57 protein-coding genes, 1 tRNA gene, 1 pseudogene and 1 riboswitch (1 of these 60 cut by a window edge) are annotated in these 57353 nt (G+C 38.6%); of the genes and pseudogenes, 46 read left to right on the top strand and 13 right to left on the bottom strand.

The window, feature by feature from the left end:
• Positions 1–406: 406 nt before the first annotated feature.
• Positions 407–6994 carry an SIALI-17 repeat-containing surface protein gene (locus tag FJR77_RS03870; RefSeq protein WP_140832801.1) on the top strand — a complete coding sequence of 2196 codons (6588 nt, stop codon included), beginning with the start codon at positions 407–409 and terminating at the stop codon, positions 6992–6994.
• A 313-nt stretch (positions 6995–7307) separates the two neighbouring features.
• Here the strand turns inward: FJR77_RS03870 and pepT are convergent, their stop codons facing one another.
• Complete coding sequence (gene pepT / locus FJR77_RS03865) at positions 7308–8528, bottom strand: peptidase T (protein ID WP_140832799.1); 1221 nt, start codon at positions 8526–8528, stop codon at positions 7308–7310.
• A 153-nt stretch (positions 8529–8681) separates the two neighbouring features.
• Between pepT and hemH the strand changes: the two genes are divergently transcribed.
• Complete coding sequence (hemH, locus tag FJR77_RS03860; RefSeq protein WP_140832797.1) at positions 8682–9776, top strand: ferrochelatase; 1095 nt, start codon at positions 8682–8684, stop codon at positions 9774–9776.
• 40 nt (positions 9777–9816) lie between these two features.
• Here hemH and mscL read toward each other — a convergent pair whose 3' ends face one another.
• Entirely contained in the window at positions 9817–10197 is a 381-nt protein-coding gene (gene mscL / locus FJR77_RS03855; protein WP_140832809.1) for a large conductance mechanosensitive channel protein MscL, read from the bottom strand.
• Between the two features lie 71 nt (positions 10198–10268).
• Positions 10269–10709 (bottom strand): GtrA family protein, encoded by a 441-nt coding sequence (locus FJR77_RS03850; protein ID WP_140832795.1) that lies wholly within the window; start codon positions 10707–10709, stop codon positions 10269–10271.
• Between the two features lie 28 nt (positions 10710–10737).
• Positions 10738–10835: riboswitch (PreQ1 riboswitch) on the top strand.
• Between FJR77_RS03850 and FJR77_RS03845 the strand changes: the two genes are divergently transcribed.
• The 4 genes from FJR77_RS03845 to dapA all read left to right on the top strand — a co-directional run bounded on the left by FJR77_RS03845 (position 10833) and on the right by dapA (position 14127).
• Positions 10833–11342, top strand: a complete 510-nt coding sequence (locus tag FJR77_RS03845; protein WP_140832793.1) for a QueT transporter family protein — start codon at positions 10833–10835, stop codon at positions 11340–11342. It overlaps the preceding riboswitch by 3 nt.
• A 99-nt stretch (positions 11343–11441) precedes the next feature.
• Positions 11442–11514: transfer RNA gene (locus tag FJR77_RS03840), tRNA-Thr, on the top strand.
• A 544-nt stretch (positions 11515–12058) separates the two neighbouring features.
• Positions 12059–13135 (top strand): aspartate-semialdehyde dehydrogenase, encoded by a 1077-nt coding sequence (locus tag FJR77_RS03830; protein WP_000542462.1) that lies wholly within the window; start codon positions 12059–12061, stop codon positions 13133–13135.
• Between the two features lie 56 nt (positions 13136–13191).
• Positions 13192–14127 carry a 4-hydroxy-tetrahydrodipicolinate synthase gene (gene dapA, locus FJR77_RS03825; RefSeq protein WP_140832791.1) on the top strand — a complete coding sequence of 312 codons (936 nt, stop codon included), beginning with the start codon at positions 13192–13194 and terminating at the stop codon, positions 14125–14127.
• 46 nt (positions 14128–14173) lie between these two features.
• On the opposite strand, the gene mnmE is transcribed toward dapA, so the two are convergent.
• Together mnmE and FJR77_RS03815 are read right to left on the bottom strand one after the other, a co-directional pair.
• A complete protein-coding gene (gene mnmE, locus FJR77_RS03820) occupies positions 14174–15547 on the bottom strand; it encodes a tRNA uridine-5-carboxymethylaminomethyl(34) synthesis GTPase MnmE (RefSeq protein ID WP_140832789.1) in 1374 nt (457 codons plus the stop codon).
• Positions 15548–15683: 136 nt separating this feature from the next.
• On the bottom strand, positions 15684–15866 hold the full coding sequence (locus FJR77_RS03815; RefSeq protein WP_001117401.1) for a 4-oxalocrotonate tautomerase: 183 nt from the start codon (positions 15864–15866) through the stop codon (positions 15684–15686).
• 122 nt (positions 15867–15988) lie between these two features.
• Here FJR77_RS03815 and FJR77_RS03810 point away from each other — a divergent pair, with 122 nt between their 5' ends.
• From FJR77_RS03810 to msr(D), 13 genes are all read left to right on the top strand, one after another.
• A complete protein-coding gene (locus FJR77_RS03810; protein ID WP_140832787.1) occupies positions 15989–16573 on the top strand; it encodes a thymidine kinase in 585 nt (194 codons plus the stop codon).
• Between the two features lie 2 nt (positions 16574–16575).
• Positions 16576–17655, top strand: a complete 1080-nt coding sequence (gene prfA, locus FJR77_RS03805; protein ID WP_140832785.1) for a peptide chain release factor 1 — start codon at positions 16576–16578, stop codon at positions 17653–17655.
• Entirely contained in the window at positions 17655–18491 is an 837-nt protein-coding gene (prmC, locus tag FJR77_RS03800; RefSeq protein ID WP_140832783.1) for a peptide chain release factor N(5)-glutamine methyltransferase, read from the top strand. Before prfA ends, prmC begins: the two co-directional genes overlap by 1 nt.
• Positions 18475–19077 (top strand): L-threonylcarbamoyladenylate synthase, encoded by a 603-nt coding sequence (locus FJR77_RS03795; protein WP_181146565.1) that lies wholly within the window; start codon positions 18475–18477, stop codon positions 19075–19077. Before prmC ends, FJR77_RS03795 begins: the two co-directional genes overlap by 17 nt.
• Before the next feature lies 1 nt (position 19078).
• On the top strand, positions 19079–19510 hold the full coding sequence (locus FJR77_RS03790; protein ID WP_140832780.1) for a GNAT family N-acetyltransferase: 432 nt from the start codon (positions 19079–19081) through the stop codon (positions 19508–19510).
• 49 nt (positions 19511–19559) lie between these two features.
• Complete coding sequence (gene glyA, locus FJR77_RS03785; RefSeq protein WP_140832778.1) at positions 19560–20816, top strand: serine hydroxymethyltransferase; 1257 nt, start codon at positions 19560–19562, stop codon at positions 20814–20816.
• A gap of 7 nt (positions 20817–20823) precedes the next feature.
• Positions 20824–21798 (top strand): nucleoid-associated protein, encoded by a 975-nt coding sequence (locus tag FJR77_RS03780; protein WP_000356103.1) that lies wholly within the window; start codon positions 20824–20826, stop codon positions 21796–21798.
• Positions 21798–22412 (top strand): cell wall hydrolase Pmp23, encoded by a 615-nt coding sequence (gene pmp23, locus FJR77_RS03775; protein ID WP_140832776.1) that lies wholly within the window; start codon positions 21798–21800, stop codon positions 22410–22412. Before FJR77_RS03780 ends, pmp23 begins: the two co-directional genes overlap by 1 nt.
• Before the next feature lie 73 nt (positions 22413–22485).
• Complete coding sequence (locus FJR77_RS03770; RefSeq protein WP_140832773.1) at positions 22486–23460, top strand: DUF1002 domain-containing protein; 975 nt, start codon at positions 22486–22488, stop codon at positions 23458–23460.
• Between the two features lie 73 nt (positions 23461–23533).
• Positions 23534–24889 carry a 23S rRNA (uracil(1939)-C(5))-methyltransferase RlmD gene (gene rlmD / locus FJR77_RS03765; protein ID WP_140832771.1) on the top strand — a complete coding sequence of 452 codons (1356 nt, stop codon included), beginning with the start codon at positions 23534–23536 and terminating at the stop codon, positions 24887–24889.
• Between the two features lie 514 nt (positions 24890–25403).
• A complete protein-coding gene (locus FJR77_RS03760; RefSeq protein WP_000873143.1) occupies positions 25404–25574 on the top strand; it encodes a hypothetical protein in 171 nt (56 codons plus the stop codon).
• Between the two features lie 385 nt (positions 25575–25959).
• A complete protein-coding gene (mef(A), locus tag FJR77_RS03755) occupies positions 25960–27177 on the top strand; it encodes a macrolide efflux MFS transporter Mef(A) (RefSeq protein WP_054367041.1) in 1218 nt (405 codons plus the stop codon).
• A 119-nt stretch (positions 27178–27296) separates the two neighbouring features.
• Complete coding sequence (gene msr(D) / locus FJR77_RS03750) at positions 27297–28760, top strand: ABC-F type ribosomal protection protein Msr(D) (protein ID WP_000420313.1); 1464 nt, start codon at positions 27297–27299, stop codon at positions 28758–28760.
• Positions 28761–28877: 117 nt separating this feature from the next.
• On the opposite strand, the gene FJR77_RS03745 is transcribed toward msr(D), so the two are convergent.
• Genes FJR77_RS03745 through FJR77_RS03730 form a run of 4 tightly spaced genes read right to left on the bottom strand, consistent with a single transcriptional unit; the run spans position 28878 to position 30122 of the window.
• Entirely contained in the window at positions 28878–29177 is a 300-nt protein-coding gene (locus FJR77_RS03745) for a DUF5960 family protein (protein WP_001072467.1), read from the bottom strand.
• The gene (locus FJR77_RS03740; protein ID WP_000567222.1) at positions 29164–29532 is read right to left on the bottom strand and encodes a hypothetical protein; all 369 of its coding nucleotides are present in this window, start codon (positions 29530–29532) and stop codon (positions 29164–29166) included. The genes FJR77_RS03745 and FJR77_RS03740 overlap by 14 nt, the downstream gene beginning before the upstream one ends.
• Positions 29533–29544: 12 nt before the next feature.
• Positions 29545–29880, bottom strand: a complete 336-nt coding sequence (locus tag FJR77_RS03735) for a DinB/UmuC family translesion DNA polymerase (RefSeq protein ID WP_000806926.1) — start codon at positions 29878–29880, stop codon at positions 29545–29547.
• Positions 29877–30122, bottom strand: a complete 246-nt coding sequence (locus FJR77_RS03730; protein WP_001813542.1) for a hypothetical protein — start codon at positions 30120–30122, stop codon at positions 29877–29879. The genes FJR77_RS03735 and FJR77_RS03730 overlap by 4 nt, the downstream gene beginning before the upstream one ends.
• 475 nt (positions 30123–30597) lie before the next feature.
• Between FJR77_RS03730 and FJR77_RS03715 the strand changes: the two genes are divergently transcribed.
• The 15 genes from FJR77_RS03715 to FJR77_RS03645 all read left to right on the top strand — a co-directional run bounded on the left by FJR77_RS03715 (position 30598) and on the right by FJR77_RS03645 (position 42496).
• On the top strand, positions 30598–31215 hold the full coding sequence (locus tag FJR77_RS03715) for a TetR/AcrR family transcriptional regulator (RefSeq protein ID WP_070479200.1): 618 nt from the start codon (positions 30598–30600) through the stop codon (positions 31213–31215).
• A 108-nt stretch (positions 31216–31323) separates the two neighbouring features.
• Complete coding sequence (locus FJR77_RS03710; protein ID WP_140832768.1) at positions 31324–32034, top strand: ABC transporter ATP-binding protein; 711 nt, start codon at positions 31324–31326, stop codon at positions 32032–32034.
• A complete protein-coding gene (locus tag FJR77_RS03705) occupies positions 32027–33586 on the top strand; it encodes a hypothetical protein (protein WP_140832766.1) in 1560 nt (519 codons plus the stop codon). Before FJR77_RS03710 ends, FJR77_RS03705 begins: the two co-directional genes overlap by 8 nt.
• Before the next feature lie 18 nt (positions 33587–33604).
• Positions 33605–33826, top strand: coding sequence for a DUF1648 domain-containing protein (locus FJR77_RS03700; protein WP_070479194.1), 222 nt, complete (start codon positions 33605–33607; stop codon positions 33824–33826).
• On the top strand, positions 33823–34164 hold the full coding sequence (locus FJR77_RS03695; protein ID WP_140832764.1) for a GntR family transcriptional regulator: 342 nt from the start codon (positions 33823–33825) through the stop codon (positions 34162–34164). The genes FJR77_RS03700 and FJR77_RS03695 overlap by 4 nt, the downstream gene beginning before the upstream one ends.
• 166 nt (positions 34165–34330) lie before the next feature.
• Positions 34331–35074: a CPBP family intramembrane glutamic endopeptidase gene (locus tag FJR77_RS03690; protein WP_140832762.1), complete on the top strand. Its 744-nt coding sequence runs from the start codon at positions 34331–34333 to the stop codon at positions 35072–35074.
• 288 nt (positions 35075–35362) lie between these two features.
• Positions 35363–36169: an alpha/beta hydrolase gene (locus FJR77_RS03685; RefSeq protein ID WP_140832760.1), complete on the top strand. Its 807-nt coding sequence runs from the start codon at positions 35363–35365 to the stop codon at positions 36167–36169.
• Positions 36170–36180: 11 nt separating this feature from the next.
• Positions 36181–36309, top strand: a complete 129-nt coding sequence (locus FJR77_RS10440; RefSeq protein ID WP_140832758.1) for an ADP-ribosylglycohydrolase — start codon at positions 36181–36183, stop codon at positions 36307–36309.
• A 108-nt stretch (positions 36310–36417) separates the two neighbouring features.
• Entirely contained in the window at positions 36418–37035 is a 618-nt protein-coding gene (locus FJR77_RS03675) for an SAP domain-containing protein (RefSeq protein ID WP_140832756.1), read from the top strand.
• A gap of 94 nt (positions 37036–37129) precedes the next feature.
• Positions 37130–37882, top strand: coding sequence for an ADP-ribosylglycohydrolase family protein (locus tag FJR77_RS03670; RefSeq protein ID WP_235888713.1), 753 nt, complete (start codon positions 37130–37132; stop codon positions 37880–37882).
• A gap of 111 nt (positions 37883–37993) precedes the next feature.
• Positions 37994–38875, top strand: a complete 882-nt coding sequence (locus tag FJR77_RS03665; RefSeq protein WP_140832754.1) for a diacylglycerol/lipid kinase family protein — start codon at positions 37994–37996, stop codon at positions 38873–38875.
• A 63-nt stretch (positions 38876–38938) separates the two neighbouring features.
• Positions 38939–39430, top strand: a complete 492-nt coding sequence (locus FJR77_RS03660; protein WP_140832751.1) for a phosphoribosylanthranilate isomerase — start codon at positions 38939–38941, stop codon at positions 39428–39430.
• A gap of 172 nt (positions 39431–39602) precedes the next feature.
• The gene (locus FJR77_RS03655) at positions 39603–41345 is read left to right on the top strand and encodes a glycoside hydrolase family 13 protein (protein WP_140832749.1); all 1743 of its coding nucleotides are present in this window, start codon (positions 39603–39605) and stop codon (positions 41343–41345) included.
• Between the two features lie 119 nt (positions 41346–41464).
• On the top strand, positions 41465–41776 hold the full coding sequence (locus tag FJR77_RS03650; protein WP_000420556.1) for a hypothetical protein: 312 nt from the start codon (positions 41465–41467) through the stop codon (positions 41774–41776).
• A gap of 3 nt (positions 41777–41779) precedes the next feature.
• Complete coding sequence (locus tag FJR77_RS03645) at positions 41780–42496, top strand: alpha/beta hydrolase (RefSeq protein ID WP_140832747.1); 717 nt, start codon at positions 41780–41782, stop codon at positions 42494–42496.
• A 129-nt stretch (positions 42497–42625) separates the two neighbouring features.
• Here FJR77_RS03645 and FJR77_RS03640 read toward each other — a convergent pair whose 3' ends face one another.
• The 3 genes from FJR77_RS03640 to FJR77_RS10410 are packed head-to-tail and all read right to left on the bottom strand — an operon-like array spanning position 42626 to position 44475.
• Positions 42626–43441, bottom strand: a complete 816-nt coding sequence (locus FJR77_RS03640) for a TIGR03943 family putative permease subunit (RefSeq protein ID WP_140832745.1) — start codon at positions 43439–43441, stop codon at positions 42626–42628.
• Positions 43438–44343: a permease gene (locus FJR77_RS03635; protein ID WP_140832742.1), complete on the bottom strand. Its 906-nt coding sequence runs from the start codon at positions 44341–44343 to the stop codon at positions 43438–43440. The genes FJR77_RS03640 and FJR77_RS03635 overlap by 4 nt, the downstream gene beginning before the upstream one ends.
• Complete coding sequence (locus tag FJR77_RS10410) at positions 44344–44475, bottom strand: SPJ_0845 family protein (RefSeq protein ID WP_004234728.1); 132 nt, start codon at positions 44473–44475, stop codon at positions 44344–44346. It lies immediately after the preceding gene.
• 262 nt (positions 44476–44737) lie between these two features.
• On the opposite strand from FJR77_RS10410, the gene FJR77_RS03625 reads away from it, so the two are divergent.
• The 4 genes from FJR77_RS03625 (at position 44738) to FJR77_RS03610 (ending at position 48329) form a co-directional block, all read left to right on the top strand.
• On the top strand, positions 44738–45010 hold the full coding sequence (locus FJR77_RS03625) for a PBECR3 domain-containing polyvalent protein (RefSeq protein WP_235888712.1): 273 nt from the start codon (positions 44738–44740) through the stop codon (positions 45008–45010).
• 422 nt (positions 45011–45432) lie between these two features.
• Positions 45433–47562, top strand: a complete 2130-nt coding sequence (locus tag FJR77_RS03620) for a Tex family protein (RefSeq protein ID WP_140832740.1) — start codon at positions 45433–45435, stop codon at positions 47560–47562.
• Positions 47549–47998, top strand: coding sequence for a SprT family protein (locus tag FJR77_RS03615; protein ID WP_140832738.1), 450 nt, complete (start codon positions 47549–47551; stop codon positions 47996–47998). The genes FJR77_RS03620 and FJR77_RS03615 overlap by 14 nt, the downstream gene beginning before the upstream one ends.
• Positions 47999–48056: 58 nt before the next feature.
• Complete coding sequence (locus FJR77_RS03610; RefSeq protein WP_001085044.1) at positions 48057–48329, top strand: PspC domain-containing protein; 273 nt, start codon at positions 48057–48059, stop codon at positions 48327–48329.
• Positions 48330–48485: 156 nt separating this feature from the next.
• Here the strand turns inward: FJR77_RS03610 and FJR77_RS10205 are convergent.
• Positions 48486–49315: pseudogene (locus FJR77_RS10205) on the bottom strand (IS630 family transposase).
• Positions 49316–49435: 120 nt separating this feature from the next.
• Between FJR77_RS10205 and FJR77_RS03585 the strand changes: the two are divergent.
• The 8 genes from FJR77_RS03585 to adcAII form a co-directional block, all read left to right on the top strand.
• Positions 49436–50695, top strand: coding sequence for a UDP-N-acetylglucosamine 1-carboxyvinyltransferase (locus FJR77_RS03585; RefSeq protein WP_001227091.1), 1260 nt, complete (start codon positions 49436–49438; stop codon positions 50693–50695).
• Between the two features lie 15 nt (positions 50696–50710).
• A complete protein-coding gene (locus tag FJR77_RS03580) occupies positions 50711–51262 on the top strand; it encodes a GNAT family N-acetyltransferase (protein ID WP_140832728.1) in 552 nt (183 codons plus the stop codon).
• Positions 51255–52532, top strand: coding sequence for a CBS-HotDog domain-containing transcription factor SpxR (spxR, locus tag FJR77_RS03575; RefSeq protein ID WP_101784921.1), 1278 nt, complete (start codon positions 51255–51257; stop codon positions 52530–52532). The genes FJR77_RS03580 and spxR overlap by 8 nt, the downstream gene beginning before the upstream one ends.
• Positions 52533–52547: 15 nt before the next feature.
• Positions 52548–53408 (top strand): methionyl aminopeptidase, encoded by an 861-nt coding sequence (locus FJR77_RS03570; protein ID WP_000631543.1) that lies wholly within the window; start codon positions 52548–52550, stop codon positions 53406–53408.
• Positions 53409–53716: 308 nt separating this feature from the next.
• Positions 53717–54424, top strand: a complete 708-nt coding sequence (ccdA2, locus tag FJR77_RS03565) for a thiol-disulfide oxidoreductase-associated membrane protein CcdA2 (RefSeq protein ID WP_125450963.1) — start codon at positions 53717–53719, stop codon at positions 54422–54424.
• Positions 54425–54435: 11 nt separating this feature from the next.
• Positions 54436–55002, top strand: coding sequence for a thiol-disulfide oxidoreductase-associated lipoprotein SdbB (sdbB, locus tag FJR77_RS03560; RefSeq protein ID WP_125450962.1), 567 nt, complete (start codon positions 54436–54438; stop codon positions 55000–55002).
• Positions 55003–55123: 121 nt separating this feature from the next.
• Positions 55124–56515 (top strand): APC family permease, encoded by a 1392-nt coding sequence (locus tag FJR77_RS03555; RefSeq protein ID WP_140832726.1) that lies wholly within the window; start codon positions 55124–55126, stop codon positions 56513–56515.
• A gap of 295 nt (positions 56516–56810) precedes the next feature.
• Positions 56811–57353: the 5' portion of a zinc-binding lipoprotein AdcAII gene (gene adcAII / locus FJR77_RS03550; protein ID WP_125450960.1), read on the top strand. It continues 375 nt past the right edge of the window; only the first 543 of its 918 coding nucleotides appear in the window; the start codon lies at positions 56811–56813; its stop codon lies off the right edge, out of view.

Here is a 57353-nt window from a genome sequence, read left to right as displayed (position 1 = left end):
AAAAGAGGTAATGGAAATAAAATTAGGTACCGACTTTTAAAAGTTAGATTTTTTCTGTCTAATTTTTTAGGTACATATCATAAATCCTATCTCTTTTTATATTAATGGAACTTTATACTCGTCTGTCCTTAGCCATAGACTATCACAAAATATAAAGTGAAAAGCAGTAAAAACCATAAAAAACTTTGTTTTTTTATTCTAATATAGTATACTTAGTATGATGAAAAATAGCTATTAGAAGCATTATTTTATCCAAAGAAATGTAAGCGATTTCTCAGTGCTTGTAATTGTCTAAATAAAGTGCTTATGGGAAGGAGTTTTTGAAAAGTAAATAAACATAAGACTGTTACCAGTTAAAACTGGGCTCGGGCAGTAGCTGACTGCTCTAGAAGATTAGGAGTATTTGATGAAACAATATTTTTTAGAAAAAGGTCGAATCTTTAGTATTCGTAAACTGACTGTTGGTGTTGCTTCTGTAGCAGTCGGTCTTGCTTTTTTTGCATCTGGGAATGTTGCGGCTAGTGAACTTGTGACAGAACCGAAACTTGAAGTGGACGGTCAAGCAAAAGATACAGCAGATGTAGATCATGAAAAAGTAGAAGCGATAAAAGAAGAAGTAACTGAAAAAACAGAACCTGACGTCGAGAAAGTGGCTAAGGAAGCCAAAACTACTGAAGTGGCTGGTGATGTACTCCCTGAAGAAATCTCTGATCGTGCTTATCCTGATACCCCAGTGAAACAAGTAGATACTGCAGCTATTGTTTCAGAAAGAGAAAGTCCACAAGTAGAGACTAAGAGTATATTGAAACCTACGGAAGTAGCTCCAACTGAAGGCGAAAAAGAAAATAGAGCCATTATCAATGGTGGCCAAGACCTTAAACGTATCAATTATGAAGGCCAGCCAGCTACCTCAGCTGCTATGGTTTATACAATTTTCAGTTCACCTTTAGCAGGTGGAGGTAGCCAACGTTATCTCAATTCGGGATCTGGAATCTTTGTAGCTCCAAATATTATGTTGACAGTAGCACATAATTTCTTAGTCAAGGATGCAGATACCAATGCCGGCTCTATTCGTGGTGGTGATACTACTAAGTTTTATTACAATGTAGGTTCAAATACTGCTAAGAACAATTCTTTGCCAGCGTCAGGAAATACCGTTTTGTTCAAGGAAAAGGATATTCATTTCTGGAATAAAGAAAAGTTTGGTGAAGGAGTGAAGAATGACCTAGCTTTAGTAGTAGCACCAGTACCGCTCTCGATTGCAAGTCCAAATAAGGAAGCTACCTTTACTCCTCTTGCAGAACATCGTAACTATAAAGCTGGTGAACCAGTTAGTACCATAGGATATCCGACAGATTCCACTTCTCCAGAATTGAAGGAACCAATCATCCCTGGTCAGTTGTATAAGGCTGATGGTGTTGTTAAGGGTACTGAAAAGCTTGATGATAAAGGAGCAGTTGGCATCACTTATCGCCTGACTTCTGTTTCTGGTCTTTCTGGTGGTGGAATTATTAATGGTGATGGTAAAGTTATTGGAATTCACCAACATGGAACTGTTGATAATATGAATATCGCTGAAAAAGATCGCTTTGGAGGAGGACTTGTCCTATCGCCTGAACAACTAGCATGGGTCAAAGAAATCATTGATAAATATGGAGTCAAAGGCTGGTACCAAGGAGATAATGGTAATCGTTACTACTTTACTCCAGAAGGAGAAATGATTAGAAATAAGACAGCTGTTATTGGCAAAAATAAATACTCTTTCGATCAAAATGGTATTGCGACGCTTCTTGAAGGTGTTGACTATGGACGAGTTGTTGTAGAACATCTAGACCAAAAAGATAATCCAGTCAAAGAAAACGATACTTTTGTTGAAAAGACGGAAGTTGGAACTCAGTTTGACTATAACTATAAAACAGAAATTGAGAAAACTGACTTCTACAAGAAGAATAAAGAAAAATATGAGATTGTATCGATTGACGGTAAAGCTGTCAACAAGCAACTGAAAGATACTTGGGGAGAGGATTATAGTGTTGTGAGCAAGGCTCCTGCAGGAACTCGTGTCATTAAGGTTGTTTATAAAGTCAATAAAGGTTCCTTCGATCTTCGTTACCGATTGAAAGGTACAGACCAAGAATTAGCGCCTGCAACTGTTGACAATAACGATGGTAAAGAATACGAAGTTTCCTTTGTTCATAGATTCCAAGCTAAAGAAATTACAGGCTACCGTGCAGTCAATGCAAGCCAAGAAGCAACAATCCAACATAAAGGAGTGAACCAAGTTATTTTTGAATACGAAAAAATAGAAGATCCAAAACCAGCAACTCCAGCAACTCCAGTAGTGGATCCAAAAGACGAAGAAACAGAAATTGGAAACTATGGACCACTACCAAGCAAGGCTCAATTGGACTACCACAAGGAAGAATTGGCTGCCTTCATCCACTATGGAATGAATACCTACACCAACTCTGAATGGGGGAACGGTAGAGAAAATCCTCAAAACTTTAACCCAACTAATCTTGATACAGATCAGTGGATTAAGACTTTGAAGGATGCGGGATTCAAGCGAACAATCATGGTTGTAAAACACCATGATGGATTTGTAATCTATCCCTCTCAATATACAAAACATAGCGTAGCGGCAAGTCCTTGGAAAGACGGTAAGGGTGACCTTCTCGAAGAAATCTCTAAATCAGCGACTAAGTATGACATGAATATGGGTGTTTACCTATCACCATGGGATGCTAATAACCCTAAATATCATGTTTCAACTGAAAAAGAGTATAACGAATACTATCTCAACCAACTCAAGGAAATCCTTGGCAATCCTAAATACGGAAACAATGGTAAATTCATCGAAGTATGGATGGATGGTGCGCGTGGTAGCGGAGCTCAAAAAGTAACTTACACCTTTGACGAGTGGTTCAAGTACATCAAGAAAGCTGAAGGGGATATCGCTATCTTCTCTGCTCAACCAACAAGCGTCCGTTGGATCGGTAATGAACGTGGTATCGCTGGAGATCCAGTTTGGCATAAGGTTAAGAAAGCTAAGATCACTGACGATGTGAAGAATGACTATCTCAACCATGGAGACCCAGAAGGAGATATGTACTCAGTCGGTGAAGCAGACGTTTCTATTCGTTCAGGTTGGTTCTACCATGACAATCAACAACCAAAATCAATCAAAGATTTGATGGATATCTACTTCAAGTCTGTTGGTCGTGGAACGCCACTTCTCCTCAATATTCCACCAAATAAAGAAGGTAAATTCGCAGAAGCAGACGTGGCTCGCTTGAAAGAATTCCGAGCAACCTTGGACCAAATGTATGCGACTGATTTCGCCAAGGGAGCAACTGTAACGGCAAGCTCTACCCGTAAGAATCATTTGTACCAAGCAGGTAACCTAACAGATGGTAAGGATGATACTAGTTGGGCATTGTCAAATGATGCGAAGACAGGTGAATTCACTGTCGACCTTGGTCAAAAGAGACGCTTTGACGTAGTCGAACTCAAAGAAGATATCGCTAAAGGTCAACGTATCTCAGGATTTAAGGTTGAAGTTGAGCTCAATGGTCGCTGGGTTCCATATGGAGAGGGTTCGACTGTTGGTTATCGTCGTCTTGTCCAAGGTCAACCTGTAGAAGCCCAAAAGATTCGTGTGACTATCACGAATTCACAAGCAACCCCTATTTTGACAAACTTCTCTGTTTATAAGACACCAAGTAGTATCGAAAAAACAGATGGTTATCCTCTAGGTTTGGATTACCATTCAAATACAACAGCTGACAAAGCAAATACAACCTGGTATGACGAGTCTGAAGGTATCCGCGGAACATCTATGTGGACTAACCAAAAAGATGCAAGCGTGACTTACCGTTTCAATGGAACTAAGGCTTATGTCGTATCTACAGTGGATCCAAACCACGGTGAAATGTCGGTTTACGTTGATGGTCAAAAGGTTGCAGATGTACAAACCAATAATGCAGCTCGTAAACGTAGCCAGATGGTTTATGAGACAGATGACTTGGCTCCAGGTGAACATACCATCAAACTCGTTAACAAAACTGGCAAAGCTATTGCAACTGAGGGTATCTATACGCTTAATAATGCTGGTAAGGGTATGTTTGAGTTGAAAGAAACAACCTATGAAGTTCAAAAAGGCCAACCAGTTACTGTAACCATCAAACGTGTTGGTGGTAGCAAAGGAGCTGCGACAGTTCATGTCGTGACTGAGCCAGGAACAGGGGTTCACGGTAAGGTTTATAAGGATACAACGGCTGATTTGACCTTCCAAGATGGTGAAACAGAAAAGACTTTGACAATTCCGACAATTGACTTTACCGAGCAAGCTGATTCAATTTTTGACTTTAAAGTGAAAATGACAAGTGCATCAGACAATGCCTTGCTTGGATTTGCAGCTGAAGCAACTGTTCGAGTAATGAAAGCTGACTTGCTTCAAAAAGATCAAGTAAGTCATGATGATCAGGCCAGTCAACTTGATTATAGCCCAGGTTGGCATCATGAAACCAATTCGGCAGGTAAATACCAAAATACTGAATCTTGGGCTTCATTTGGTCGTTTGACTGAAGAACAAAAGAAAAATGCTAGCGTAACAGCTTACTTCTATGGAACAGGTATTGAAGTTAAAGGTTTTGTTGACCCTAGTCATGGTGTCTATAAGGTTACTCTAGATGGTAAAGAACTTGAGTATCAAGATGGTCAAGGAAATGCTTCTCTTGTAGATGGTAAGAAATACTTCAGTGGTACAGCAACTACACGTCAAGGTGATCAGACTCTTGTTCGTTTGACTGGACTCGAAGAAGGTTGGCATGCTGTAACCTTGCAATTGGATCCAAAACGAAATGATACCTCTAGAAATATTGGTATTCAAGTTGATAAGTTCATCACTCGTGGAGCAGAAAGCGCTCTTTATACCAAAGAAGAATTAGTTCAGGCTATGAAGAACTGGAAGGATGAGTTAGATAAATTTGATCAGACAAGCTTAAAGGACACTCCAGAGGCTCGTGAAGCTTTCAAATCAAACTTAGATAAATTATCTGAGCAACTTTCAGCAAGCTCTTCCAATGCTCAAGAAATTCTGAAAACAGCCACAGCCTTACAAGCTATCCTTGATAAGGAAGAAAACTATGGAAAAGAAGATACTTCGCCATCAGAGCAGCCAGAAGAGCCTAACTACGACCAGGCTATGGCAAGCTTGGCAGAGGCCATTCAAAACAAGAGCAAGGAACTGGGTAGTGATAAAGAAGCTAAGAATCATCTCGTCGAGTTATCAGAACAAGCTCTTACAGCTATCCAAGAGGCCAAGACACAAGATGCAGTAGATAAAGCCTTGCAAGCAGCACTGACTTCTATTAACCAACTTCATGTGACTCCGAAAGAGGAACCAAAACCAGAGCAACCATCCCAGCCAGAAGAGTCTAAGATTGACTACGATAAGGCCATGGCAAGTTTGGCAGAGGCTATCCAAAACAAGAGCAAGGAACTAGGTAGCGATAAAGAAGCTAAGAAGAAACTAGTTGAGTTATCAGAACAGGCTCTTACAGCTATCCAAGAAGCTAAGACACAAGATGCAGTAGATAAAGCCTTACAAGCAGCTCTGACTTCAATCAATCAACTTCAAGCGACTCCGAAAGAGGAAGCAAAACCATCCCAGCCAGAAGAGCCTAACTACGACAAGGCCATGACAAGCTTGGCAGAGGCTATCCAAAACAAGAGCAAGGAACTAGGTAGCGATAAAGAAGCTAAGAAGAAACTAGTTGAGTTATCAGAACAGGCACTTACAGCTATCCAAGAAGCCAAGACACAAGATGCAGTAGACAAAGCCTTGCAAGCAGCTCTAACTTCTATTAACCAACTTCAGGCGACTCCGAAAGAGGAAGTGAAACCATCCCAGCCAGAAGAGCCTAACTACGACAAGGCTATGGCAAGCTTGGCAGAGGCTATCCAAAACAAGAGCAAGGAACTAGGTAGCGATAAAGAAGCTAAGAAGCATCTCGTCGAGTTATCAGAACAGGCACTTACAGCTATCCAAGAAGCCAAGACACAAGATGCAGTAGACAAAGCCTTGCAAGCAGCTCTAACTTCTATCAACCAGCTTCAAGCGACTCCGAAAGAGGAAGTGAAATATTCCATAGTTCCAACGGATGGAGATAAGGAACTAGTTCAACCTCAACCAAGTCTTGAAGTAGTAGAAGAAGTAATTAACTTCAAGACAGTTAAACAAGAAGATTCAAGTCTTCCAAAAGGTGAAACTCGAGTGAGTCAGGTAGGTCGTGCAGGTAAGGAACGTATCTTGACTGAAGTAGCACCAGATGGAAGGCGTACTATAAAACTTCGTGAAGTTATTGAAGTTGCGCAAGATGAAATTGTGTTGGTTGGAACTAAGAAAGAAGAATCAGCTAAAATCGTATCAGCTGACCATAAGGTACCAGAATTTACTGGTGGTGTGTCTGATTCTGAAGCAGCTATTCACAACTTACCAGAGTTTACTGGTGGTGTGTCGGGTTCTGAAGCAGCTATTCACAACTTACCAGAGTTTACTGGTGGTGTGTCTGATTCTGAAGCAGCTATTCACAACTTACCAGAGTTTACTGGTGGTGTGTCGGGTTCTGAAGCAGCTATTCATAACTTACCAGAGTTTACTGGTAGTATGACTGGTTCTGAAGGAGTTACTCATGGAGTTTCGAACGTTGAGGAAGGAGTTCCTAGTGGAGAAGCTGCAAGTCATCAAGAATCAGGATTTACTAGTGATGTAACTGCCTCTGAAAAAACTATGAATCAAATCGTAGATAAAAATGATGATAAGTCATATGTAGTTCCGCCTATGTTAGAAGATAAGACTTATCAGGCACCTGCAAATCGTCAAGAAGTTCTACCTAAAACAGGAAGTGAAGATGGTTCTGCTTTTGCATCTGTAGGAATTATGGGCATGTTCTTAGGAATGATTGGAATGGTCAAAAGAAAAAAAGACTAATTAATGTAAAATGCCCTTAAATAGTGTATTCGAATTGGATGCAAGAAGGTTGTAACAATTAGTTTTAGATTGTTTTCCTTGTATTAAGTGAAATACAATCAAGTAGACGAGAAAATTGGGAGATAACTAAAGGGGCAGGGAAAGATGTCACTTTTAATACTTAATGAAAATCAAAGAGCAAACTAGGATACTAGCCGCAGGCTGTACTTGAGTACAGCAAGACGATGTTGACGTGGTTTGACGAGATTTTCGACGAGTATAAAATACTAAAACCGAGCATTTCCGTAGTTGGATATGCTCGGTTTTTTATCAATTATTTATAAGCTACGATACCAATGATGGTATCAACTGCACGTTCCATAGTCTGAAGGCTAACATATTCAAAACGTCCATGCATGTTTTCGCCACCAGCAAAGATATTTGGAGTTGGGATTCCCATAAAGGAAATTTTAGAGCCGTCTGTCCCGCCGCGAATTGGTTCAATAATAGGTGTGATACCTAAATCTTCCATAACGGCCTTAGCAATGGTAATTGGAGTCATATCTTTTTCAATGACTTCTTTCATATTGTAGTACTGGTCTGTCAAGTTTAGGGTGACACGGTCGCTGCCAAGTTCTTGATTCATTTTATCAGCGATAGACTGCATAGCTGCTTTACGCGCTTCAAAGGCATCTTTTTCAAAATCACGAATGATGTAGCTTGCACGCGCTTCCTCGACACTACCTGTCACATCCATAAGATGATAGAACCCTTGGTAACCATCCGTTAACTCAGGACGTTCATTCTCTGGAAGTTGATTGTGAAAATCAATTGCTAACTGAAGGGCGTTGACCATTTGCCCTTTTGCAGTACCAGGATGGACATTACGACCTTGGAAATGCAATTCAGCACCAGCTGCTGAGAAAGTTTCGTACTGAAGTTCTCCTAGTGGTCCTCCATCAACAGTGTAGGCAAAATCAACATCAAAATCTTCTGCATCAAATTTATTAGCACCAACACCGATTTCTTCATCTGGACCAAAACCAACACGAATCTCACAGTGTTTGATTTCAGGATGAGCATTTAGATATTCAATGGCTGTCATAATTTCAGCAATTCCTGACTTATCATCGGCACCTAGCAAGGTTGTTCCATCGGTTGTGATAAGCGTTTGTCCTGGATATTTCTCAAGACTCTTGAAGTCGGATGGATCTAGTTTAAAACCAGAATTTCCAAGTTCAATCACACCCCCATCGTAGTTTTCAATTACCTGTGGATTGACTCCTTCGGCATTAAAATCAGCAGTATCCATGTGGGAGATGAAGCCAATTTTACGTGTTAAAGATGGATCATTGGCTGGCAAGGTTCCAATAGCAAAACCATTTGGTAGATAATAAACATTTTGTAATCCAACACGTTTCATTTCAGGAATGAGGACATTTGTCGCAAAGTCAACCTGACTCTGTGTACTTGGAGTAGTAGTAGAGTGTTCATCAGAGCGCGTGTTGACCTTAACGTAGGTTAAAAAGCGGTCCAAGAGATTTGGATAAGTCATAAAAAACTCCTTTTGAATTCATTTTTTCCATTGTATCATAGAAAGAAGAGAAAAACAAAAGACGGAAGTTGGGAAAATTTTCTATGTTAGCGTTTACTTATTGGTGAATTCATGATAAAATAAACTTGATAAAAACATCACAAGGAAGCAGTTATGAAAAAAGCAATTTTAATGATGACTTTCGGTTCGCCAGAAGAGATTACCTTTGAAGGTGTAGCTGATTTTTTCACAAATATTCGTCGCGGAGTGAGACCTCAAGACCACGAGATTCAAACACTCTATGATAATTATGTACTTATTGGAGGCACGCCTCTGCAAAGAATTACCCGTGAAGAAGTTGCCTTAGTAGAAGCTAGACTGGGGAATGAGTATAGTGTCTATTTTGCCAATAAATTTTCCAGACCTTTTATTCCAGATGTGATTGGTCAGATGGAAGCAGACGGCATTGAACAGTGTATTTGCCTGATTTTGGAGCCCCATTATTCTTTTTACTCTGTCATGGGTTATGAGAAATTTTTAGAAAGCAAGCAAATTCAATTTTTGGTCATTAAGGACTGGTATCAAGAAGAGGACTTGCTAAACTATTGGGCAGATGAAATTGGTAATATTTTAAAAGAAGAAGTAAAGCAGGATAGCTTTAAAGTCATCTTTTCAGCCCATAGTGTACCCATTTTTGCCTTGGATTTTGGTGACCCCTATATCGACCAAATTTTTGAAAATAGCAAGCTAGTCGCTGAAAAACTAGGCTTGAGTTCAGAACAATATACCAATACCTGGCAGAGTGAGAGTGATATCGGTATTCCATGGATTAAACCAGATGTTCTGGAGTATCTCAGAGAACAGACAGAACATCCAGACCATTATATTTTTGTTCCTATCAGCTTCATTAGCGAGCATATTGAAGTTTTATTTGATAATGATGTGGAATGTTATGACTTGTGTCAAGAATTGGGTGTGACCTACCATCGACCACCAATGCCCAATACGGATTCTCGTTTGATTGATGCTTTGGTTAATACAGTCAGAACTAATGAACATCAAGAATTTAAGGAATTTCTCCCAGAAGAAGAAACATTTGATGAGTTAGTCCCTTCAGATGAGACGAAAAATATTTTGGCCGAATCTCAAGATTTACAAATGCCAGAATTTGTGAAAAAACTGATTGAGAAAAAAGGTCGTGAAAATGTTAAGATGCCTTATTTGATCAAGAAAATGCTAGAGAAAGCAGGTAAGTTGCCGAAAGAGTAAAGAAAAAGGATTTAGCTTTGTGCTAGATCCTTTTAAACGATTATTTTTTCTCAAGAAGCGCTTTGATTTCTTGAAGTACTTCCAATTCAGTTGGAGCAGCTGGAGCTTCCTCAGCAGCTTCTTCTTTTTTAGTAAGGCTTTGAGCTTTTTCCATAGCTTTAATAACGAAGAAGAGAACAGTACCTACAACAAGGAAGTTGATAATAGCACTCAAGAATTTACCATATGTAACACCATTCCATGCAAGTTCAGCGATGTTTTGTACTTTCGCAGCTTCCAAGGCTGGATTCAATAGAAGTGGAGTGATGATATCGTTAACGAATGAAGTTACGATTGCACCAAAAGCAGAGGCAATGATCACACCGACAGCAAGGTCTACGACATTACCACGAAGCAAAAATGCTTTAAGATCTTTTAACATTTTCATAGTTCCTTTCCAAAGTTTTTGCTCTTTATTATATATTAATTAAGAAATGCTTGCAAGCTATATGCTTAAATTTTTTTATTTTTAAAAATAAATACCTTACTAAAAATGTAATTAAGAATAATTATCAAAAATTGTGAAATAGCTGTTTCGATAGTATTAACCTTGTCTATATTATTATTTACAAATTGTCCAATAATATTAGGAAACTGGGTTACAAAGAGAAAAGTTAAAAATAAGTCTAAAAGAAAAGTAGAAAGGCGGGCAAGAGTAAATTTCACTAAACGTCTTGGCCAATTCTGCCTAGCCTGCTTAAATACAATCGTATCATTTGTGATAAAGGCAAAGAGGATACCGATAATATTTGCTAGGGCAGTAGCAAGGAGTTCTTTATGAGTTAGTTGATAAATGACTAATCGGGATAGAATAGAAATAAGAGTAGTTGCTATTCCAAAAAAAAGATAGGCTAAGAGCTCATTCATGAATAGACTTTGAATGCGTTTTTTCATGCTTTTAGTATAGCATAAAGCAGGCTATTGTGCTATACTAGTAAGGTTGAATGAATCAACCCTTGGTGCTTAGCTTCTTTCACCAAGCATATTTTACGTGGACAACCCGCCAAAGGAGAAAAGATGAAAAAATTAACTGTTCGTGATGTAGCAGATATTGCAATCGTTGCAGCTATCTATGTCGTTTTAACTGTCACACCACCCCTAAATGCCATTAGCTACGGTGCTTATCAGTTCCGTATTTCAGAAATGATGAACTTTATGGCTTTTTACAATCCTAAGTACATCATCGGAGTTACCATCGGTTGTATGATTGCTAATTTCTTTAGCTTCGGACTGCTAGATGTCTTTGTTGGTGGTGGATCAACCTTGGTATTCCTCAGTTTAGGTGTTTGGCTTTTTGCAAAATACAGTAAAGACTACCTCTTCAATGGATTAATCAGAAAAGATCATTTTTTCTTTTCAATCCTCTTTTCAATTTCCATGTTTACAATTGCTGCCGAGTTGAATATCGTAGCGCAATTACCATTTTTCCTTACTTGGTTCACAACAGGAATTGGTGAATTTGCTTCATTGATTATTGGTGCGATTATCATTGGTAAAATTGGTCGTCGAATCGATTTAAGCAAATAGAACAGGACAAGCTAGGTAGCTATTACCTGGCTTTTTCTTATGGAAAATATCTAAGGAAACTTGACAAGATTTTCTAACTGTAGTATACTTTTTAAGTAAGCTGATTTAGCTCAGTTGGCAGAGCGCATCCATGGTAAGGATGAGGTCGCCGGTTCAATCCCGGCAATTAGCATTAAATAAACACAAAAGCCCTTGATTTACAAGGGTTTTTGTTATGTCTGCCCCAAATCTGCCCCAAATTTTTCAAAGTGCAAACTGGGAAGCTAGCCGCAGGTTGCTCAAAGCACTGCTTTGGGGTTGCAGATAGAACTAACGAAGTCAGCTCAAAACATGTTTTTGAGGTTGTAGATGAAACTGACGAAGTCAGTAACCATACATACGGTAAGGCGACGCTGACGAAGTTTGAAGAGATTTTTGAAGAGTATAAAGAGTTTTGTCTGTTGACAAAAGTCATTCTCTTTAGTAGAATAGTAGATGCGATGAGTCGATAGGTAGTCTTCGGACTGCTATTGAGCATAAGGAGGTCATAACGCAGGAGCGGACCTTGATGAGTTGTGTGAACCTGCTCATCACATGAAGATGCCTCTTAGTCCCTAGTCTAGCGACTGGGGATTTTTATTTTCTAAAAAATGATGAAAAAGCTTTGCAATTCATGGAAAAAGTAGTATAATACATCTATTATAGAAATTTTTAGAAAATTCCGAAAGAGGTTACTTATGGGATATACAGTTGCTGTAGTCGGCGCGACAGGTGCTGTCGGTGCTCAGATGATAAAGATGTTGGAAGAATCAACACTTCCAATTGATAAAATTCGTTTACTTGCTTCTGCACGTTCAGCAGGCAAGACTTTGAAATTTAAAGACCAAGATATTACGATTGAAGAAACGACTGAAACTGCTTTTGAAGGAGTTGATATTGCTCTCTTTTCAGCAGGTGGTTCTACATCAGCTAAGTATGCACCATATGCAGTTAAAGCTGGAGCGGTAGTAGTTGATAATACATCTTACTTCCGTCAAAATCCAGACGTTCCTTTGGTTGTTCCAGAGGTCAATGCTCACGCACTTGATGCCCACAACGGGATTATTGCTTGCCCTAACTGTTCAACAATCCAAATGATGGTGGCTCTTGAGCCAGTTCGCCAAAAATGGGGCTTGGACCGTATCATCGTTTCAACTTACCAAGCCGTTTCAGGTGCTGGTATGGGAGCGATTCTTGAGACACAACGTGAACTTCGTGAAGTCTTGAATGATGGAGTGAAACCACGTGATTTACACGCAGAAATTTTGCCTTCAGGTGGTGACAAGAAACATTATCCTATCGCCTTCAACGCTCTCCCACAAATTGATGTCTTCACAGACAATGATTATACTTACGAAGAGATGAAGATGACTAAGGAAACTAAGAAAATCATGGAAGATGATAGCATTGCAGTATCTGCAACATGTGTGCGTATTCCAGTCTTGTCAGCTCACTCTGAGTCAGTTTATATCGAAACAAAAGAAGTGGCTCCAATTGAAGAAGTCAAAGCAGCTATCGCAGCCTTCCCAGGTGCTGTTCTTGAAGATGATGTAGCTCATCAAATCTATCCGCAAGCCATCAATGCAGTTGGTTCACGTGATACCTTCGTAGGTCGTATCCGTAAAGACTTGGATGCTGAAAAAGGAATTCACATGTGGGTTGTTTCAGATAACCTTCTCAAAGGTGCTGCTTGGAACTCAGTTCAGATTGCAGAAACTCTTCACGAACGTGGCTTGGTTCGTCCAACAGCTGAATTGAAATTTGAATTAAAATAGTCATATAATTTAGGAGTTCAGATGAACTCCTTCTTTGAAATAGAGAGGTGTTTCTCATGTCTTATCAAGATTTAAAAGAGTGTAAAATCATCACAGCCTTTATTACCCCCTTCCACGAGGATGGTTCCATCAACTTTGATGCTATTCCAGCCTTGATTGAGCATTTATTGGACCATCATACGGATGGAATTCTTCTTGCTGGCACGACAGCTGAAAGTCCTACCTTGACTCACGATGAAGAGTTGGAACTCTTTGCAGCTGTACAGAAAGTTGTCAATGGACGTGTTCCTTTGATTGCGGGTGTCGGTACCAATGATACTCGTGACTCGATCGAGTTTGTCAAAGAAGTCGCAGAATTTGGTGGTTTCGCAGCTGGTCTTGCTATTGTGCCTTACTACAACAAACCTTCCCAAGAAGGAATGTATCAGCACTTTAAGGCCATTGCAGATGCTTCTGACCTACCAATTATTATCTATAACATTCCAGGGCGTGTGGTTGTCGAATTAACTCCAGAAACCATGCTTCGTTTGGCTGACCATCCAAATATTATCGGTGTTAAAGAATGTACGAGTTTGGCAAATATGGCTTACTTGATTGAGCACAAGCCAGAGGAGTTCTTGATTTACACAGGTGAGGATGGAGATGCTTTCCATGCCATGAATCTTGGTGCGGATGGGGTTATTTCTGTTGCCTCTCATACAAATGGGGATGAGATGCACGAGATGTTTACGGCCATTGCAGAAAGCGATATGAAGAAAGCCGCAGCAATTCAACGTAAGTTCATTCCTAAGGTTAATGCTCTCTTCTCTTATCCAAGTCCTGCTCCAGTTAAGGCCGTTCTTAACTATATGGGATTTGAAGCTGGACCAACTCGTCTACCTCTTGTTCCAGCACCAGAAGAAGATGCCAAACGCATTATCAAGGTTGTCGTAGATGGCGACTACGAAGCAACCAAGGCAACTGTAACAGGGGTTTTAAGACCAGATTATTAATGAAGACAATAAAATCCATGACCGAATGAACGATCATGGATTTTACTCATTTTCCTAAACAGAATTGGCTAAAGAGTTGGGTGATGAGTTCATCTGGAGCAGCATCACCAGTGATTTCTCCGAGGATTTCCCAAGTACGAGTCAAATCAACTTGAAGTAAATCAACTGGCATACCTAGTTCCAGCCCTTGGTTAACAGCCTGTAGGCTTTCAACAGCCTTTTCAATTAGGGAAATGTGACGGGCGTTTGACAAGTAAGTAGCATCTTGCTCAACCAAACCAGCATTTTCAAAGAAGAGGTTGTTGATTCTCTCTTCAATCTTATCGATGTTTTGGTTTTTAAGGACTGAAATACGAATAACGTCTTCAGGTAGTTCCGATGTTTCAATCGCTTCAGGCAGGTCAGTTTTGTTAAGAAGAATAATGCGATTAGTCTCCTGACTGATTTCTAGGAGTTGGCGGTCTTGGGCGGTTAGTGGTTCACTGGCATTTAGCACCAGTAGAACCAAGTCGGCTTCCTTGAGGGCTTTTTTCGAACGCTCAACACCTATTTGTTCCACAATATCATCTGTTTCACGAATACCAGCTGTATCAATCAATTTTAGGGGAACACCGTTGATGTTGACGTATTCTTCAATAACATCACGTGTTGTACCAGCAATATCGGTTACGATAGCCTTGTCTTCACGCAAGAGGTTGTTGAGAAGGCTTGATTTCCCAACGTTGGGGCGTCCGATGATGGCAGTGGAGATTCCTTCACGAAGGATTTTACCGCGACGGGCTGTTCTAAGGAGATTGGTTAGCAATTGCTCAAACTCCATTGTCTTTTCTCGGACCACAGCAGTAGTCGCTTCTTCAACATCGTCATACTCAGGATAGTCGATATTAACCTCAACTTGGGCAAGTGTATTGAGGATTTCTTGACGGGTATTATTAATCAGCTCAGAAAGGGAACCGTCTAATTGTTTAACTGCAATGTTCATAGCCTTGTCTGTCTTAGCACGGATGATGTCCATAACGGCTTCAGCCTGAGTCAGGTCCACACGACCGTTTAAAAAGGCACGTTTGGTAAATTCACCAGGCTCAGCCAACCGAGCTCCTTCACGGATCGCTAGTTGGAGAATTTCATTGGTCACCGCAATCCCACCGTGGGTGTTAATCTCGATAATATCTTCACGAGTAAAGGTCTTTGGAGATTTCATAGCCCCAACCATAACCTCGTCCATGACTTTTCCTGTCTGAGGGTCAACGATGTGACCGTAGTTAAGGGTATGGCTAGCAACCTGACTCAAGTCTTTTCCTTTAAAAATCTTTTGCGCAATAGCAAAACTTTCTGTTCCGCTCAAGCGGACAATACCAATAGCTCCTTCACCTAGTGGAGTAGAGATAGCAGCGATGGTATCAAATTCACGTGTAATCATAATGTTTTCCTTTAATTAATTGCTCTTTTCTTGGAATATTCCAAGTCTCTTTTCAAATTGTAACAAATTTAGACTATTTCTTCAATGGATGCTACTTGGAGATTGAAAAAGCCTAAGCAATTCTGCTTAAGCTAGCTTATTTGGTGCGCATTTCCCCTTGTGGGAAGTAAGTTCCTTCTGGCATGTCGTTGATGATGACATGAACAGCAGATTGAGGGGCTCCAGTGTTACGGACAACCGCTTCCGTTACTTCCTTAGCCAGAGCTTTCTTTTGCTCGAGCGTGCGTCCTTCAAATAAATCGATGCGTACAAATGGCATAATGGTTTCCTCCACTAGTTTTGATTTCTTCTATTTTACCACATTTTGCCGTTTAAAGCTTCAGAAAATTATGATATACTAGAATGTAGCAAAAATTTAGAAATGGACGTGAAGCAAGAAACATGGCACAGTTATATTATCGTTATGGGACCATGAATTCTGGTAAAACGATTGAGATTCTCAAAGTGGCCTATAACTACGAGGAGCAGGGAAAAAGTGTTGTAATTATGACCTCGGCTCTGGATACGCGTGATGGTGTTGGCTATGTGTCGAGTCGTATTGGCATGAAACGCCCTGCCATTGCGATTGAGGAAACGACGGATATCTTTGGCTATATCCGAGACCTACCAGAAACACCTTACTGTGTGTTGGTCGATGAAGCCCAGTTTCTCAAGCGTCACCATGTTTACGACCTGGCTCGTGTTGTCGATGAGTTAGACATACCTGTCATGGCTTTTGGTTTGAAAAATGACTTTCGCAATGAACTGTTCGAAGGTTCCAAGTATCTCTTGCTCTTAGCAGACAAGATTGACGAAATCAAGACCATCTGTCAGTATTGCAAGAAAAAGGCGACCATGGTATTGCGTACTCAGGATGGATTGCCCGTTTACGATGGAGAACAGATCCAGATTGGCGGTAATGAAACTTATATCTCAGTTTGCCGTAAACATTATTTTGCGCCTGAAATCAATAAGGAGAATGAATAAAAATGAACATCTATGATCAACTACAAGCTGTAGAAGACCGTTATGAAGAATTAGGAGAATTGCTGAGTGACCCAGATGTGGTTTCGGACACCAAGCGTTTCATGGAGCTCTCAAAAGAAGAGGCTTCAAGCCGTGATACAGTGACGGCTTACCGAGAATACAAACAAGTCCTTCAAAACATCGTCGATGCTGAAGAGATGATTAAGGAATCAGGTGGAGATGCTGACTTGGAAGAAATGGCCAAGCAAGAACTCAAAGATGCCAAGGCTGAAAAAGAAGAATACGAAGAAAAACTGAAAATCTTGCTTCTTCCAAAGGATCCAAACGATGACAAGAACATCATCCTTGAAATCCGTGGCGCCGCTGGTGGAGACGAAGCAGCACTTTTCGCTGGAGATTTGCTAACCATGTATCAAAAGTATGCGGAAGCCCAAGGCTGGCGCTTTGAAGTTATGGAAGCCTCTATAAATGGTGTCGGCGGTTTTAAAGAAGTCGTTGCCATGGTTTCAGGTCAATCTGTTTACTCTAAACTCAAGTACGAATCTGGAGCACACCGTGTGCAACGTGTCCCTGTGACAGAAAGTCAAGGTCGTGTCCATACATCAACTGCCACAGTTCTTGTCATGCCTGAAGTTGAAGAGGTTGAATACGACATTGATCCAAAAGACCTTCGTGTCGACATCTATCACGCCTCTGGTGCTGGTGGACAGAACGTCAATAAGGTTGCGACTGCCGTGCGTATCGTTCACTTGCCAACCAATATCAAGGTGGAGATGCAGGAAGAACGTACCCAGCAGAAGAACCGTGAAAAGGCCATGAAAATCATCCGTGCGCGTGTCGCTGATCACTTTGCACAAATTGCACAAGATGAACAAGACGCTGAGCGTAAGTCGACAATCGGAACTGGGGACCGTTCAGAACGAATCCGTACTTATAACTTCCCACAAAACCGTGTCACAGATCACCGTATCGGCTTAACCCTCCAAAAACTAGATACGATTTTATCTGGTAAATTGGACGAAGTTGTGGATGCCTTGGTGCTCTATGACCAAACGCAAAAATTAGAAGAATTAAACAAATAATGAAATTAGCTCAATTATTTTCAGATTTTGAAGAAGAGTTGATAAGACAAGGAGAGGAAGCTGAAAGCCTCTCTTTTGTCTATCGTAGCCTGAAAAATCTCTCTTTTACAGACTTTGTTTTTGCTCTTCAGCAGGAAGTGACGGAAGAGGAAGAAGTATTTGTAGAAGAAATTTACCTGCAGTTAGTAGCTCATAAACCTGCCCAGTATATTATAGGTCGGGCAGATTTTTATGGAATGCAGCTAAAAGTTGATGAGCGGGTTTTGATTCCTCGTCCAGAGACTGAGGAGTTAGTGGAGCTTATCCTGGCTGAAAATCCTGAGACGAATCTTTCAGTCCTGGATATTGGAACAGGTAGTGGAGCTATTGCTCTCGCCTTAGCAAAAAATAGACCAGCTTGGTCAGTGACAGCAGTGGATATTTCCCAAGATGCTTTAGATTTAGCTCGCGAAAATGCTAAAAATCAAAAACTTAATATATTTTTTAAAAAATCTGATTGTTTTGCAGAAATTTCTGAAAAATATGATATAATTGTATCCAATCCACCCTATATCTCTCGTGAAGATGAGTCAGAGGTAGGTTTGAATGTTTTGCATTCGGAGCCTCATTTAGCTCTCTTTGCAGACGAGGATGGCCTAGCTATTTACCGTAGAATTGCGGAAGATGCAAAAGCCTATCTCAAAGACGGTGGTAAGATTTACCTTGAAATTGGATACAAACAAGGTCAAAGTGTTCCTGAGCTTTTTAGGAAAAATCTTCCTGAAAAAAGAGTACGAACACTCAAGGACCAGTTTGGTCAAGATAGGATGGTTGTCGTTGATGATGGACAAGATTAGACAAGAGTTGGAAAATGGTGGAGCTGTCGTTCTGCCTACAGAGACAGTATACGGTCTTTTTGCTAAGGCCTTAGACGAAAAAGCAGTTGACCATGTTTACCAACTCAAACGTCGTCCCAGAGACAAGGCGCTTAACCTCAATATCGCCTCTCTAGAGGACATCTTGAACTTTTCTAAGAATCAGCCATCTTATCTGCAAAAACTTGTAGAGAACTTTTTACCAGGTCCCTTGACCATTATACTCGAAGCCAATGACCGAGTTCCCTATTGGGTCAATTCTGGTCTGGCAACTGTTGGATTTCGGATGCCTAGTCATCCCATTACCCTTGATTTGATTCGAGAGACAGGTCCCTTGATTGGGCCGTCTGCCAATATCTCAGGTCAGGCAAGTGGCGTGACTTTTAATCAAATTCTAGAGGATTTTGACCAAGAGGTTCTGGGTTTGGAAGACGATGCTTTTCTAACTGGACAGGATTCAACTATTTTGGATTTATCGGGAGACAAGGTGAAAATCTTACGCCAAGGGGCCATTAAGCGAGAAGATATTCTTGCTCAGTTGCCAGAGATTTCTTTTGAGGAGGAATAAAATGCTAAGAGATTTGCAAGAAACAGATGTGAAAGCTATATGTGAGATTAACCAAAAAGCTTTGGGGTATTCTTTTAGTCCAGAGGACACGGCTAGTCAATTAGCTAGACTGTCTCAGGATTCCCATCATTTCCTTCTTGGCTATGAGGATATAGCTAGTCATGTTTTACTGGGATATGTTCACGCTGAGGTTTATGAATCACTCTATTCCAAAGCAGGTTTTAATATTTTAGCCTTAGCAGTTTCACCTCAAGCGCAAGGTCAAGGTATCGGTAAAAGTTTATTACAAGGGTTGGAAGACGAAGCCAAAAGACGTGGTTATGAGTTTATCCGCTTAAACTCTGCTGATCACCGTCTGGGTGCTCATGCATTTTATGAAAAAGTTGGTTATACTTGTGATAAAATGCAGAAACGGTTTATTCGCATCCTTTAGTTTATTTTCTTAAACTAAAGGACCTGTCACATTATAAAGGAGAAGACCTATGATTTTTGACAAAGATAATTTTAAAGCATATGATGCTGATCTCTGGAATGCTATTGCCAAAGAAGAAGAACGCCAACAAAACAATATCGAGTTGATTGCTTCGGAAAACGTTGTTTCCAAGGCTGTTATGGCAGCTCAAGGGTCTATCTTGACGAATAAATATGCCGAAGGCTACCCAGGGCGCCGTTATTATGGTGGAACGGATGTGGTAGATGTGGTAGAATCTCTAGCCATTGAACGTGCAAAAGAAATTTTCGGTGCTAAATTTGCCAATGTCCAACCACACTCAGGGAGCCAAGCTAACTGTGCGGCTTACATGGCCTTGATTGAGCCTGGCGATACGGTTATGGGAATGGATTTGGCTGCTGGTGGACACTTGACCCACGGAGCTCCTGTCAGTTTCTCTGGTCAAACCTACAACTTTGTTTCTTATAGCGTGGATCCTGAAACAGAACTCTTGGACTTTGATGCTATCTTGAAGCAAGCCCAAGAAGTAAAACCAAAACTGATTGTAGCAGGTGCTTCAGCCTATTCTCAAATTATCGACTTCTCAAAATTCCGTGAAATTGCGGACGCTGTTGGGGCTAAACTCATGGTAGATATGGCTCATATCGCTGGTTTGGTTGCTGCTGGTCTTCACCCTAGCCCAGTACCATACGCACATATCACAACAACCACAACCCACAAAACCCTTCGTGGACCACGTGGCGGTTTGATTTTGACCAATGATGAAGACCTAGCTAAGAAAATCAATTCAGCTATTTTCCCTGGTATTCAAGGTGGACCTTTGGAGCATGTTGTGGCAGCTAAAGCTGTTTCTTTCAAAGAAGTTTTGGATCCAGCCTTCAAGGAATACGCTACCAATGTTATCAAGAACAGCAAGGCTATGGCGGATGTCTTTTTGCAAGATCCTGATTTCCGTATCATTTCTGGTGGGACTGAAAACCATCTCTTCCTAGTGGATGTGACTAAAGTTGTAGAAAACGGAAAAGTTGCTCAAAACTTGCTGGATGAAGTCAATATTACCCTAAATAAAAACTCAATCCCTTACGAAAGCTTGTCACCATTCAAGACAAGTGGTATTCGTATCGGAGCAGCAGCCATCACTGCACGTGGATTTGGTGAAGAAGAAAGTCGTAAAGTGGCTGAGCTCATCATTAAAACCCTTAAGAATGCAGAAAATGAAGCTGTCTTAGAAGAAGTGAGAAGTGCAGTTAAAGAATTAACAGATGCCTTCCCATTATACGAGGACTAAAACTTTTATGGACATTTATATTAAGAAAGCTATTATTCATCAGTTCAGTCCGGATGATACGGAGCTGTTCCTAGCGGATAAGTTTCTCAATATTACTCCAAAAATCGAAGAATACCTGCGCAAAAAAATCGAACGTGTGTATTCAGATGAAGCCAAGACTGGGATTTTCGAGGAAGAAAATCCCTTCTTCAATCATATTACAGACGATTTGTTGGAGACATCAGTGACGCTGGCTAATCTCTGGAAAGAGGAGTTTAGCATTTCAGAAAATCTTAAGACCAATGACTTGATTTTTGTGCAATTTTCTAAAGAAGGTGTAGAACATTTCGCTTTCTTACGAATTGCCCTGCGTGAGACCTTGACCCACCTCGGGGGAGAGGTTGATAATCCAATCAAGCTAACTCAAAATAACTTACCTGGATTTGGAACAGGAGCTGATGAGGCCTTGGTGGTTAATCTTCAGAGCCGCAAGTACCATCTGATTGAAAAACGAATCAAGTACAATGGGACTTTCTTGAACTATTTTTCAGAAAATCTCCTTGCCGTAGCCCCTAAGATTTCACCTAAGAAATCTATCAAAGAACTGGAAAAAACAGCCCAGAGAATTGCTGAAACTTTTAACACAGATGATTTTCAATTTCAATCTAAGGTGAAATCAGCGATTTTCAATAACCTGGAAGAAAGCAATGAATTGTCACCTGAAAAATTGGCCAACGACCTTTTTGACAATAATCTGACGGCTCGTTTGAGCTTTATTGACCAAGTTAAAGAAGCTGTCCCAGAACCTGTTCAATTTGATGAAATTGATGCCAGTCGTCAGCTTAAAAAATTTGAAAACCAAAAACTTTCCTTGTCAAATGGAATTGAGCTCATCGTTCCCAATAACGTCTATCAAGACGCCGAGTCTGTTGAGTTTATCCAAAACGACAATGGAACCTACTCTATCTTAATCAAAAATATCGAGGATATCCAAAGTAAATAATGTTTAAACGAATTCGAAGAGTGCTTGTACTAGCAGTCTTCCTTTTTGCTGGCTATAAAGCTTACCGCGTTCACCAAGATGTCAAGCAGGTCCTGACCTATCAACCCATGGTGCGAGAAATCTTGAGTGAAAAAGATACCCCAGCAAACGAAGAGCTTGTGCTCGCTATGATTTATACCGAAACAAAAGGAAAAGAAGGCGATGTTATGCAGTCTAGTGAGTCTGCAAGTGGCTCAACCAACACCATCAATGATAATGCCTCTAGCATTCGGCAAGGCATTCAAACTCTGACAGACAATCTCTATCTGGCCCAGAAGAAGAGGGTAGATGTCTGGACGGCTGTTCAAGCCTATAATTTTGGTCCTGCCTATATCGATTATATCGCCCAAAATGGTAAGGAAAATACCTTGGCTCTGGCTAAACAGTACTCTCGTGATACTGTTGCTCCCTTGCTTGGCAATACCACTGGAAAGACTTATAGTTATATTCACCCCATTTCCATTTTTCACGGTGCTGAACTCTATGTAAATGGAGGAAACTATTATTATTCTAGACAGGTGCAACTCAACCTTTACATCATCAAAACTTTCACTCTCTTTTCGACATCTGGCTAGACCAGGTGTTTTTGTTATAAGTTTTCTTTAAGATAGATATATTACTCTAGAAAGGTAAAGGAGGAAATTCCCAATGAGAAAGAAACTCTTTCTGACTAGTGCTGCGGTCTTGTGGGCAGTAACAGCTATGAATAGCGCCCATGCAGCAACAGATGTTCAAAAAGTCATCGATGAAACCTATGTTCAACCTGAATATGTCCTAGGTTCATCATTGTCTGAAGACCAAAAAAATCAAACCCTTAAAAAACTAGGCTACAATGCCTCAACAGACACCAAAGAACTCAAGACCATGACACCTGATGTCTATTCTAAGATTATGAATGTTGCCAATGACTCTAGCTTACAATTGTATTCATCAGCCAAGATTCAAAAGCTAGGTGACAAATCGTCACTTGAGGTCAAGATTGAAACACCAGAAAATATCACTAAGGTGACGCAGGATATGTACCGCAATGCGGCCGTAACTTTGGGTGTGGAACACGCCAAAATCACTGTAGCAGCACCTATTCCAGTTACAGGTGAGAGTGCCTTAGCCGGGATTTACTATTCGCTAGAAGCTAATGGAGCCAAGGTGCCACAAGCCAACAAAGATTTGGCTCAAGAAGAGTTGAAGGCTTTGTCCGATATCAATGCTGAAAACAAGGACAAGTCTGGCTATGATGCTAATAAATTGAACGTTGCTCTAGCCGATATCAAGTCAGGACTCGCCAAAGCTAAAGAAAGCAAGGGAAATCTGACAGAGGAAGATGTCCGCAAAATCGTTGAAGATACCTTAAAAAATTACAAACTTGATCAGGTCATAACAGGAAACCAGATCAATATCATCATCAATTTTGCTTTGAATCTCTCAAAAAGTGATATCCTCAGCAATGCAGACTTCACTAAAACCCTGAATGACCTTAAACAAAGTATTGTTTCACAAGCTGGCGACAGTTTTAAAAATATTAACCTTAACTTTGATGCTGATAAAGCGCTAGAGGATGGCGGTAATTTTCTAAGCTCCCTCTGGCAAGCCATTGTCAACTTCTTCAAGAGTTTTGGTTCTTAAGAAATTTCATGGTATAATAGATGGTAACTGTAACGTTGCCGTCTTTTTTGTCGGCCAATAGAAAGTGAAGAGAATGTTAAAGAAAAATGATATTGTAGAAGTTGAAATTGTTGACTTGACCCATGAAGGTTCAGGTGTGGCGAAGGTAGATGGTTTGGTCTTTTTTGTAGAGAATGCTTTACCGACTGAAAAAATCCTTATGCGTGTCCTCAAGGTTAATAAAAAGATTGGTTTTGGGAAAGTTGAAGAATACCTTGTCCAGTCACCACACCGTAATCACAATCTAGATTTGGCTTACCTTCGTTCAGGAATCGCGGATTTAGGTCATCTTTCCTATCCAGAACAACTCAAATTTAAAACTAAGCAAGTCAAGGACAGTCTATACAAGATTGCTGGTATTACGGATGTAGAGGTTGCTGAAACGCTTGGTATGGAAAATCCAGTCAAGTATCGTAACAAGGCACAGGTCCCTGTTCGTCGTGTTAATGGTGTTTTGGAAACTGGATTTTTCCGTAAGAATTCCCATGACCTCATGCCTCTAGAAGATTTCTTTATCCAAGATCCTGTGATTGATGAGGTAGTTGTAGCTCTACGCGACTTGCTCCGTCGTTATGACCTGAAACCTTATGATGAAAAGGAACAAGCTGGCTTGATTCGTAATCTTGTGGTGCGTCGTGGCCACTATTCAGGACAAATCATGGTCATTTTGGTGACAACTCGTCCCAAAGTTTTTCGTGTGGACCAATTGATTGAACAATTCATCAAGCAGTTCCCAGAGATTGTGTCTGTCATGCAAAATATCAACGAGCAGAATACCAATGCAATTTTTGGTAAGGAATGGCGCACACTTTATGGACAAGACTATATCACTGACCAGATGTTGGGAAATGACTACCAAATCGCTGGACCTGCTTTTTACCAAGTCAATACTGAAATGGCTGAAAAACTTTATCAAACAGCCATTGATTTTGCTGAATTAAAAGAAGATGATGTGGTTATTGATGCCTATTCGGGGATTGGGACGATTGGCCTCTCTGTTGCCAAACACGTCAAGGAAGTCTATGGTGTTGAAGTGATTCCAGAAGCAGTTGAGAATAGCAAGAAGAATGCTCAACTGAACAATATTTCAAATGCCCACTATGTCTGTGATACGGCTGAAAATGCTATGAAAAATTGGCTCAAAGATGGGATTCAACCAACCGTTATCTTGGTTGATCCTCCACGCAAGGGCTTAACCGAAAGCTTTATCAAGGCAAGTAGCCAAACAGGAGCAGATCGCATCGCTTATATCTCATGTAATGTCGCAACCATGGCGCGTGATATCAAACTCTACCAAGAATTAGGATATGAATTGAAGAAAGTCCAGCCGGTGGACTTGTTTCCACAAACGCATCATGTTGAGGCGGTAAGTTTGCTAGTCAAGGAGTAAAACGACGAAGATTAGCATTTACTTCCGCCCATGCGATAGCTGTCCGTGATTGACAAGTGCTAGCACGCAGACAGAACGGAGATAGCGAACCGCTGAGTGTGTCGCTCTGCTCGTAAAAGCTTAGAAACCTTTGAACGAAAGGGATAATGAAAGCCTTGATTGCAAGGCTTTTTGCTTTATGGTGGGTAAGTATCAGAGTGAGAAAATTTTTGGAATGAGTAGAAGTGATAGCTAGAAATTATCAGTTTCTATTTCCATTTACCCTGTGGGTACGTGTTTGTTTCCATTGACAAGGAGTTTGTGGGAATAGAAATGTACCCACCTTGTTTGAATCAAGTGAAGTGTAGTTGAAGGAAATCTGTTGAAAGCAATACTTCATTTTACCGAATAAGTAATAATTTAGGCAACTTCAAATCGATTAAAAAAAACTATTTTAAAGGTTAAGAGTAGACAAAAATTGTCCACTCTTTTTTGCAAACTCAATTTATCAATAAATGAAATGAGGGAATGTAAAATGAAATATTTTGAGGTTGAGTTAGAAAATCCTGATGAATTTTTAAAACTACAAACAGAAGATTTTGTGAAAGCTAATCGCTTGCTACTAAGGAAGATAATCCAGAGCGTTACAGTCTATGAAGAAAACTTCGTCATATCCTTTAAATCTGGCATCGAATTGGAAGTATGAGTCTCATTCCATAACTTTTATATTGAACATATCATCTTGTTGTGTTATACTATAAATTGATATAAACAAAGATGTAGGAGGAACCGAAACTATGACAGCCTCAATGCGTTTAAGATAAGCTGGCAATAAAAAAAGCAGAATCTATACCCGATGATAGGCTTTTTTGTTGTGCTTATTTATACGATATTGAGCATTCATTAGTTACGGTGAGGATATTGGTTATTTAACTATACCTTTATTTAACTATGTCTTTAATATGAATGTTTCCAAATTGTATGTATGCAGACCAAAAGCCACATTGTGGGGTTTGGCCTGCATTTTTTATTGCCTAGAATGCTATTCAAAATAGAAATTCAAGCAAAATAATATGCAGGAGATAATATAAATGGAAAAATACAACAATTGGAAACGAAAATTTTATGCAATATGGGCAGGGCAAGCAGTATCATTAATCACTAGTGCCATCCTGCAAATGGCGATTATTTTTTACCTTACAGAAAAAACAGGATCTGCGATGGTCTTGTCTATGGCTTCATTAGTAGGTTTTTTACCCTATGCGATTTTGGGACCTGCCATTGGTGTGCTAGTGGATCGTCATGATAGGAAGAAGATAATGATTGGTGCCGATTTAATTATCGCAGCAGCTGGTGCAGTGCTTGCTATTGTTGCATTCTGTATGGAGCTACCTGTCTGGATGATTATGATAGTATTGTTTATCCGTAGCATTGGAACAGCTTTTCATACCCCAGCACTCAATGCGGTTACACCACTTTTAGTACCAGAAGAACAGCTAACGAAATGCGCAGGCTATAGTCAGTCTTTGCAGTCTATAAGCTATATTGTTAGTCCGGCAGTTGCAGCACTCTTATACTCCGTTTGGGATTTAAATGCTATTATTGCCATCGACGTATTGGGTGCTGTGATTGCATCTATTACGGTAGCAATTGTACGTATACCTAAGCTGGGTAATCAAGTGCAAAGTTTAGAACCAAATTTCATAAGGGAGATGAAAGAAGGAGTTGTGGTTCTGAGACAAAACAAAGGATTGTTTGCCTTATTACTCTTAGGAACACTATATACTTTTGTTTATATGCCAATCAATGCACTATTTCCTTTAATAAGCATGGAACGCTTTAATGGAACGCCTGTGCATATTTCTATTACGGAAATTTCCTTTGCATTTGGGATGCTAGCAGGAGGCTTATTATTAGGAAGATTAGGGGGCTTCGAAAAGCATGTATTACTAATAACAAGTTCATTTTTTATAATGGGGACCAGTTTAGCCGTTTCGGGAATACTTCCTCCAAATGGATTTGTAATATTCGTAGTTTGCTGTGCAATAATGGGGCTTTCGGTGCCATTTTATAGCGGTGTGCAAACAGCTCTTTTTCAGGAGAAAATTAAGCCTGAATATTTAGGACGTGTATTTTCTTTGATCGGAAGTATCATGTCACTTGCTATGCCAATTGGGTTAATTCTTTCTGGATTCTTTGCTGATAAAATCGGTGTAAATCATTGGTTTTTACTATCAGGTATTTTAATTATTGGCATTGCTATAGTTTGCCAAATGATAACTGAGGTTAGAAAATTAGATTTAAAATAAACAATATTGGAGGAATATTTATGTATCTTATTTTCATGTAACTCTTCCTGCTAAAATCGCAGGGTTTTCCCTGCATACAAGCAAATGAAAGCATGCGATTATAGACAGGAGGAAATGTTATGGAATTAATATTAAAAGCAAAAGACATTCGTGTGGAATTCAAAGGACGCGATGTTTTAGATATAAATGAATTAGAAGTATATGATTATGACCGTATTGGTTTAGTAGGAGCAAATGGTGCTGGAAAAAGCACTTTACTCAGGGTACTTTTAGGAGAATTAACTCCCCCAGGATGTAAAATGAATCGTCTGGGTGAACTTGCCTATATTCCCCAGTTGGACGAAGTAACTCTGCAGGAGGAAAAAGATTTTGCACTTGTAGGCAAGCTAGGTGTTGAGCAATTAAATATACAGACTATGAGCGGTGGTGAAGAAACAAGGCTTAAAATAGCACAGGCCTTATCGGCACAGGTTCATGGTATTTTAGCGGATGAACCTACGAGCCATTTAGACCGTGAAGGAATTGATTTTCTAATAGGACAGCTAAAATATTTTACAGGTGCACTGTTAGTTATTAGCCATGACCGCTATTTTCTTGATGAAATAGTAGATAAAATATGGGAACTGAAAGATGGCAAAATCACTGAGTATTGGGGAAACTATTCTGATTATCTTCGTCAGAAAGAGGAAGAACGTAAGAGCCAAGCTGCAGAATACGAACAATTTATTGCGGAACGTGCCCGATTGGAAAGGGCTGCGGAGGAAAAGCGAAAACAGGCTCGTAAAATAGAACAGAAGGCAAAAGGTTCTTCAAAGAAAAAAAGTACTGAAGACGGAGGGCGTTTAGCTCATCAAAAATCAATAGGAAGTAAGGAAAAAAAGATGTATAATGCTGCTAAAACCCTAGAGCACAGGATTGCGGCCTTAGGAAAAGTAGAAGCTCCGGAAGGCATTCGCAGAATTCGTTTCAGGCAAAGTAAAGCATTGGAGCTCCATAATCCATACCCTATAGTCGGTGCAGAAATTAATAAAGTATTTGGGGATAAGGCTCTGTTTGAAAATGCATCTTTTCAAATTCCGTTAGGAGCAAAAGTGGCGTTAACTGGTGGTAATGGAATCGGAAAAACAACTTTAATCCAAATGATCTTAAACCATGAAGAAGGAATTTCTATTTCGCCTAAGGCAAAAATAGGTTACTTTGCACAGAATGGTTACAAGTACAACAGTAATCAGAATGTTATGGAGTTTATGCAGAAGGATTGTGACTACAATATATCAGAAATTCGTTCAGTGCTAGCATCTATGGGGTTCAAACAGAACGATATTGGAAAAAGTTTATCTGTTTTAAGCGGTGGAGAAATTATAAAATTGTTGCTTGCTAAAATGCTCATGGGTAGATATAACATCCTAATAATGGATGAACCCAGTAACTTCCTTGACATACCAAGTTTAGAGGCTTTGGAAATACTAATGAAGGAGTACACCGGAACTATCGTGTTTATCACCCACGATAAACGATTACTCGAAAATGTAGCAGATGTAGTTTATGAAATTAGAGATAAGAAAATAAATCTGAAACATTAAATTTAAGGTAGTCGCTGGTCAGTATAGTCTGTTCTGGTTGGCGACTCCATTGTTAAAGAGTATAAAGACTTTAGATTTTATGAATATTAAAAATAGGAACAGTCAATTGAACTGCTCCTATTTTTCTGCTAAATATATTGTAGTTTTCTTATATGTATAATGATAGATTAGCGGATTCTCATCTACGGTACTTACTTCAAATATGAAGAAGTGATCGCGGTTATCTCTGGACTTTTCCTTATTGAGGACAAAGTAATTCTTACGTGAAGTCGCCATTGTTTTTAGGATATCATCAGTTAGGAAGGTCAATGGAATATTCATGTTAGAGTAGCGGTAGAAGTCACGTTCAAAATCTTGGTAGCTCTCGCTATAATAGTCCATTTGTAGGTGATTACGCTGAAACTCAAGCTGATTCATAGAGCACCTCCTCGACAAGTTCAATACTAATAATGTCTTTTAATTTCAAATTGATGTGACCTGTTGTAGTTTTTATCAAAATGAAATCTTTGGTCAGACTTGGTATTGTTCCAGTGTAGGAAACACGCTTGTTTTTTTCAATCACTTGAATGCGTGTGCGTAGCTGCCCGGCGTATACTTGACTGAGGAGTAATAATTTCTTCTCTAGTGATAAGTCAGACATGTACGTTACTTTGTTTGTATCATCAGAGAGTGCTGATGCATGTTCAGATAGGAAAAAGCCCATCCATTTTTGCATCTTTGTATCCTGGTACTCTCTTGCTGATTGAAATGGTAAATATGAACGGTCAATCATATCAAATCCTTTCTATGCAGAGGCAAGGGTATTTTTATCAAATTGAATCGTAAAACCTTGAATTCCCCCACCTGTGTAACATTCTTTAAAGCGATTGATTACCTCAGTATAGATTATCACAGATGAGCTTGTTGGCTTAATGCTAAATGTAAATTCCAATGGTAATCGGTTTTCAGATTTAGCATGTACTAGTCGTATCGATATTTCAGTTGTTTTGAGTTTTCTCTGACGAAGTTTTGAAGTTGCTGTTTCAACGATTCCATGTAAAAATCTTTCAAGCATTTCAATATCATTACATCCTTTGCTACGGATTTCTGAAAATTGTACTGTATTTTTTTCTTGTTTCATTTTAATCCCTCCAATCCACCCGCGGAATGACCACCGATAAGTTTACTGCGTTCAATATTTCTGGAACCTTCAGTTAGGACGGTTCCTTTTTGTATGGCTAAAAAACCAAACTGTTCTCTGACAACATCAATAGCTGTCTGAAGTCTATTATCTTTTTCAATTTGTTCTACATCATCAAAGAGTGATAGTAGAGTATAGCTTTCATCTACGAAGCCACTATAAGATACACCAATTTGTCTCACTGCACCAGAGGTGTATTTTTTCGGAATAATACAAGTACATGACTCACCATTGTTTTGGGGAGATTTGCGGGTTCAATTTTATTCTGAGCATTTATAGATTTTTTCATCTCAGTCCTAGAATAGCCAATATGAATAGAAACGACAGTAGTCAATACTAGGGCTACTGTTCCGTTCCACAGTATCATTTAAAAATCATTTTCACACCCTTTCGTCTATTAGTATAGAAGAAAGCTCTCAGCACACGTCGAGTGTGTGAGTTTGTTAGTGAAACGCAGTTAATCCTCAAAAGGTTCCCCAAACCTTTTTAGTCCCGCAGACGCATCATGTTGAGGCAGCATCACTGCTTGTACGAGCTTAGAAAAAATGTTGACGAAAAAGCCTTGGTGTCAAGGTTTTTTTGGTATCCTCAAAAAGGTAATTTTATAATTGACAATTTGTCAGTAAAGTAGTATGATTTATAATCAGGAGGAATAAAATGCGAGATGTAAAAGATCCGGAAATTCGACGGGCTGAGATTATGGATGCTGCTATGCTCCTCTTTATGGAGAAAGGATATGCGAACACAACAACTCAGGATATAGTCGATAAGGTAAATATATCACGAGGTTTGTTATACTATCACTTTAAGAACAAAGAAGATATTCTGTATTATCTTGTGGAACGTTATTCAGAGAAATTATTGAGAGATATTCATGTGATTGTCAATGATGACGACAAAACTGCTATTGAAAAAATAAGAGCCTTTATAGATGCCACAATAATCTCTACAGATAACGTTTCAGCGGAAGGAACTGAGTTACAAAAGACGGTTGATCTTGAAGAAAATCGTTATATGTTAGATAAGTTATCTCATAAGCTCATTGAAAAACTGACTATATATTTTGAGAGGATAATAAATCAAGGCATCTCAGAAAAAGTATTTTCTGTAAAATATCCATCAGAAACAGCAGAATTTCTGATGACAGCCTATGTTTTTGTTTCAAATAACATAGGTATAAAAACTTCAAAGAAAGAACCTGTCAAAGATTACTTGAATGCATTTAAGATAATGCTGGAACAAAATCTAAATACAAAAGGACTCTTTAGCAATTAAAAAAGATAGAATGTTTGTAAAGAGAACTACGTACCGATAGCTAAATCAAAACAAGCTATCGGTATTATTTCAAAATATTACTGACAAATTGTCAATGGAGACGAAAATATGTTAGAGATAAAGAATTTTAGTAAAAGTTATGGAGATAAGAAGGTTGTGGATAACCTGTCTATTTCAGTACAGCCTGGAGATATTTATGGTTTTATTGGGGCAAATGGTGCGGGAAAAACATCAACTATAAAGGCAGTTGTCGGTATCCATGATTTTGAAGACGGAAGTATAATTATCAACGGTCATTCTATTAAAGAAGAACCTGTTATTTGTAAAAAAATGATGGCGTATATCCCAGATAATCCAGATTTGTATGAACATATGACAGGACTTCAATATATTAATTTTATTGCTGACTTGTTTGAAATTCCTACAAAAATACGCAGGGAGAGAATCCAAAAATACGGTGATTTATTTGATATGACTGAGCATCTTTCGGGGATTATTTCTTCATATTCACATGGTATGAAGCAACGAACAGCCATTATTTCTGCACTTGTACATTCTCCCAAACTGTTGATTTTAGATGAACCTTTTGTTGGGCTAGATCCCAAAGCAACTTTCCTACTAAAGAAAATTATGCATGAGTGTGTTTCAGATGGAGGTGCTATTTTCTTTTCAACCCATGTATTGGATGTTGCGGAAAAATTATGTAATAAGATTGCCATTGTCAAAAATGGAAAGTTAATTGCAAGTGGCAATACAGGAGACGTCAAAGGTGATGAATCATTGGAGGCATTTTTCATGGAGGTGCAGGACAATGAGTAACATTTGGATACTGCTTAAGGCGCAATTGATTAATTTCTTTCCTATTAACGAGATTAGAGATTCAGGAAATAAAAAACAAAGTTCAATGGCTATTGCGAGTTTTGGCATAATAACTCTTTCCTTATTTTGCTTTGTTTATAATATACTAACAGCGAAAACATTGGTACACGTCGGACAGCAGGACTTGATACCGGCATATATGGTCTCTGTATCAAGTTTTTCAATATTATTTTTGACTGTCTTTTATTCGAATGGCATTTTATTTGGTAGTCGAGATATGGAAATTCTCCTATCCTTACCTGTTAAAAGTTCGTATATTATCACCAGCAAGTTCATGTTTATGTACTTATTGAATTTTTTAATAGGCTTGATGTTTATGCTTCCGGGTGGAATTGTATGGGGCTTGAACGGAAGTTTAAACCTCCTACAGATTATATTGTATTTTACTTCTATAATTTTTGCCCCTTTGATCCCCATGTGTATAGCGACATGCATGGGAATCGTTATTGTTGTCGCTTCATCTTTTTTTAAAAGAAAAAATGTTATCTCTCTTATTTTTTCATTTGCGATGTTAGGTATAATTGGATATTTTGCATTATCAGCTTTGCAATCAGGTGATGAAATTAGTATTGGGGTTACTCTGGCTAAGCAAATTACTGGACTGTATCCAATTTCTAGACTATTTATGTCATACTACAATTTTCCAATGTACTATGGGATGGGATTTTATATAGTTCTTTCAATAGTCGTCTTTTATCTATTTGTCAAAATTGCTTCGTTGAAGTATGGACTACTTAATACACTTGCCAATACAAAATCAAGATATGCTAATGACAAAGTATCTTATGAAAGAAAATCTGTGTTTTTTGCCTTGTATCAAAAAGAGCTTGGACGATTTTTAAGTTCTTATATGGCAGTCTTGAATGCTGGGCTTGGAGTGATTCTTTTATGTGTCTTTAGTATATGTTTCCTGTTTAATTCTGTAGGGCAAATAGGAAATTCTGCAGGAATTGAAGATATAAATGAGTATCTTTCAAACTTAGCTCCTGTCTTTATTTCATCTATGCTTTCACTCAGTTGTCCAGCAGCTTCATCCATATCTTTAGAAGGTAAAAATATTTGGATTTTGAAAAGTTCTCCGGTTAAAGTGAAAATGATTTTAAATGCTAAGATAGCTGTCAACCTTACACTTCATTTGATTGGATATATGATTTCTGTATATGTATTTATGCTGAAACTTGATATGAATCCTATTCAAGTTATGAATCTAATTATTGTTCCTATATGTTACTCCTTTTTTATAACTGTAATCGGAATTGCATTAAATAAAAAATATCCTAACTATGATTGGTACAGTGAGATGATAGTTGTCAAACAAAGTCTTCCTGTTATTGTAACTGGAATTATTGGTATGATTGCGCTTATTACGCCACTTTTGATTAATTGGCTGTTTAATCTTCCGATTATATTTGTTTTACAGTTAGTATCAGTAGTTTTATTGGCTATTACAATGGGTGTTTATTTAACAATAAGCAAGAAAAATTTTATCTAGTTAAAGGAGAAAAATAAGATGAAAAACAGACTGATAAAAGATATTTTGGTGTTATTAGTAATGCTAGCTATAATAGTTGTTATTTGTAGATTTCTCCCAGAAAAAGTTCCGATTCATTTCAATGCAAAAGGAGAAGCAGATATGTTTGCAAATAAATACTATCTTCTACTAGCTACAGTCATCCCCTATTCTGCATATTGGAAGTTTGTTAGGAAAAGTGAAAATAAAAAGATTAAATGAAACACCATCTATATTTACAAATTGCATCAAAATTAAGAACGACTATTTTAAGAGGTGATTATGCATCTGAACAACAAATTCCTTCAATAAGGAGATTAGCAGAAAACGAGAAGTGTAATCCGGCAACTGTCCAAAAAGCAATGAAAGTTCTCGAAGAACAGAATTTGGTTATTAGCTGTGGAACATTAGGATATTTTGTCATAGCAAGCGAGCAAGAAATAAAGGAGTTAAGATATCAAGAATCTAACAAGCTAGTGAAAATTTTGTTTGAAAAACTTGGTGAGCTAGGCTTTTCAGAAGATGAGATTGTCAATTTATTTTTTAGAAAAGATGCTTAGAAGAAGTTGAATGGAAATTTATTAGGATTTTTGTGAAAGTATAGAAAAGCCTTGATTGTAAGGCTTTTTTTGTATTTTTGTGATAGAATATAGGTAGTTATAATCGAGAGCAACTAAGAAGCAGTAAAAATATTATTCATAAAATAATCAAGATAAGGAAGATAAAATGACAGAAATTGACAAAAAGAATTTAAAAAATTATCTTTATTGTACATTTGGAATTACTTATATAGCTTGGGTGCTTCTTGCCATATTTACTCAATCTCATATTTTGGGATTAGAAACATTTATAGGGAGAATGTTACATATAGTAGGTGCACTTGGTCCAGCTATTGCAAGTGGCTTTTATTTGAAAAGGAATAATATAAAATTTAAACATTTTGTATTTAATAAAAGAAAAAACAGTAGTATTTATTTCATTATTCATTTGTTAGCAATTTTGATACTATTTTCTGTATCTTCCTTAGAATTAAATGGAGTATCAATTTATCTGATGCCTTTATTCTTTATACAACTAATTTTTTTTGGTGGTGGACATGAAGAATTAGGATGGAGAGGAATATTACAGCTATTACTTGATAAAAAATATACTTATTGGCAATCTAATTTGATGGTAGGATCAATTTGGGGAATGTGGCATCTGCCTTTATGGTTTATAGTTGGAGAAAGTCATCAAGGATTTCCTTTTATTTTATTTTTTATATATACATTATTTTTAAGTTTTGTTTTAGGGCTTCTTTACCGTCAAACGAAATCTGTGGGATACTGTATATTATTTCATGCGTTCGCAAATTTGTTAAATCTCTATTTTGTGTTAAAAATTAATGTTATTTTTATTATCATTTTTATTGGTTATTTTATTTATACTATATTGGCGAGTAATAGGATTAGTAAGGAAACAACATTTTAAAATTTAGATCAGCATATCCATTATTGAAGGTAATAATCGGTCTATCTAGATAATCGCTGTTAAAGAATTTTCTGTTGTAATTTCAAGTGGAATGATGAATGTCGTTTCTTTTGGAACTGGCGAAAATCTTTCCGTTCCACAGTATCATTTTAAAATGATTTTCATTGCCTTTTGTTTATTAATATAAAAGAAGAATATTAACACACGTTGAGGCGGTATCACTGCTTATTCAAACTGATTGAACAAGGAAAATTAGCTAGTGAAGGTCCTACAGTAAGGAGTTTAAACATGAAATTCCATGAATTTGGTAATAAGAATTTGCCTCCTATTTTACTGATACATGGTGGTGGCAGTTCTTGGTGGAATTATCTTCGTCAAGCACGAATCCTGTCAGAAGAATACCGTATTATTCTACCCACTTTGAATGGCCACGGAGAGGAATATCAACTTGATTATGTTTCTACTGAAGATTCTGCTTTGGAGATTCTAGACTATATCAAAGCAAACTGTGGTGGGAAATTGTTTGCAATCGGTGGTGTTTCACTTGGTGGTCAAATTGCCATGGAGCTTTTATCTTTAGATAGTGAAATTGCTGAGAAGGCCATCATAGACGGAAGCCTCTGTATTCCTCAACCAAGGTTAGCTAAAATCAGAATCTTTCTAGTGTCTCTATTTGGTAAATTGATGTTCAATAAATTCTCTTGCAAACTTCAGTTAAGCATGATGAACAAACTCTATCCTAAACTGGCTTATCCAGAGGAAATAAAAGCTTATTATTTGGAGGATCTGCCAAGGACGCCTATTAAAACATTGGTGACCATTTACAAAACCTATATGGGGCATTACAAGCTGAAAGATATGATTTCTGCTAGCAAGGCTCAGGTTCTGTATATCTATGGTGAAAAAGAATTGAACTGTGTGAAAGAATCAGCGAAATTATTTCATCAGCTACATTCAAATACAATTTTGTATGAAGCAAAGGGCTATAACCACGGCTATTTATCAGCTTACCTACCTTATGAGTGGATTTATTTGGTGGTGCCATTTTTAAAGAGTGATTCATTAGAAATGTTTAACGAATCTGATATGCCATAAGGAGGAAACGGATGCTAGGAGCAATAATTGGAGATATTGTCGGTTCTGTTTACGAATGGAACAATATCAAAACAAAGGACTTTCCTTTATTTCGGAAGGATTGTTTTTTCACGGATGATACGGTGAGTCCGAACCGTTGAATGTGTAAGCTTGTTAGTGAAACGTTGCTAATCCTCAAAATAAAGAAACTAAAACTCCTTTATTTTGAGATGACAACATAAATTGTCTTTGAGGAAGGAGGTAAAATATTGATAGAAAGCAGACCTGAGTTCAATAAAGTCACATCATTTGATGAGTTTAATAAATACTACTGGTATCGTGATGAACTTTCACAGATATGCAAGTCATTAGGGCTTGAATATAGAGGTACAAAACAGGAACTTAATGATATTATTGAGCAGTACTTTAAGGGTAATTTGATTAAAAAATCATCAATAAAAGGGAAAAAGAAACGAGTAGAAGTCGTTGCCTTAGATACGCCCTTACTTGAATGTGGATTCTCCTTTAATGCACACTTTAGAGAATATTTCTCAACTTTAACAGATGTTTCGCCATTTAAATTTACTGCTGATATGGCGACTGCTTGGAGAAAAGTAAAAAGGGAACACGATTTGAATTTTACAATCCAAGATATGCTAAAAGTTTATTATGGAAATTCAGATTATGCCAAGTATGATCATTCAGTTTGTCAATGGAACCAGTTTTTAAAGGATTTTTGTGCAGATGAAAATAGCCGCAACTACTCAAACAAGTTAAAAATAGCTTCTATTCTTTGGAAAGAAGTTAGAAATTCAAAGGCTGAAAAAATTTATTCAAAGAATCTTTTGACTGAATATGCTGATAAAATAAACGAGTATGGGAAATAGAAAAATCAGTCTAAACTAATAGTTCACAAGGAGGAATCTTATGCTAGGAGCTATTATTGGAGATATTGTCGGTTCTGTTTACGAATAGAACAATATCAAAACGAAGAACTTTCCTTTATTTCGGAAAGATTGTTTTTTCACAGACGATATGGTTATGACCTGTGCTGTGGCAGAAGCCATCATTAATGGTGGTCTGGAGGATGACTTTATTGATGCTATGAAGAAATACGGCAAAATGTATCCCGATGCGGGCTACGGTGCTCGGTTTAGTAGTTGGATCAATAGTGACAATCGTAAGCCTTATAATAGCTTTGGAAATGGCTCTGCTATGCGTGTTTCTCCTTGTGCTTGGCTTATGGACTGTGGCTTTTGTGCAAGAACAGGTATGACACCATCAACTAGAAAGCTTGCACGACTTTCAGCAGAAGTCACCTATAATCATCCAGAAGGTATCAAAGGAGCCATGGCGACAACTGATGCTATCTTTCTGTGTCGTTATTACTTTGGAGGTTATTGTGGAGATTATGAGCAACCAATCAATGACAATCCTACAGAGTGCAAAAGACAGATTAAGGATTATATTGAGCAGGAATACGGCTACAATCTATCTCAAACTTTAGATGAAATCCGCCCTAACTATCGTTTTAACGAAACATGTCAAGAAACTGTCCCTCAAGCCATTATTGCTTTTCTTGAAAGTAGAGATTTCGAAGATGAGATAAGAAATGCCATCTCACTGGCAGCTTACGGTATCTCTGATTTGATCAAGGAAAAAGCCTTTTCTTACTTAGATGACCCCTTAAAGGATGTAGTCATTAGATGGGAAAATAGAATAAAAGCGTATTAATCTCCAGTACGTCAGATTTCTTTTTTCTGAGTTTTCATTGTATAATAGGGGTACATTTAGTTTCATATAATGAAATATAAAGATTTCTAACGAATATTAAGGAGAAAATCAATGAAAAAGGCAATGTTAATTATCAACCCTACTTCTGGTGGCGAGAAGGCTTTGGATTACAAAGATAAGCTGGAAAATAAAGCAAAAGAATACTTTGAGCACGTGGAAACCAAAATTACCGAAAAGGCGCTGGATGCAACACATTTTGCTGAGGAAGCTTCTAGTGAGCAGTACGATGCAGTGGTTGTGTTTGGTGGAGATGGGACTGTCAACGAAGTCATTTCGGGTATTGCTGAGAGAGACTACGTTCCTAAGTTGGGTATTATCCCAGGCGGTACGGGTAACCTTATTACAAAACTATTGGAAATCAATCAAGACATCGATGGGGCGATTGATGAACTCGATTTTAACTTAACTAATAAGATTGATATCGGTAAAGCGAATGACAATTATTTTGGTTATATCTTTAGTATCGGTTCTCTTCCTGAGGCGATTCACAATGTTGAAATCGAGGACAAGACAAAATTCGGTATTTTAGCCTATGCTGTAAATACTATGAAGTCTGTCATGACGGATCAGGTCTTTAACATTAAGGTTGAGACAGAAAATGGAAATTATGTTGGTGAAGCTAGTCATGTTTTGGTTCTCTTGACAAATTACTTCGCTGACAAAAAAATCTTTGAAGAAAATAAAGATGGCTATGCCAATATTTTGATTCTAAAAGATGCTTCTATATTCTCTAAATTATCCGTTATTCCTGATTTACTAAAAGGAGATGTTGTCGGCAATGATAATATTGAGTATATCAGAGCGCGTAATATTAAGATCTCTTCAGATAGTGAATTGGAGTCAGATGTTGATGGCGATAAATCCGATAACCTACCTGTAGAAATCAAAGTCCTAGCTCAGCGAGTAGAAGTATTTTCAAAACCGAAAGAGTAAAAGATAAAAATTAGTTTATTATTCACAACGAAATTAAGTTCTATATCAACGATTGGAGGAGGAATGAATTCTCTATTTGATGAATTTCGAACAATTTGTTCTCATTTAAACCAAGTCGGAATCACTCCGACGCTCATGGGGTCCTTGGGTTTTGAATACCGTTCAAATGAAGAATGGAGGCCGTCTGACATTGACATTCATGTGCCTGGTGATCCTAGAGGTTGGGAAGCACCTGATCATCTCAGAATTTATGAGTGGGACAAGATAATGAAAGTGATGAAAGACTTAGGCTACGCCTTAATAGATATTCATGAGCATGAATTCCAAAAAGATGGTCTGAGTATTGAATTCGGAAGTATCGATTCTTTACCTGATTTTGCAGGAGTTTCGGAATCGGATATAGAGTTGATTCATCTCGAAAACATCACTTTTCGCATTCCAAGTTTGGAACAGTTTTTAAGTATTTACAAGGCTTCTTCCCAAGATTCTTATCGAAATGAGCACAATAACAATAAGGATTTTAAAAAAATTGAGTGGCTGGAAAGACATTTGTAAATCATCATTTGGAAAGTAGCAAGTTGTAAGACTGGCTGCTTTTTTATTTATAGAACCAAACCACTAGAATCTACGGACAAGCCTTGAAAATAAAATACGAAAGTAGTATACTAGAATCACAATTATGAAAACGTTTGCGTAAAATTGAATTAAAACTTTAGGAGACAAATTGATGGAATTAAGTGCCATTTACCACAGACCAGAGTCGGAATATGCCTATCTTTATAAGGATAAGAAACTTCATATTCGGATTCGAACTAAGAAAGGGGACATTGGAAGTATCAACTTGCATTACGGTGATCCTTTTATCTTTATGGAGGAGTTTTATCAGGATACAAAAGAAATGGCCAAGATAACTTCTGATGCCTTATTTGACTATTGGCAAGTTGAAGTGTCCGTTGACTTTGCACGTATCCAGTATCTCTTTGAACTCACGGATACAGAGGGCCAGAGCATTTTGTACGGCGATAAAGGCTGCGTGGAAAATTCTCTAGAAAATCTTCATGCTATTGGAAATGGATTTAAGTTGCCTTATATACATGAGATTGATGCATGCCTGGTTCCTGACTGGATTTCAGATACGGTATGGTATCAGATATTTCCTGAGCGGTTTGCTAATGGAAATACTCGATTAAACCCAGAAGGGACTTTAGACTGGGACTCATCTCTCACACCTAAGAGTGATGATTTCTTTGGTGGTGATTTACAAGGTATTATAGACCATCTGGATTATTTGCAAGACTTGGGCATTACTGGACTTTATCTTTGTCCTATCTTTGAATCTACGAGCAATCATAAGTACAATACGACAGATTACTTTGAAATTGACTGTCATTTTGGAGACAAGGAGACCTTTCGGGAGCTGGTCGAGCAAGCTCATCAGAGTGGTATGAAAATCATGCTGGATGCTGTATTTAATCATATTGGTTCGCAATCGCCTCAATGGCAAGATGTTGTCAAAAATGGTGAGGAGTCCGCTTATAAGGATTGGTTCCATATCCAACAATTCCCAGTGACGACTGATAAGCTAGCCAATAGGAGAGAGTTACCCTATCATGCTTTTGGTTTTGAGGACTATATGCCTAAGCTAAATACAGCCAATCCTGAGGTCAAGGACTATCTTTTAAAGGTTGCGACTTATTGGATTGAAGAGTTTGATATCGATGCTTGGCGTTTGGATGTGGCTAATGAGATTGACCATCAGTTTTGGAAGGATTTTCGCAAGGCAGTTTTAGCTAAAAAGCCTGATCTTTATATTTTAGGAGAAGTCTGGCATACTGCTCAGCCTTGGCTAAATGGAGATGAGTTCCATGCGGTCATGAATTATCCTTTATCTGATAGCATCAAAGAGTATTTCTTACGAGGAATTAAGAAGACAGACCAGTTCATCGATGAAATCAATGGCCAATCTATGTATTACAAGCAGCAGATTTCAGAAGTTATGTTTAATCTCCTAGATTCGCATGATACAGAACGTATTTTGTGGACGGCAAATGAGGATGTTCAACTTGTCAAATCAGCTCTAGCCTTTCTCTTTTTACAAAAAGGAACCCCCTGCATCTATTACGGAACAGAGGTAGCTTTAACCGGAGGTCCAGACCCAGATTGTCGTCGTTGTATGCCTTGGGAACGCGTATCAAGTGACCATGATATGCTGAGCTTCATGAAGAAGCTGATTAATATTAGAAAATATGCGTCAGAAATCATTCCGCATGGCAAGTATAGCCTAAAAGAAATCCAACCAGATCTAGTAGCTTTGGAATGGAAATACGAAGGACAGGTTCTCAAAGCTATATTCAACCAATCAACAGAAGATTGTGTTGTAGAGAAAGAAACAGTATCACTAGCAAGCAATTGCCATGAATTAGAGAATCAGCTTGTGATTTCTCCAAAAGGATTTGTGATTTTTTACTAAAGAGCAATTAAGAGTGACAGGAAAATTGTAGTATAGAGAGCATTTTACAAACAGACTATTTGTCGTCTTGCTACAATTGGTATATAATTTAACTTAAAGAAAATAGGAGGACTGAACGAATGGAATTAAAAGATTTTACAGAAAAAGAACAGGAAATGATTAAGAAGGGACTTACGACGTCTAAGATTAGTGACAAGGAAACTGCTGAGAAGATTCTTGCGCTAGTACCACAAGACTTGATTAAGCGAATTCCGTTTTTTGTCAGAAAACATGCTACGACACGTACGATTAAACGTATTTCAATTGAACACCCTGAACTCTACGCTGCAGCTCAAACAAGTGGTGAGATTCCAGAAAAAGAACGCGAAGAATTGCGTCAAATTATCACGACTATCTTTGAGCAAAAGATGAATAAGCATAGTATTAAGTAGAGAATGAAAAAATATTTTATTGGCGGTTTGGGAAGCAATGTCTATCATAGCAAGGATTTTCTTCAAGAACTAGATTCGCAGGTTTACTTTCTAAATCCATATGAAAAGCGTCTTCGAGATGAAACAGAATTGAAATCATGGTTTAAAAATGAGATTGTAGAGGAAGAATCTATCTGTCTGATAGGTCATTCTCTTGGAGGAGATTTGGCGCGTTATCTTGCATCGGAATTTTATGAAGTGACAAAACTGATTCTTTTGGATGGTGGCTATCTAGATTTAGATAAGATTTTACCTTTAGATACAGAGTTAGAGGAAACTAAAAACTATATTGAATCTCAAGTCGTTTCGGACTTAAATCTTCTTATTTCTAAAGAAAAATCCGAAGCAAAGCATTGGTCAGAAAATATGGAGAAAGCCGCAAGACAGTCCTATAACTGGGATGCGGAGTATAATAGATATGAGTTAGCTATAAAATATGAAAATATAGAAGCGATACTCCGCCTACGAAGAAAAATCCAAGCTTTTAAGAGAGAAGTGGGAGATGCTTTGTTTATCAGTCCTCGCTATCCTAATGAAGCTACATGGAGAGAGGAAAACCTAAAAGAATTGCCAGACTATTTTGATACTATTCTTCTAGAGAACTTTGGCCATGAGCTTTATACTGAAGCACCTAAAGAAATCGCTAGTCTAATTAATGAGTGGTTCTCTTATTCTCTATGAGGTACTTGTATTGCTGGAAATGGTATAAGATTTAAATCTACAAATCATTAATACTCAGATAACAAAAAACGAACAGGCTCTTTTTCTGTCATTCAGAAGAAGAACTTGTTCGTTTTTATCTTACTTTCCTTAAAAAGCTCGATACACATAGGGATTTTCTGGTTTATCGACTTTTGTAAAACTGTCGATTTCCAAGGTTGGGAGATTTTGTTTGAGTTCTTTATGGTAGTGATTGACCAGTTTTCCTTTGGCTGTTATCCAGGTGTTGTTCTCATACTGACGGGTATTTCCCTTTGTCAGCAATCCATAGACACCAGAATCTGCGATACAGTGAATAATGCCGAAGCGGAACAGAAATTGACTATTGGCATGACTGGGGTCGTTATAGACAAAGCCTGTGAACTGGACTGTCTTACCCTCAAACTCATCTGGATAGTCGTAGATAGCCTCCATGACTTCCATATAGTTTTCATTAGTGATCTGAATACTATCTTGGGACAAGTATTTATCCGCCGCCGTTCTCATTTCCTTTTCATAAGCTGATTTTGAAAAATAAGAACTGGTATCTGGTTTCAAGTATTGGCTTGTCGTCCCTTCACTGGTCTGGATGGCTTGATCCGTTCCTTCCGATAAGGGGAAATGATATCCTTTGGCAGAAACAGTCTGAGAATCCAAGCTAACAGTTGGGAAAGTTAAACCGACGACAATCGGAATAGCCAGAAGCGCAACACTTGTCACCCTGGCCAATCGACCGTTCAAATGACTGTGGGTTTTAACTTGCTTCATCCAGATATACAATTGAACAATTGCTAGGATAAAGGAAAGTACCATGGAAATATAGGCCAGATAGGAGTAGTGCATGTTGATGTACTGGTTTAATTTGCCTGACAGATGAAGATAAATGGTCAATTCAAAATAGCCAGCTAAAACTAAAAATCGAATCATAGGATGACTCCAATCAAGAGAGAATAGACTAAGACGACAAGAGTCACAATCGTAATGAAGTGACTGATAAATCGTGTTTTCAAGTAATGTTTCATCATGAGAATATTTTTGATATCCAGCATTGGGCCAATGACGAGAAAGGCCAGAACTGGTGCCAAACCGAAACTCGAGAGTAGAGAGGCCCCAATAAAGGCATCGGCCTCACTACAGAGCGAAAGAAGAAAGGCCAAAAGCATCAAGAGCAGGATGGCAAAAATAGGGGTTGCACTGATAGAGGTCAGAATCTGAGTCGGAACGTAGACCTGTATTATAGAAGCAAAGAGACAGCCAAATACCAAATAACGTCCCGTATCAAAAAATTCATCAATGGCCTGCACAAAGACCTGAAAAACTTTTTTTGCAGGGCTTAAGTGAGAAAAATCATGCTCATGACAGGCCAACCGATTTTCTTTTTGAATCGGTTCTTGCCAGAAAAATCCCAGAAAAATCCCAAGTATCACAGCTACAAGAATGGAACCAAGAGCTCGTAACAGAGCGACATGGAAGGAGTTGCCAAAGGCAGAATAGGTCGCAAAGAGGACAATAGGATTGATAACAGGTGCTGTTACAAGAAAAGGAACAGCCGTGTAACTGGGGACCTTCTTTTCCAGAAAACGATTGATAATGGGGACAATTCCACATTCACAAGAGGGAAAAAGTATCCCGACGAAGGTACCAAAAAAGATTCTCCCCCAACGATTTCGAGGGAGAAAATGATACACCTTATCAGGTGTGATATAAACCTCAATTAACCCTGAGACAATGCTTCCTATCAGAACGAAGGGAAGGGCTTCAATGATAATGGAGAGAAAAATAGCCCCAGTCTGAAGCACACTAGATGGGAGTTCTTGGAAAGCAGTCATCTAGTTTTTCTTTTCTGCTTTGGCTTTTTTCTCTTTGTCATCAGGGAAAGTAACTTGTTTCAAATCAGGGAGTTTCGCAAACTCCTCAAACATCTTATCCAAGTCGTCCGTTTTTGTAAATTTTACAGCCATAGGTGTACCTCGATTCTAAATTCTACCTCTATTATACTATTATTTTTGGGAAAAGGAAAAAGTTAAAATTGAGTATCTAACGAATAATAGAGCTTGATATATCCTAATATACACCATAATTGTGATATAATAGTTGTGGAATAACGGAGGAAATGATGGAACACTAAAAAATCGGTCAGGTTACCGATGAAGTAAAAAATTTTTTGATATTGTTCTTGAAGCGAGCGACATAAAGGTCAACAAAGACGGTTTGAGAAGCCATATGATAAAACGCCATCACAATGATGTGATTCATCATATTGAAGACCTGGAACTCATACTAAGGAACCCAGATTTCGTTGGGGTCAATCCACGAGAGAAAGATGCTAGTTTTGAATACGTAAAAAGATTTGATGATAATGTTCTTGTTGCCATCAAGTTACATAAAAGCGGCGATTTCTTTTATGTTCCGACCATGTATCGCTTACAAGATTTCAAGTTACAAAGTCGTATCAAGTCTGGTAGATTGAGAAAGCTTGACCAAAAAAGTAGATAGTGCTAGAATAAAGTTAACGAGAGACATTTGAGGGCAGAAAGGTTCCTGCCGCACCTTGAAAAAGGTATCTGAGATGCTGGGTACACCGACCAGCCAAGTGTCCGTTATTTCAAAGGAGGGAGCTTAAATGCTCCTTTTTTGTTTAAAAATTTCAAAAAAGATTATCCCCACCGCAGGCTTAGGCTTGCGATTTTTATTTGCTCTGAAAATTGATTCGTTAACTTCAACAAATAGCTTTATAAAGCGTTTTGTAAAAAATAAAAACAGTGAAATTACTCATAGATTCTTTTGTAAACTATTAGAATTAAATTGCAACCTTCTCAATAAATAGAATATTGAAATGAAGCAAATTTATTCACCAACTTATGTTTTAAAATTGTAAGAGCTAATTTGAAATGTTTAGCTTGTGGTATAATAGATTCATGGATAAAAAATATGAAAAAATCTCCCAAGATTTGGGAGTGACGTTAAAGCAAATTGATACTGTTCTAAGTTTGACTGCCGAAGGGGCGACTATTCCCTTTATCGCGCGTTATCGCAAGGACATGACTGGTAGTCTGGATGAGGTGGCGATTAAGGCCATTATTGACTTGGATAAAAGCCTGACCAACCTCAATTACCGTAAGGAAGCTGTTTTGGCTAAGATTCAAGAACAAGGAAAGCTAACAAAGGAATTGGAAGAAGCTATCTTAGCTGCCGAAAAACTAGCAGATGTTGAAGAACTCTATCTTCCATACAAGGAGAAACGTCGAACCAAGGCAACAATTGCCCGTGAAGCAGGACTCTTTCCTCTTGCTCGCCTGATTTTGCAGAATGTAGCTGACTTAGAGAAAGAAGCTGAGAAGTTTGTCTGTGAAGGATTTATGACTGGTAAGGAAGCTTTGGCTGGTGCAGTTGATATCTTGGTCGAAGCCTTATCGGAAGATGTGACACTGCGCGCCATGACTTATCAGGAGGTGCTGAGACACTCTAAACTCACTTCTCAAGTCAAGAATGAAAGTCTTGATGAAAAGCAGGTTTTTCAGATTTATTATGATTTTTCAGAGACGGTTGGAAATATGCAAGGTTATCGTACCTTAGCCCTCAATCGTGGGGAGAAGCTAGGTGTCTTGAAGGTCGGTTTTGAACATGCGACGGACCGTATCCTTGCCTTCTTTGCAACTCGTTTTAAGGTGAAAAACGCCTATATTGATGAAGTTGTTCAGCAATCGGTTAAGAAAAAGGTCTTGCCTGCTATCGAGCGCCGTATTCGGACAGAATTGACTGAAAAAGCAGAAGAAGGAGCTATCCAACTCTTTTCTGACAACCTGCGCAATCTCCTCTTGGTTGCTCCATTGAAAGGGCGCGTGGTTCTTGGATTTGACCCTGCCTTTCGTACAGGTGCCAAGCTAGCTGTCGTTGATGCAACTGGGAAAATGCTGACAACTCAGGTCATTTATCCTGTCAAACCAGCCTCTGCTCGTCAAATCGAAGAAGCTAAGAAAGATCTGGCAGACTTGATTGGTCAATACGGTGTAGAGATTATTGCTATCGGAAATGGAACGGCCAGTCGTGAAAGTGAAGCTTTTGTGGTGGAAGTTCTGAAAGATTTCTCAGGAGTTAGCTATGTTATCGTCAATGAAAGTGGTGCTTCTGTCTATTCTGCCAGCGAACTTGCTCGTCAGGAGTTTCCAGATTTGACCGTTGAAAAACGCTCAGCCATCTCTATCGCCCGTCGTTTGCAAGATCCCCTTGCGGAATTGGTCAAAATCGATCCTAAGTCAATCGGTGTCGGCCAGTACCAGCATGATGTCAGCCAGAAGAAACTTTCTGAAAGTCTGGACTTTGTTGTCGATACAGTGGTTAACCAAGTCGGTGTCAATGTCAATACAGCCAGCCCAGCTCTTCTTTCCCATGTCGCTGGACTTAATAAAACTATTTCTGAAAATATTGTCAAATACCGTGAGGAAGAGGGAAAAATCACTTCACGCGCCCAAATCAAGAAAGTTCCTCGTCTGGGGGCCAAGGCCTTTGAACAGGCAGCTGGTTTCCTCCGTATCCCTGAAAGTAGCAATATCCTTGATAACACAGGAGTTCACCCAGAAAATTACGCCGCCGTTAAGGAACTTTTCAAACGTTTGGACATTACAGACTTGAATGAAGAAGTCCAAAGTAAACTCAAGTCCCTTTCAATCAAAGATATGGCGCAAGAGCTAGACCTTGGTCCAGAAACCCTTAAAGATATCATTGCAGACCTTCTCAAACCAGGTCGAGATTTCCGTGATTCCTTTGACGCACCTGTGCTTCGCCAAGATGTCCTAGATATCAAGGATTTAGTGGTTGGTCAGAAGCTAGAGGGTGTGGTGCGTAATGTAGTTGACTTTGGTGCCTTCGTTGACATTGGAATTCACGAAGACGGCTTGATTCACATTTCGCATATGAGTCGCAAATTTATCAAACACCCAAGCCAAGTGGTGTCAGTCGGAGATTTGGTAACGGTTTGGGTTAAGAAAATCGATACTGAACGTGAAAAAGTCAATCTGTCGCTTCTCGCTCCAAATGAAACTGACTGATTACGTTAAACAGGTTTCACTAGAAGACTTCGGCAGACCTTTTATCCATCATGTCCAGTGGAATAGGCGTCTACGTTCGACAGGTGGGCGGTTTTTCCCAAAAGATGGGCATTTGGATTTTAATCCCAAAGTTTATCAGGAATTGGGGTTGGATGTTTTTAGGAAAATTGTCCGACATGAACTCTGTCATTATCACCTCTATTTTCAAGGGAAGGGCTATCAACACAAGGATCTAGATTTTAAGGAACTTTTGAAAGCAGTGGATGGATTACGCTTTGTTCCATCCTTGCCCAATAGTAACGCCAAGCCAAGCAAGCTCTATCGTTGCCAATCCTGCCAGCAAAGTTATCATCGCAAGCGAAGGATTGATACCAAACGCTATCGCTGTGGACTTTGTCGAGGTAAATTGCTACTAGTAAATCAGCCTGAGGACTGATGAAAGCCGAGCCTACCCGTGATATACTATGACTAACCTAGCAGAAAGAGGAAATATCATGAACAGTAAATTTTATAAAATGAGACGAAATCGTATGATTTCAGGAGTTCTGGCAGGTTTGTCAGACAAGTGGAACTTTGATGTTACCCTTGTTCGTTTTCTATTTGCTATTTTTACAGTCGCAAACTTTGGACTTGGCGTGATTATCTATATCATCCTAGCTTCTATCATGCCAACCAAGGAAGAGATCGAAGCAGAAATGTACGGAACAGGTCCACGAAAACGCAAAGAAGCCCAAGCCATTGACGATAATGAAGGATGGTTTTGGTGAGGTACTTAGCTAATAAGGTAATAGTTTCTTACACATTTATAGAAATAGGATTTTTTTGTACATGGCTAATAGTATTCTACAAAAGATTAGGAATAAGCAAAAAGCTTTAAATCAATAGTCTAAACTCCTTGATTTAAAGCTTTTTTACTTTTATAGTCATTTAGTTTTAAAAAAGCGTTTCAAACATTCAAAAATATTTGGAACTTCCCTTAATAAATCCATCACTTTCTTTTTCAAGATAGCCCAAGCTGGCTCAATAGGATTCAAATCTGGTGAATAAGGTGGTAGAGGTAAGAAAAAGTTCTTATCTTGAATGCAAAGCTCATCCAAAATGTTCTTAGGATGAAAACTAGCATTGTCCATGACAATGACATGAGGGCTCTTCAAAACAGGTAGAAGTTGCGTTTTGAACCACTCCACAAAGAAATTACTCGTCATACTTTCCTTGTAAATCATAGAAGCTATAAACTCTCCGTCTACTTGTCCTGCAACAATTGAAGTCCGCTAATCTTTTCATAGACTTTTTCCCCTCTAGGAGCCCGTGCATAAGGACGATAGAAGTAGCGGTCGACTCCTGTTTCATCAATATATACGACTGGTAAATCTTTTAGGTTATCCAAAATATCAAGAAACTCAGCGACTTTCTCTGGATTTTTTTCCTTAAAGCTAGTCGTCATTTTTTAAAGTGACATGAATCTGCTTTAAAGCTGCCCATACTGAAGGAACAACACAATCAAAATGTGCCACAATTTCCCGTAAAAAAGTGTCTGGATGAGCCTCTACAAAGGCTTTCAATTCCTCTAAAGTAATCTTCCGCTTTTTGACGACTCGCTTTCTCCGCTCTAAGTGTCCTTGTTTGCGTCTTTCTTTTCCCACGTGAAGAGAGTTCTGACGCCAACATCAAAAACTTTAGATGCTTCGACATGGCGGTGTCCCTCTTTGATGTAATCTAATGCTCCTTGCTTAAAATCAGTACTATATATCATAGCTTTTGTTTAAAACTAAGCAACTATAAAATTGAAAAGGATGGAAAAAAGGTTGCATTTATGATATAATTTATTTTAAAGACCTTATTAGAAATCTTGAAAGAGTATTAAAAACTTAGAATGAGAAAAATTGTTATCAATGGTGGATTACCACTACAAGGTGAAATCACTATTAGTGGTGCTAAAAATAGCGTTGTGGCCTTAATTCCAGCTATTATATTGGCTGATGATGTGGTGACTTTGGATTGCGTTCCAGATATCTCGGATGTAGCCAGTCTTGTCGAAATCATGGAATTGATGGGAGCTACTGTAAAGCGTTATGACGATGTATTGGAGATTGACCCAAGAGGTGTTCAAAATATTCCAATGCCTTATGGAAAAATCAATAGTCTTCGTGCATCTTATTATTTTTATGGAAGTCTTTTAGGTCGCTTTGGTGAAGCCACAGTTGGCTTGCCTGGAGGGTGTGACCTTGGTCCTCGCCCGATTGACCTACACCTTAAGGCTTTTGAAGCTATGGGGGCTACTGTTAGCTACGAGGGAGATAACATGAAGTTATCTGCCAAAGATACAGGACTTCACGGTGCAAGTATTTACATGGATACAGTTAGTGTCGGTGCGACGATTAATACGATGATTGCTGCGGTTAAAGCGAATGGTCGTACTATTATTGAAAATGCAGCCCGTGAACCTGAAATTATTGATGTAGCTACCCTCTTGAATAATATGGGTGCCCATATCCGTGGTGCAGGAACTAATATCATCATTATTGATGGTGTTGAAAGATTACATGGAACCCGTCATCAGGTGATTCCAGACCGTATCGAAGCTGGAACATATATTTCTTTAGCTGCTGCAGTCGGCAAGGGGATTCGTATAAATAATGTTCTTTACGAACACCTAGAAGGATTTATTGCTAAGCTGGAAGAAATGGGAGTGAGAATGACTGTATCTGAAGACAGCATTTTTGTCGAAGAGCAGTCTAATTTGAAAGCAATCAATATTAAGACAGCTCCTTACCCAGGCTTTGCAACTGATTTGCAACAACCGATTACCCCACTTTTACTAAGAGCGAATGGTCGTGGTACAATTGTCGATACGATTTACGAAAAACGTGTAAATCATGTTTTTGAACTAGCAAAGATGGATGCGGACATTTCGACAACAAATGGTCATATTTTGTATACAGGTGGACGTGATTTGCGTGGGGCAAGTGTTAAAGCGACCGACCTACGAGCTGGGGCTGCACTAGTCATTGCTGGGCTCATGGCTGAAGGTAAAACTGAAATTACAAATATCGAGTTTATCTTACGTGGTTATTCTGATATTATTGAAAAATTACGTAATCTAGGAGCGGATATTACACTTGTTGAGGATTAAACCGTAGAGGTGTTTATGAATATTTGGACCAAATTAGCAATGTTTTCTTTTTTTGAAACGGATCGCTTGTATTTGCGTCCTTTCTTTTTTAGTGATAGTCAGGACTTCCACCAGATAGCTTCAAATCCAGAAAATCTTCAATTTATTTTCCCAACTCAGGCAAGTCTGGAAGAAAGTCAATATGCACTGGCCAATTACTTTATGAAGTCCCCTTTGGGAGTGTGGGCAATTTGTGACCAGAAAAATCAACAAATGATTGGTTCTATTAAATTTGAGAAGTTAGATGAAATCAAAAAAGAAGCAGAGCTTGGCTATTTTTTGAGAAAAGATGCTTGGTCGCAAGGATTTATGACAGAGGTTGTTAGAAAAATTTGTCAACTTTCTTTTGAAGAATTTGGTTTAAAACAATTGTCCATTATTACCCACCTCGAAAATGAAGCAAGTCAAAAGGTTGCCCTTAAGTCTGGATTTAGTTTGTTCCGTCAGTTTAAGGGAAGTGATCGCTACACAAGAAAAATGCGGGATTATCTTGAATTTCGGTATGTAAAAGGAGAATTCAATGAGTAAGCATCAGGAAATTCTAAGCTATTTGGAAGAATTACCTGTCGGAAAGAGGGTTAGTGTTCGTAGTATTTCCAACCATCTGGGAGTCAGTGATGGAACGGCCTATCGCGCTATCAAGGAAGCTGAAAATCGTGGAATTGTAGAGACTCGTCCAAGAAGTGGTACTATCCGTGTTAAATCTCAGAAAGTTGCTATTGAAAGATTAACTTTTGCTGAAATTGCAGAAGTGACTTCTTCTGAGGTTCTGGCTGGGCAAGAAGGTTTAGAAAGAGAATTTAGTAAGTTCTCAATCGGTGCTATGACTGAACAAAATATCTTGTCTTACCTTCATGATGGGGGACTCTTGATTGTCGGAGACCGGACCCGTATCCAATTACTAGCGCTGGAAAATGAAAATGCCGTTTTGGTTACAGGTGGTTTTCATGTTCATGATGATGTGCTTAAACTGGCCAATCAAAAAGGGATTCCAGTTTTAAGAAGCAAACATGACACTTTCACTGTCGCGACCATGATTAATAAAGCCTTGTCAAATGTTCAAATCAAGACTGATATTCTGACAGTTGAGAAACTTTACCGTCCGAGTCATGAATATGGTTTTCTGAGAGAGACCGACACCGTTAAAGATTATTTGGACTTGGTACGTAAGAATCGAAGCAGTCGTTTTCCAGTTATTAATCAACATCAGGTTGTTGTTGGTGTTGTAACCATGAGAGACGCTGGTGATAAGTCACCAAGCACCACAATTGACAAGGTCATGTCTCGTAGTCTATTTTTAGTTGGATTATCGACAAATATTGCCAATGTGAGTCAACGGATGATCGCAGAAGACTTTGAAATGGTACCGGTTGTTCGGAATAATCAAACCTTGCTTGGAGCTGTGACACGACGAGATGTCATGGAGAAGATGAGTCGATCCCAAGTCTCTGCTTTACCAACTTTTTCAGAGCAGATTGGTCAAAAACTTTCTTATCACCATGATGAAGTAGTCATTACAGTGGAACCCTTTATGCTAGAGAAAAATGGTGTTTTGGCTAATGGTGTATTGGCAGAAATCTTGACTCACATGACCCAAGATTTAGTTGTGAATAGTGGGCGCAATCTCATTATCGAGCAGATGCTAGTCTACTTTTTGCAGGCTGTTCAGATAGATGATATACTGCGCATTCAAGCACGCATTATCCATCATACTAGACGATCAGCCATTATTGATTACGATATTTATCATGGTCATCAGATTGTTTCAAAAGCAAATGTGACTGTTAAAATTAATTAGAAACTAGGAGAAAAAATGATAACATTAAAATCAGCTCGTGAAATCGAAGCTATGGACAAGGCTGGTGATTTTCTAGCAAGTATTCATATCGGCTTACGTGATTTGATTAAGCCTGGCGTTGATATGTGGGAAGTAGAAGAGTATGTTCGCCGTCGTTGTAAGGAAGAAAATTTCCTTCCGCTTCAGATTGGGGTTGACGGTGCCATGATGGACTATCCTTATGCTACCTGCTGCTCTCTTAATGATGAAGTGGCTCACGCTTTCCCTCGTCATTATATCTTGAAAGATGGTGATTTGCTCAAGGTTGACATGGTTTTGGGAGGTCCAATTGCCAAATCTGATTTGAATGTCTCAAAATTAAACTTTAACAATGTTGAACAAATGAAAAAATACACTCAGAGCTATTCTGGTGGTTTAGCAGACTCATGTTGGGCTTATGCTGTAGGTACACCGTCCGAAGAAGTGAAAAATCTGATGGATGTAACTAAAGAAGCCATGTATAAGGGGATTGAGCAAGCTGTTGTTGGAAATCGTATCGGTGATATCGGTGCGGCTATTCAAGAATACGCTGAAAGTCGTGGTTACGGTGTAGTGCGTGATTTGGTTGGTCATGGTGTTGGCCCAACTATGCACGAAGAACCAATGGTTCCTAACTATGGTATTGCTGGTCGTGGGCTTCGTCTCCGTGAAGGAATGGTGCTGACCATTGAACCAATGATCAATACTGGTGACTGGGAAATTGATACAGATATGAAGACTGGTTGGGCGCATAAGACCATTGACGGTGGATTGTCATGTCAGTATGAACACCAATTTGTCATTACAAAAGATGGACCTGTTATCTTGACTAGTCAAGGTGAAGAAGGAACTTATTAAAATAAGTAAAAGTAGATTGAAGAAAAAGTGGCTCTTTGGACAATTTTCTTCAATTTTTTCTTTTATCTATAGTGAAATGAAAAAACCGAACACCTTGAATGCGAAATTCAATTCAATTTCTAATAATGTTTTATAATTAATTGATTTCTCTAGATTTTATTTCAATCTGCTATAGAAACCATGGTGTACTATTTTAGGTCAAATTCATTATAACGTCATAGTGAATACAGCTAACCGTAGCAAACTTGATACAAATTTTAACATTTATAGTACAATAGGTTTAAATTCTTAAGAAAGTTGGTTCTTTATTGGAAACGATAATATTTTCAATCTCCGTTTTTTTAGCAGGGGTCTTGTCCTTCTTTTCTCCTTGTATTTTTCCTCTTTTGCCAGTTTATGCTGGGATTTTATTGGATGATCAGGAAAGCGCAAAAAGTTTTTCTTTATTTGGGAGAAAGGTTCTCTGGTCAGGTTTGATTCGAACACTTTGCTTTATTGCAGGTATTTCTCTCATTTTCTTTATCCTAGGATTTGGTGCAGGTTACTTTGGTAATATTCTCTATGCAAATTGGTTTCGATATGTTATGGGAACAATTATTATCATTTTGGGACTTCACCAGATGGAAATTTTTCATTTTAAGAAATTAGAGGTTCAAAAAAGCTTTACTTTCAAGAAATCAGAATCCAATCGTTATTGGTCAGCATTTTTACTTGGTATTACCTTTAGCTTTGGTTGGACACCTTGTATTGGTCCGGTTTTAAGTTCTGTTTTAGCGCTTGCGGCTTCTGGAGGCAATGGTGCTTGGCAAGGAGCTATTTATACTCTTATTTACACTCTGGGGATGGCCATTCCTTTCTTGGTTTTGGCTCTAGCTTCAGGTGTAGTAATGCCTTATTTTAGTAAAATCAAACGTCATATGATGCTACTAAAGAAAATTGGTGGTTTCCTTATTATTTTAATGGGAATCTTGTTACTATTAGGACAAGTAAATGTTCTAGCTGGAATTTTTGAATAAAGGAGAAAAAGATGAAAAAAATAATGTTTGCTGGTTTAAGCCTTCTGTCATTAGTTGTATTGATGGCCTGTGGTGAGGAAGAGACTAAAAAAACTCAAGCTCCACAACAATCCCCAAAACAGCAACAACAAACGTCCGTACAACAAATTGCTGTTGGAAAAGATGCTCCAGACTTCACCTTGCAATCCATGGATGGTAAAGAAGTTAAGTTATCTGATTATAAGGGTAAAAAAGTCTACTTGAAGTTTTGGGCTTCATGGTGTGGTCCATGTAAGAAAAGTATGCCTGAGTTGATGGAATTGGCTGCAAAACCAGATCGCGATTTCGAAATTCTTAGTGTCATTGCACCAGGAATTCAAGGTGAAAAAACTGTTGAGCAATTCCCACAATGGTTCCAAGATCAAGGTTATAAGGATATCCCAGTACTTTATGATACCAAAGCAACTACCTTCCAAGCTTATCAAATTCGAAGCATTCCTACAGAATACCTGATTGATAGTCAAGGAAAGATTGGAAAGATTCAATTTGGTGTTATCAGCAACGCGGATGCAGAAGCAGCATTTAAAGAAATGAACTAGAATAGATAAAAATCTGATTACAGTATGTAGTCAGATTTTTTTAGAAAAACATTTTATAAATATTCACAAATCTCCTATATTTATGGTAAAATAGAATCATCATTTTATTTTGGAGAGAAATATGAATATATTTAGAACAAAGAATGTAAGTTTGGATAAAACGGAGATGCACAGGCATTTGAAGTTATGGGATTTGATTTTGCTGGGTATCGGAGCCATGGTAGGGACAGGCGTCTTTACAATTACAGGTACTGCAGCTGCAACACTTGCTGGTCCAGCGCTAGTGATTTCAATTGTTATTTCTGCCTTGTGTGTGGGATTATCAGCTCTCTTTTTTGCAGAATTCGCTTCACGAGTACCTGCTACGGGTGGTGCCTACAGTTATCTATATGCTATTTTAGGAGAATTTCCAGCTTGGTTGGCTGGCTGGTTAACCATGATGGAGTTCATGACAGCCATATCTGGTGTGGCTTCGGGTTGGGCAGCTTATTTTAAAGGCTTGCTCTCTCAATACGGGATAGCCCTTCCTCGTGCTTTAAATGGTACCTTTAATCCTCAAGCAGGGACGTTGGTTGATTTATTACCTATTCTTGTATTGGCCTTAGTGACATCGCTTGTTTTACTCAATGCTAAAGCAGCTTTACGATTTAATTCTATTTTAGTTATTTTGAAATTTTCCGCTTTAGCTCTCTTTGTTTTAGTAGGAATTTGGCATATCAAACTTGATAATTGGAGCAATTTTGCTCCTTATGGTTTTGGACAAATATATGGCGCTAGTACTGGTATTATGGCTGGTGCCTCCTTGATGTTCTTTGGATTTTTAGGCTTCGAATCCATCTCTATGGCTGTAGATGAAGTTAAGACTCCTCAAAAAAATATTCCTAGAGGAATTGTCTTATCGCTTTCTATCGTAACCATTCTTTATGCCTTGGTGACGCTTGTCTTGACTGGTGTGGTTCACTATAGTCATCTAAATGTCGACGATGCCGTTGCCTTTGCTCTTCGTAGCGTTGGGATTGGTTGGGCAGCTAACTATGTGTCATTAGTGGCTATCTTGACCTTGATTACGGTTTGTATCTCGATGACCTATGCCCTATCACGTATGATTTACAGTTTAGCACGTGACGGATTAATGCCTGCTGTATTTAAAGAACTAACCAAGACAAGTAAGGTACCCAAAAATGCTACTATCTTGACAGGTCTAGCTTCAGCAGTAGCAGCAGGAATGTTCCCACTAGCTAGTATTGCAGCTTTCTTAAATATTTGTACCCTAGCCTACTTGATTATGCTAGCTTACGGCCTGATTCGTTTACGGAAAGAAAAGGGGATGCCCAAATCTGGAGAATTTAAAACACCCTTGGTACCCTTATTACCGATTTTATCAATCATTATTTGTCTATCATTTATGTTGCAGTATAATGTGGAAACCTGGGTTGCTTTCCTCATTGCTTTGTTGATAGGAAGTATTATTTATTTTACTTATGGCTATAAACATTCTACCATAGAAGAATAATACTCTTCGAAAATCTCTTCAAACCACGTCAGCTTCGCCTTGCCGTATATATGTGACTGACTTCGTCAGTCTTATCTACAACCTCAAAACAGTGTTTTGAGCAACCTACGGCTAGCCTCCTAATTTGCTCTTTGATTTTCATTGAGTATATAAAGTGAGAATCTGTTGAGTTGTTGAAACTCAGCAGATTTTTATATGTGAAAGAAATTTCAAAATTTTTCTAAAAATAGCTTGACAGATTAAATTTTTAGGAGTAGACTGTTTACCAGTTAATTAAATAGTTAAGGGGTTATCCATGAAAAAACAAAGTTTATTTTTAGTATTGTTAAGTGTCTTTCTTTTGTGTTTAGGGGCTTGTGGTCAAAAGGAAAGCCAAACAGGAAAAGGGATGAAAATTGTGACCAGTTTTTATCCTATCTACTCTATGGTTAAAGAGATATCTGGTGATTTGAATGATGTTCGGATGATTCAGTCAAGTAGTGGGATTCACTCCTTTGAACCTTCAGCAAATGACATCGCGGCCATCTATGATGCAGACGTCTTTGTTTATCATTCTCATACGCTCGAATCTTGGGCAGGAAGTTTAGATCCCAATCTAAAAAAATCTAAAGTCAAGGTTTTAGAGGCTTCAGAGGGAATGACTTTAGACCGCGTCCCAGGGCTAGAAGATGTGGAAGCAGGGGATGGAGTTGATGAAAAAACGCTCTATGACCCTCACACATGGCTAGATCCAGAAAAAGCTGGCGAAGAAGCGCAAATTATCGCTGACAAACTTTCAGAGGTGGATAGTGAGCATAAAGAAACTTACCAGAAAAATGCGCAAGCCTTTATCAAAAAA

Source organism: Streptococcus shenyangsis, assembly GCF_006385785.1.
Lineage (GTDB): Bacteria > Bacillota > Bacilli > Lactobacillales > Streptococcaceae > Streptococcus > Streptococcus shenyangsis.
This window is presented reverse-complemented; position numbering and strand designations above follow the sequence as displayed.

Bases quoted from the DNA above. Each gene is read 5' to 3' on its own strand.
- FJR77_RS03710 (WP_140832768.1), top strand. From the start codon at position 31,324: ATGTTAGAGATAAAGAATTTTAGTAAAAGTTATGGAGATAAGAAGGTT.
- FJR77_RS03695 (WP_140832764.1), top strand. From the start codon at position 33,823: ATGAAACACCATCTATATTTACAAATTGCATCAAAATTAAGAACGACT.
- FJR77_RS03645 (WP_140832747.1), top strand. From the start codon at position 41,780: ATGAAAAAATATTTTATTGGCGGTTTGGGAAGCAATGTCTATCATAGC.
- FJR77_RS03685 (WP_140832760.1), top strand. From the start codon at position 35,363: ATGAAATTCCATGAATTTGGTAATAAGAATTTGCCTCCTATTTTACTG.
- FJR77_RS03845 (WP_140832793.1), top strand. From the start codon at position 10,833: ATGAAAAAATTAACTGTTCGTGATGTAGCAGATATTGCAATCGTTGCA.
- pepT (WP_140832799.1), bottom strand. From the start codon at position 8,528: ATGACTTATCCAAATCTCTTGGACCGCTTTTTAACCTACGTTAAGGTC.
- FJR77_RS03570 (WP_000631543.1), top strand. From the start codon at position 52,548: ATGATAACATTAAAATCAGCTCGTGAAATCGAAGCTATGGACAAGGCT.
- FJR77_RS03745 (WP_001072467.1), bottom strand. From the start codon at position 29,177: ATGAATCAGCTTGAGTTTCAGCGTAATCACCTACAAATGGACTATTAT.
- FJR77_RS03760 (WP_000873143.1), top strand. From the start codon at position 25,404: ATGAAATATTTTGAGGTTGAGTTAGAAAATCCTGATGAATTTTTAAAA.
- FJR77_RS03830 (WP_000542462.1), top strand. From the start codon at position 12,059: ATGGGATATACAGTTGCTGTAGTCGGCGCGACAGGTGCTGTCGGTGCT.
- FJR77_RS03625 (WP_235888712.1), top strand. From the start codon at position 44,738: ATGATAAAACGCCATCACAATGATGTGATTCATCATATTGAAGACCTG.
- FJR77_RS03655 (WP_140832749.1), top strand. From the start codon at position 39,603: ATGGAATTAAGTGCCATTTACCACAGACCAGAGTCGGAATATGCCTAT.
- FJR77_RS03610 (WP_001085044.1), top strand. From the start codon at position 48,057: ATGAACAGTAAATTTTATAAAATGAGACGAAATCGTATGATTTCAGGA.
- rlmD (WP_140832771.1), top strand. From the start codon at position 23,534: ATGTTAAAGAAAAATGATATTGTAGAAGTTGAAATTGTTGACTTGACC.
- FJR77_RS03790 (WP_140832780.1), top strand. From the start codon at position 19,079: ATGCTAAGAGATTTGCAAGAAACAGATGTGAAAGCTATATGTGAGATT.
- mnmE (WP_140832789.1), bottom strand. From the start codon at position 15,547: ATGATTACACGTGAATTTGATACCATCGCTGCTATCTCTACTCCACTA.
- hemH (WP_140832797.1), top strand. From the start codon at position 8,682: ATGAAAAAAGCAATTTTAATGATGACTTTCGGTTCGCCAGAAGAGATT.
- FJR77_RS03555 (WP_140832726.1), top strand. From the start codon at position 55,124: ATGAATATATTTAGAACAAAGAATGTAAGTTTGGATAAAACGGAGATG.
- FJR77_RS03780 (WP_000356103.1), top strand. From the start codon at position 20,824: ATGGACATTTATATTAAGAAAGCTATTATTCATCAGTTCAGTCCGGAT.
- FJR77_RS03700 (WP_070479194.1), top strand. From the start codon at position 33,605: ATGAAAAACAGACTGATAAAAGATATTTTGGTGTTATTAGTAATGCTA.
- FJR77_RS03640 (WP_140832745.1), bottom strand. From the start codon at position 43,441: ATGATTCGATTTTTAGTTTTAGCTGGCTATTTTGAATTGACCATTTAT.
- FJR77_RS03650 (WP_000420556.1), top strand. From the start codon at position 41,465: ATGGAATTAAAAGATTTTACAGAAAAAGAACAGGAAATGATTAAGAAG.
- mscL (WP_140832809.1), bottom strand. From the start codon at position 10,197: ATGTTAAAAGATCTTAAAGCATTTTTGCTTCGTGGTAATGTCGTAGAC.
- glyA (WP_140832778.1), top strand. From the start codon at position 19,560: ATGATTTTTGACAAAGATAATTTTAAAGCATATGATGCTGATCTCTGG.
- FJR77_RS03580 (WP_140832728.1), top strand. From the start codon at position 50,711: ATGAATATTTGGACCAAATTAGCAATGTTTTCTTTTTTTGAAACGGAT.
- FJR77_RS03615 (WP_140832738.1), top strand. From the start codon at position 47,549: ATGAAACTGACTGATTACGTTAAACAGGTTTCACTAGAAGACTTCGGC.
- pmp23 (WP_140832776.1), top strand. From the start codon at position 21,798: ATGTTTAAACGAATTCGAAGAGTGCTTGTACTAGCAGTCTTCCTTTTT.
- sdbB (WP_125450962.1), top strand. From the start codon at position 54,436: ATGAAAAAAATAATGTTTGCTGGTTTAAGCCTTCTGTCATTAGTTGTA.
- spxR (WP_101784921.1), top strand. From the start codon at position 51,255: ATGAGTAAGCATCAGGAAATTCTAAGCTATTTGGAAGAATTACCTGTC.
- FJR77_RS03810 (WP_140832787.1), top strand. From the start codon at position 15,989: ATGGCACAGTTATATTATCGTTATGGGACCATGAATTCTGGTAAAACG.
- FJR77_RS03795 (WP_181146565.1), top strand. From the start codon at position 18,475: ATGATGGACAAGATTAGACAAGAGTTGGAAAATGGTGGAGCTGTCGTT.
- FJR77_RS03770 (WP_140832773.1), top strand. From the start codon at position 22,486: ATGAGAAAGAAACTCTTTCTGACTAGTGCTGCGGTCTTGTGGGCAGTA.
- FJR77_RS10410 (WP_004234728.1), bottom strand. From the start codon at position 44,475: ATGGCTGTAAAATTTACAAAAACGGACGACTTGGATAAGATGTTTGAG.
- FJR77_RS03740 (WP_000567222.1), bottom strand. From the start codon at position 29,532: ATGATTGACCGTTCATATTTACCATTTCAATCAGCAAGAGAGTACCAG.
- prmC (WP_140832783.1), top strand. From the start codon at position 17,655: ATGAAATTAGCTCAATTATTTTCAGATTTTGAAGAAGAGTTGATAAGA.
- FJR77_RS03660 (WP_140832751.1), top strand. From the start codon at position 38,939: ATGAATTCTCTATTTGATGAATTTCGAACAATTTGTTCTCATTTAAAC.
- FJR77_RS03635 (WP_140832742.1), bottom strand. From the start codon at position 44,343: ATGACTGCTTTCCAAGAACTCCCATCTAGTGTGCTTCAGACTGGGGCT.
- FJR77_RS03870 (WP_140832801.1), top strand. From the start codon at position 407: ATGAAACAATATTTTTTAGAAAAAGGTCGAATCTTTAGTATTCGTAAA.
- prfA (WP_140832785.1), top strand. From the start codon at position 16,576: ATGAACATCTATGATCAACTACAAGCTGTAGAAGACCGTTATGAAGAA.
- FJR77_RS03850 (WP_140832795.1), bottom strand. From the start codon at position 10,709: ATGAAAAAACGCATTCAAAGTCTATTCATGAATGAGCTCTTAGCCTAT.
- FJR77_RS03585 (WP_001227091.1), top strand. From the start codon at position 49,436: ATGAGAAAAATTGTTATCAATGGTGGATTACCACTACAAGGTGAAATC.
- FJR77_RS03665 (WP_140832754.1), top strand. From the start codon at position 37,994: ATGAAAAAGGCAATGTTAATTATCAACCCTACTTCTGGTGGCGAGAAG.
- FJR77_RS03620 (WP_140832740.1), top strand. From the start codon at position 45,433: ATGGATAAAAAATATGAAAAAATCTCCCAAGATTTGGGAGTGACGTTA.
- FJR77_RS03715 (WP_070479200.1), top strand. From the start codon at position 30,598: ATGCGAGATGTAAAAGATCCGGAAATTCGACGGGCTGAGATTATGGAT.
- dapA (WP_140832791.1), top strand. From the start codon at position 13,192: ATGTCTTATCAAGATTTAAAAGAGTGTAAAATCATCACAGCCTTTATT.
- FJR77_RS03735 (WP_000806926.1), bottom strand. From the start codon at position 29,880: ATGAAACAAGAAAAAAATACAGTACAATTTTCAGAAATCCGTAGCAAA.
- FJR77_RS03815 (WP_001117401.1), bottom strand. From the start codon at position 15,866: ATGCCATTTGTACGCATCGATTTATTTGAAGGACGCACGCTCGAGCAA.
- FJR77_RS03690 (WP_140832762.1), top strand. From the start codon at position 34,331: ATGACAGAAATTGACAAAAAGAATTTAAAAAATTATCTTTATTGTACA.
- FJR77_RS10440 (WP_140832758.1), top strand. From the start codon at position 36,181: ATGCTAGGAGCAATAATTGGAGATATTGTCGGTTCTGTTTACGAATGG.
- FJR77_RS03705 (WP_140832766.1), top strand. From the start codon at position 32,027: ATGAGTAACATTTGGATACTGCTTAAGGCGCAATTGATTAATTTCTTT.